The sequence below is a fragment of the Nonomuraea endophytica genome, assembly GCF_014203235.1.
Taxonomy (GTDB): domain Bacteria; phylum Actinomycetota; class Actinomycetes; order Streptosporangiales; family Streptosporangiaceae; genus Nonomuraea; species Nonomuraea endophytica.
The window spans coordinates 646,160-702,245 of record NZ_JACHIN010000004.1 but is presented as its reverse complement, the minus strand read 5'-3'; the positions used below and the strand labels follow the sequence as shown (position 1 = coordinate 702,245).

General features: G+C 71.6%; 54 protein-coding genes (2 of these 54 cut by a window edge). 40 read left to right on the top strand and 14 right to left on the bottom strand.

All coding sequences use genetic code 11. From position 1 onward, the window contains the following. The 11 genes from HNR40_RS18780 to HNR40_RS18730 all read left to right on the top strand — a co-directional run. Positions 1–233, top strand: the 3' end of a protein-coding gene (locus HNR40_RS18780) for an ABC transporter permease (protein WP_184962872.1). The gene continues 589 nt to the left of window position 1, outside the view; the window shows 233 of its 822 coding nt (coding positions 590–822); its start codon lies beyond the left edge, outside the window; the stop codon is at positions 231–233. Further along, positions 226–1,179 (top strand): ABC transporter ATP-binding protein, encoded by a 954-nt coding sequence (locus tag HNR40_RS18775; protein ID WP_184962871.1) that lies wholly within the window; start codon positions 226–228, stop codon positions 1,177–1,179. The genes HNR40_RS18780 and HNR40_RS18775 overlap by 8 nt, the downstream gene beginning before the upstream one ends. Next, positions 1,172–2,338, top strand: a complete 1,167-nt coding sequence (locus HNR40_RS18770) for an ABC transporter ATP-binding protein (protein WP_184962870.1) — start codon at positions 1,172–1,174, stop codon at positions 2,336–2,338. The genes HNR40_RS18775 and HNR40_RS18770 overlap by 8 nt, the downstream gene beginning before the upstream one ends. Continuing rightward, positions 2,335–3,258 carry a S66 peptidase family protein gene (locus tag HNR40_RS18765; protein WP_312896412.1) on the top strand — a complete coding sequence of 308 codons (924 nt, stop codon included), beginning with the start codon at positions 2,335–2,337 and terminating at the stop codon, positions 3,256–3,258. Before HNR40_RS18770 ends, HNR40_RS18765 begins: the two co-directional genes overlap by 4 nt. 92 nt (positions 3,259–3,350) lie before the next feature. After that, on the top strand, positions 3,351–3,878 hold the full coding sequence (locus HNR40_RS18760; RefSeq protein WP_184962868.1) for an SseB family protein: 528 nt from the start codon (positions 3,351–3,353) through the stop codon (positions 3,876–3,878). A gap of 66 nt (positions 3,879–3,944) precedes the next feature. Beyond that, positions 3,945–4,580 (top strand): prepilin peptidase, encoded by a 636-nt coding sequence (locus tag HNR40_RS18755; RefSeq protein ID WP_184962866.1) that lies wholly within the window; start codon positions 3,945–3,947, stop codon positions 4,578–4,580. 43 nt (positions 4,581–4,623) lie between these two features. Beyond that, complete coding sequence (gene aroC, locus HNR40_RS18750; RefSeq protein WP_221340513.1) at positions 4,624–5,805, top strand: chorismate synthase; 1,182 nt, start codon at positions 4,624–4,626, stop codon at positions 5,803–5,805. Positions 5,806–5,823: 18 nt separating this feature from the next. Further along, positions 5,824–6,345: a shikimate kinase gene (locus tag HNR40_RS18745; RefSeq protein ID WP_281395379.1), complete on the top strand. Its 522-nt coding sequence runs from the start codon at positions 5,824–5,826 to the stop codon at positions 6,343–6,345. Then, positions 6,342–7,412, top strand: coding sequence for a 3-dehydroquinate synthase (aroB, locus tag HNR40_RS18740; protein ID WP_184962862.1), 1,071 nt, complete (start codon positions 6,342–6,344; stop codon positions 7,410–7,412). Before HNR40_RS18745 ends, aroB begins: the two co-directional genes overlap by 4 nt. Next, positions 7,409–7,840 (top strand): type II 3-dehydroquinate dehydratase, encoded by a 432-nt coding sequence (aroQ, locus tag HNR40_RS18735; protein WP_184962860.1) that lies wholly within the window; start codon positions 7,409–7,411, stop codon positions 7,838–7,840. The genes aroB and aroQ overlap by 4 nt, the downstream gene beginning before the upstream one ends. Next, complete coding sequence (locus tag HNR40_RS18730; protein WP_184962858.1) at positions 7,840–8,598, top strand: SGNH/GDSL hydrolase family protein; 759 nt, start codon at positions 7,840–7,842, stop codon at positions 8,596–8,598. The genes aroQ and HNR40_RS18730 overlap by 1 nt, the downstream gene beginning before the upstream one ends. Before the next feature lie 559 nt (positions 8,599–9,157). Here the strand turns inward: HNR40_RS18730 and HNR40_RS18725 are convergent. Further along, positions 9,158–11,131 carry an ATP-dependent DNA helicase gene (locus HNR40_RS18725; protein WP_184962856.1) on the bottom strand — a complete coding sequence of 658 codons (1,974 nt, stop codon included), beginning with the start codon at positions 11,129–11,131 and terminating at the stop codon, positions 9,158–9,160. Between the two features lie 238 nt (positions 11,132–11,369). Between HNR40_RS18725 and HNR40_RS18720 the strand changes: the two genes are divergently transcribed. Beyond that, on the top strand, positions 11,370–12,572 hold the full coding sequence (locus tag HNR40_RS18720) for a polyadenylate binding domain-containing protein (RefSeq protein ID WP_184962854.1): 1,203 nt from the start codon (positions 11,370–11,372) through the stop codon (positions 12,570–12,572). A 97-nt stretch (positions 12,573–12,669) separates the two neighbouring features. Beyond that, complete coding sequence (locus HNR40_RS18715) at positions 12,670–14,217, top strand: Na+/H+ antiporter (protein ID WP_312896411.1); 1,548 nt, start codon at positions 12,670–12,672, stop codon at positions 14,215–14,217. Here the strand turns inward: HNR40_RS18715 and HNR40_RS56375 are convergent. Further along, positions 14,214–17,774, bottom strand: coding sequence for a serine/threonine-protein kinase (locus HNR40_RS56375; protein WP_184962852.1), 3,561 nt, complete (start codon positions 17,772–17,774; stop codon positions 14,214–14,216). The two genes, HNR40_RS18715 and HNR40_RS56375, sit on opposite strands and share 4 nt — an antisense overlap. Before the next feature lie 18 nt (positions 17,775–17,792). Further along, on the bottom strand, positions 17,793–18,050 hold the full coding sequence (locus HNR40_RS18705; RefSeq protein ID WP_184962850.1) for a UBP-type zinc finger domain-containing protein: 258 nt from the start codon (positions 18,048–18,050) through the stop codon (positions 17,793–17,795). Between the two features lie 107 nt (positions 18,051–18,157). On the opposite strand from HNR40_RS18705, the gene HNR40_RS18700 reads away from it, so the two are divergent. Genes HNR40_RS18700 through HNR40_RS18670 form a run of 7 tightly spaced genes read left to right on the top strand, consistent with a single transcriptional unit; the run spans position 18,158 to position 25,278 of the window. Next, positions 18,158–18,934 carry an ABC transporter ATP-binding protein gene (locus HNR40_RS18700; RefSeq protein ID WP_184962848.1) on the top strand — a complete coding sequence of 259 codons (777 nt, stop codon included), beginning with the start codon at positions 18,158–18,160 and terminating at the stop codon, positions 18,932–18,934. Continuing rightward, complete coding sequence (locus HNR40_RS18695; protein ID WP_184962846.1) at positions 18,922–19,686, top strand: ABC transporter ATP-binding protein; 765 nt, start codon at positions 18,922–18,924, stop codon at positions 19,684–19,686. Before HNR40_RS18700 ends, HNR40_RS18695 begins: the two co-directional genes overlap by 13 nt. Next, positions 19,683–21,515, top strand: coding sequence for an AMP-dependent synthetase/ligase (locus HNR40_RS18690; RefSeq protein WP_221340512.1), 1,833 nt, complete (start codon positions 19,683–19,685; stop codon positions 21,513–21,515). Before HNR40_RS18695 ends, HNR40_RS18690 begins: the two co-directional genes overlap by 4 nt. After that, the gene (locus tag HNR40_RS18685) at positions 21,512–22,399 is read left to right on the top strand and encodes a branched-chain amino acid ABC transporter permease (protein ID WP_184962844.1); all 888 of its coding nucleotides are present in this window, start codon (positions 21,512–21,514) and stop codon (positions 22,397–22,399) included. The genes HNR40_RS18690 and HNR40_RS18685 overlap by 4 nt, the downstream gene beginning before the upstream one ends. Then, positions 22,396–23,559: a branched-chain amino acid ABC transporter permease gene (locus HNR40_RS18680; RefSeq protein WP_184962842.1), complete on the top strand. Its 1,164-nt coding sequence runs from the start codon at positions 22,396–22,398 to the stop codon at positions 23,557–23,559. Before HNR40_RS18685 ends, HNR40_RS18680 begins: the two co-directional genes overlap by 4 nt. A 14-nt stretch (positions 23,560–23,573) precedes the next feature. Further along, on the top strand, positions 23,574–24,860 hold the full coding sequence (locus tag HNR40_RS18675; protein WP_184962840.1) for an ABC transporter substrate-binding protein: 1,287 nt from the start codon (positions 23,574–23,576) through the stop codon (positions 24,858–24,860). 40 nt (positions 24,861–24,900) lie between these two features. Beyond that, on the top strand, positions 24,901–25,278 hold the full coding sequence (locus HNR40_RS18670) for a DUF8711 family protein (RefSeq protein ID WP_184962838.1): 378 nt from the start codon (positions 24,901–24,903) through the stop codon (positions 25,276–25,278). 137 nt (positions 25,279–25,415) lie between these two features. On the opposite strand, the gene HNR40_RS18665 is transcribed toward HNR40_RS18670, so the two are convergent. Then, positions 25,416–26,339 (bottom strand): DUF3500 domain-containing protein, encoded by a 924-nt coding sequence (locus HNR40_RS18665; RefSeq protein WP_221340511.1) that lies wholly within the window; start codon positions 26,337–26,339, stop codon positions 25,416–25,418. A 50-nt stretch (positions 26,340–26,389) separates the two neighbouring features. Between HNR40_RS18665 and HNR40_RS18660 the strand changes: the two genes are divergently transcribed. Beyond that, positions 26,390–26,716: a YidH family protein gene (locus HNR40_RS18660; RefSeq protein WP_184962836.1), complete on the top strand. Its 327-nt coding sequence runs from the start codon at positions 26,390–26,392 to the stop codon at positions 26,714–26,716. Between the two features lie 2 nt (positions 26,717–26,718). Continuing rightward, on the top strand, positions 26,719–27,042 hold the full coding sequence (locus HNR40_RS18655) for a DUF202 domain-containing protein (RefSeq protein WP_184962834.1): 324 nt from the start codon (positions 26,719–26,721) through the stop codon (positions 27,040–27,042). Here the strand turns inward: HNR40_RS18655 and HNR40_RS18650 are convergent. Then, positions 27,035–30,943, bottom strand: coding sequence for a tetratricopeptide repeat protein (locus tag HNR40_RS18650; protein ID WP_184962831.1), 3,909 nt, complete (start codon positions 30,941–30,943; stop codon positions 27,035–27,037). The genes HNR40_RS18655 and HNR40_RS18650 overlap by 8 nt on opposite strands. 103 nt (positions 30,944–31,046) lie before the next feature. Between HNR40_RS18650 and HNR40_RS18645 the strand changes: the two genes are divergently transcribed. Beyond that, positions 31,047–31,349 (top strand): hypothetical protein, encoded by a 303-nt coding sequence (locus tag HNR40_RS18645; RefSeq protein ID WP_184962829.1) that lies wholly within the window; start codon positions 31,047–31,049, stop codon positions 31,347–31,349. Between the two features lie 127 nt (positions 31,350–31,476). On the opposite strand, the gene HNR40_RS18640 is transcribed toward HNR40_RS18645, so the two are convergent. Then, positions 31,477–33,300, bottom strand: a complete 1,824-nt coding sequence (locus HNR40_RS18640; protein WP_184962827.1) for an ABC transporter ATP-binding protein — start codon at positions 33,298–33,300, stop codon at positions 31,477–31,479. Further along, a complete protein-coding gene (locus tag HNR40_RS18635) occupies positions 33,297–35,018 on the bottom strand; it encodes an ABC transporter ATP-binding protein (RefSeq protein ID WP_184962825.1) in 1,722 nt (573 codons plus the stop codon). Before HNR40_RS18635 ends, HNR40_RS18640 begins: the two co-directional genes overlap by 4 nt. Positions 35,019–35,181: 163 nt before the next feature. On the opposite strand from HNR40_RS18635, the gene HNR40_RS18630 reads away from it, so the two are divergent. The 7 genes from HNR40_RS18630 (at position 35,182) to HNR40_RS18600 (ending at position 42,013) form a co-directional block, all read left to right on the top strand. After that, complete coding sequence (locus tag HNR40_RS18630; protein WP_221340510.1) at positions 35,182–35,712, top strand: GNAT family N-acetyltransferase; 531 nt, start codon at positions 35,182–35,184, stop codon at positions 35,710–35,712. A 115-nt stretch (positions 35,713–35,827) separates the two neighbouring features. Further along, complete coding sequence (locus HNR40_RS18625) at positions 35,828–38,584, top strand: Na+/H+ antiporter subunit A (RefSeq protein WP_184962823.1); 2,757 nt, start codon at positions 35,828–35,830, stop codon at positions 38,582–38,584. Next, positions 38,581–39,390 carry a Na(+)/H(+) antiporter subunit C gene (locus tag HNR40_RS18620; protein WP_184962820.1) on the top strand — a complete coding sequence of 270 codons (810 nt, stop codon included), beginning with the start codon at positions 38,581–38,583 and terminating at the stop codon, positions 39,388–39,390. The genes HNR40_RS18625 and HNR40_RS18620 overlap by 4 nt, the downstream gene beginning before the upstream one ends. A 1-nt stretch (position 39,391) precedes the next feature. Next, complete coding sequence (locus HNR40_RS18615) at positions 39,392–40,948, top strand: Na+/H+ antiporter subunit D (protein WP_184962818.1); 1,557 nt, start codon at positions 39,392–39,394, stop codon at positions 40,946–40,948. Beyond that, positions 40,945–41,484: a Na+/H+ antiporter subunit E gene (locus HNR40_RS18610; protein ID WP_184962816.1), complete on the top strand. Its 540-nt coding sequence runs from the start codon at positions 40,945–40,947 to the stop codon at positions 41,482–41,484. The genes HNR40_RS18615 and HNR40_RS18610 overlap by 4 nt, the downstream gene beginning before the upstream one ends. After that, positions 41,481–41,741, top strand: coding sequence for an MrpF/PhaF family protein (locus HNR40_RS18605; protein WP_184962815.1), 261 nt, complete (start codon positions 41,481–41,483; stop codon positions 41,739–41,741). Before HNR40_RS18610 ends, HNR40_RS18605 begins: the two co-directional genes overlap by 4 nt. After that, positions 41,738–42,013 (top strand): cation:proton antiporter, encoded by a 276-nt coding sequence (locus HNR40_RS18600; protein ID WP_184962812.1) that lies wholly within the window; start codon positions 41,738–41,740, stop codon positions 42,011–42,013. The genes HNR40_RS18605 and HNR40_RS18600 overlap by 4 nt, the downstream gene beginning before the upstream one ends. Positions 42,014–42,033: 20 nt before the next feature. On the opposite strand, the gene HNR40_RS18595 is transcribed toward HNR40_RS18600, so the two are convergent. From HNR40_RS18595 to HNR40_RS18575, 5 genes are all read right to left on the bottom strand, one after another. Next, the gene (locus tag HNR40_RS18595; RefSeq protein ID WP_184962810.1) at positions 42,034–44,577 is read right to left on the bottom strand and encodes a hypothetical protein; all 2,544 of its coding nucleotides are present in this window, start codon (positions 44,575–44,577) and stop codon (positions 42,034–42,036) included. Beyond that, positions 44,574–45,902, bottom strand: a complete 1,329-nt coding sequence (locus HNR40_RS18590; RefSeq protein WP_184962808.1) for an SWIM zinc finger family protein — start codon at positions 45,900–45,902, stop codon at positions 44,574–44,576. Before HNR40_RS18590 ends, HNR40_RS18595 begins: the two co-directional genes overlap by 4 nt. A 126-nt stretch (positions 45,903–46,028) precedes the next feature. Then, complete coding sequence (locus HNR40_RS18585; RefSeq protein WP_184962806.1) at positions 46,029–46,784, bottom strand: SDR family NAD(P)-dependent oxidoreductase; 756 nt, start codon at positions 46,782–46,784, stop codon at positions 46,029–46,031. Between the two features lie 47 nt (positions 46,785–46,831). After that, entirely contained in the window at positions 46,832–47,410 is a 579-nt protein-coding gene (locus tag HNR40_RS18580; protein WP_184962804.1) for a TetR/AcrR family transcriptional regulator, read from the bottom strand. A 40-nt stretch (positions 47,411–47,450) separates the two neighbouring features. Continuing rightward, positions 47,451–48,569, bottom strand: a complete 1,119-nt coding sequence (locus HNR40_RS18575) for a ferritin-like domain-containing protein (RefSeq protein WP_184962802.1) — start codon at positions 48,567–48,569, stop codon at positions 47,451–47,453. A gap of 85 nt (positions 48,570–48,654) precedes the next feature. Between HNR40_RS18575 and HNR40_RS18570 the strand changes: the two genes are divergently transcribed. After that, the gene (locus tag HNR40_RS18570) at positions 48,655–49,344 is read left to right on the top strand and encodes a TetR/AcrR family transcriptional regulator (protein ID WP_184962800.1); all 690 of its coding nucleotides are present in this window, start codon (positions 48,655–48,657) and stop codon (positions 49,342–49,344) included. Here the strand turns inward: HNR40_RS18570 and HNR40_RS18565 are convergent. Next, positions 49,341–49,844, bottom strand: coding sequence for an aggregation-promoting factor C-terminal-like domain-containing protein (locus HNR40_RS18565; RefSeq protein WP_246509175.1), 504 nt, complete (start codon positions 49,842–49,844; stop codon positions 49,341–49,343). The two genes, HNR40_RS18570 and HNR40_RS18565, sit on opposite strands and share 4 nt — an antisense overlap. Before the next feature lie 418 nt (positions 49,845–50,262). Between HNR40_RS18565 and HNR40_RS18560 the strand changes: the two genes are divergently transcribed. Continuing rightward, positions 50,263–50,748 (top strand): glutathione peroxidase, encoded by a 486-nt coding sequence (locus tag HNR40_RS18560; RefSeq protein WP_184962798.1) that lies wholly within the window; start codon positions 50,263–50,265, stop codon positions 50,746–50,748. A gap of 6 nt (positions 50,749–50,754) precedes the next feature. Here the strand turns inward: HNR40_RS18560 and HNR40_RS18555 are convergent, their stop codons facing one another. Then, on the bottom strand, positions 50,755–51,897 hold the full coding sequence (locus tag HNR40_RS18555; protein WP_184962796.1) for a LacI family DNA-binding transcriptional regulator: 1,143 nt from the start codon (positions 51,895–51,897) through the stop codon (positions 50,755–50,757). A 111-nt stretch (positions 51,898–52,008) separates the two neighbouring features. On the opposite strand from HNR40_RS18555, the gene HNR40_RS18550 reads away from it, so the two are divergent. From HNR40_RS18550 to katG, 8 genes are all read left to right on the top strand, one after another. After that, the gene (locus HNR40_RS18550; RefSeq protein WP_184962794.1) at positions 52,009–53,229 is read left to right on the top strand and encodes an ABC transporter ATP-binding protein; all 1,221 of its coding nucleotides are present in this window, start codon (positions 52,009–52,011) and stop codon (positions 53,227–53,229) included. Between the two features lie 240 nt (positions 53,230–53,469). After that, positions 53,470–53,676 (top strand): hypothetical protein, encoded by a 207-nt coding sequence (locus HNR40_RS18545; RefSeq protein WP_184962792.1) that lies wholly within the window; start codon positions 53,470–53,472, stop codon positions 53,674–53,676. Positions 53,677–53,745: 69 nt separating this feature from the next. Beyond that, positions 53,746–53,883: a hypothetical protein gene (locus tag HNR40_RS18540; RefSeq protein ID WP_184962790.1), complete on the top strand. Its 138-nt coding sequence runs from the start codon at positions 53,746–53,748 to the stop codon at positions 53,881–53,883. Positions 53,884–53,911: 28 nt separating this feature from the next. Next, positions 53,912–54,502, top strand: a complete 591-nt coding sequence (locus tag HNR40_RS18535; RefSeq protein ID WP_312896410.1) for a TIGR00645 family protein — start codon at positions 53,912–53,914, stop codon at positions 54,500–54,502. A gap of 92 nt (positions 54,503–54,594) precedes the next feature. Beyond that, entirely contained in the window at positions 54,595–54,729 is a 135-nt protein-coding gene (locus HNR40_RS56370) for a hypothetical protein (protein WP_281395377.1), read from the top strand. An 82-nt stretch (positions 54,730–54,811) separates the two neighbouring features. After that, positions 54,812–55,246 (top strand): hypothetical protein, encoded by a 435-nt coding sequence (locus HNR40_RS18530; RefSeq protein WP_184962786.1) that lies wholly within the window; start codon positions 54,812–54,814, stop codon positions 55,244–55,246. 78 nt (positions 55,247–55,324) lie between these two features. Beyond that, complete coding sequence (locus tag HNR40_RS18525; RefSeq protein WP_184962784.1) at positions 55,325–55,762, top strand: Fur family transcriptional regulator; 438 nt, start codon at positions 55,325–55,327, stop codon at positions 55,760–55,762. A 30-nt stretch (positions 55,763–55,792) separates the two neighbouring features. Then, positions 55,793–56,086, top strand: partial view of a catalase/peroxidase HPI gene (katG, locus tag HNR40_RS18520; RefSeq protein WP_184962782.1) — the 5' end (the start) only. 1,926 nt of this gene lie beyond the right edge of the window; the window shows 294 of its 2,220 coding nt (coding positions 1–294); it begins with the start codon at positions 55,793–55,795; its stop codon lies off the right edge, out of view.

Here is a 56,086-nt window from a genome sequence, read left to right as displayed (position 1 = left end):
CCTCGGCCATCCTGTCCGAAGCCACCCTGACCTTCCTCGGCCTCGGCGACCCCACCAGCGTCACCTGGGGCTCGATGCTGCAGACCGCCTTCTCCGGCGGCGCCGTCACCGCCGGCGCCTGGTGGTACCTGATGCCGCCCGGCCTCGCGATCCTGCTCGTCGTGCTCGGCTTCACGCTGACGGGCCGCGCCGTGGAACACCTGCTCAACCCCCGGATGGTGCAGCATGCTTGAGGTCCGCGACCTGCGCGTCGCCTACGGAGGCACACCCGCCGTACGCGGCGTCAGCTTCACCCTCGAACCCGGCCGCACCCTCGGCGTGGCAGGCGAGTCGGGCTGCGGCAAGTCCACGATGGCGCTCGGCCTCCTGCGTCTGCTGCCCGCCACCGCCCAGGTCAGCGGAGAGGTGATCTTCAAGGGCGAGAACCTGCTGACCGCCCGCTGGGCCCGGCTGCGCGCCGTACGCTGGTCGGCCGCCTCGGTCGTCTTCCAGGGCGCGATGAGCGCGCTCAACCCGGTGCGCACCATCGGCGAGCAACTGTGCGAACCGATCCTGCTGCACGACAAAACCACCCATAAGCAGGCCAGGCAGCGCGCCGCCGAGCTGATGGAGAGCGTCGGCCTGCCGCCGGAGCGGCTGCGCGGCTACCCGCACGAGTTCTCCGGCGGACAGCGCCAGCGCATCATGATCGCGATGGCGCTGGCCTGCCGCCCCGACCTGATCATCGCCGACGAGCCCACCACCGCACTCGACGTGATGGTCCAGGCACAGATCATGGACCTGCTGTCCGGCCTCGTGCGCGAGTCCGGCATCGCGGTCATCATGATCAGTCACGACCTGTCCGTCCTCGCCCAGCTCTGCGACACCCTCGCCATCATGTACGGCGGGCGGATCGTCGAGCAGGGCCCCGCCCGCGAGCTCATCGGCGACCCCCGTCACCCCTACACCCGGGCCTTGGCCGGCGCGTTCCCCGCCATCGGCGACCCCGCCTCCCGCCGCAACCCGATGGGCCTGGCCGGAGACCCGCCCCGAGGCGACCTGGGCGCCGGATGCGCGTTCGCCCCCCGATGTGGGGACGCGGGCGACGCCTGCCGTACCGGGGAGGTCGTGTTGTGGCCGAGCGGACCCGCGCGCACCGCGGCGTGCGTGCGCGTGCTGGAGGGAGAGGTCCATGCTTGAGGCCCGCGACCTGACCGTCGTCCACCCCGCCCGCGGCGGCCGCCCGCCCGCGCGCGCCGTCGACGGCGTCAACCTCCAGGTACGGCCCGGCGAGATCGTCGCCCTCATCGGCGAGTCCGGCTGCGGCAAGAGCACGCTGGCCAGGGCGCTGGTCGGCCTGATACCCCCCACCTCCGGCCAGGTCCTGTACCAGGGCGAGCCCCTGGACCCGCGCCGCATGCGCGCCTTCCGCCGCCGCGTCCAACTCGTCCTCCAGGACCCGGGCGGCGCCCTCAACCCCCGCCAGAACGTCTTCGACGCCGTCGCCGAAGGCCCCCGCCTGCACGGCGAGGGGGGCGGCCGCCTGCGCGCCAGAACCGGCCGACCGCCCCACACCGAGGGGCTTCCACCCCGCGACACCGAAGACCCGCTACCCCGCGACAACCAGGGCCTTTCAGGCCGCGAAGGCGAGCGGCGTCCGCTCCGCGACAGCGAGAGCTACTCACTTCGCGACAGCCAAGGATTCCTGCCCCGCGACGGCCAGGGGCTTTCAGACCGCGACAGCGAGCGTCGTCTGCTCGGCGATAGCGAGCGGCTTCTGGGTGGTGAGGGGTTGCGGGAGCGGGTGCGGGGGGCGCTCTCCAAGGCCGGGCTGCGACCGCCCGAGGAGTTCTACCGGCGCTTTCCGCATGAGTTGTCCGGCGGGCAGCAGCAGCGTGTGGTCATAGCCGGGGCCCTTGCCCTCAACCCCTCGGTGATCGTCGCCGATGAGCCCGTGGCCTCGCTGGACGCCTCCGTCCGTGGGGAGATACTCAAGCTCATCCTGTCCCTGCGCGACGAGCTGGGCCTGTCGGCGCTCGTGGTCAGCCACGACCTCGGCCTGGCCTGGAACATCGCCGACCGGGTCGCGGTCATGTACCTGGGCCGGATCGTCGAGACCGGCACCGTCGAAGAGGTGCTGCTACGGCCCCGCCACCCCTACACCCGGGCGCTCCTGTCGGTCCTGCCCGACTCGCCCGAGCGGATCGTGCTCACCGGCGAGCCGCCCGACCCCACCCGCGTGCCCACAGGGTGCCGTTTCCACCCCAGGTGTCCCGTCCGTGTCGCCGGATGCGACACGATCGATCTGCCCGTCCTGTCCCCGGCCGATTCCGTGGCCTGTTCGGAGGTACCTCAGTGAACCGCCTCATCCCCCCGCCCGCCCTGCGCCCCGGCGACCGGGTCGCCGTCATCGTCGCCTCCAGCCCGTGCAACCAGACCAAGCTGGCGGGCGGCGTCGCGGCGCTCAAGGCGTTCGGGCTGGAGCCCGAGGTCTTCGACTCCGCGCGGGCCGCCGGGACCGGCTTCGACTACCTCGCCGGTGACGACGCCCTGCGCGCCGCCGACCTGACCAGGGCGCTGGCCGACCCCGCGTACGCCGGAGTGCTGATGGCGGGAGGCGGCTACGGCGCCCAGCGCACGCTGGAGCTCGTCGACTGGTCGCGCATCGACCCGGGCGCGCCCAAGGTCGTGGCCGGGTACTCCGACGTGACGGCGCTGCTGGAGGCGCTGGCCGTCAAGCTCGGGTGGGGCAGCTTCTTCGGGCCGATGGTGGCCTGCGACGCCTTCCACGAGGGCGCGGGCTCGTACGCGTTCGACAAGCTCATGGCCATGATCACCACGCCTGTCACCGAGCTGCGGTTCGCCGGGGCGCGTGCCATCGTGCCCGGGGTGGCCGAGGGCGTCACGGTCGGCGGCAACGCCAGCCTGCTGGCCGCGAGCCTGGGGACCGACACGTCGCTGCCGGCCAAGGGCGCCATCCTCTTCCTGGAGGACGTGGACGAGTACACCTTCCGCCTCGACCGCATCTTCACCCAGCTTCGCCGGTCCACCTACACCGACGGGGTGGCCGGGATCCTGCTCGGCACGTTCACCGAGTGCGGCGACCCCGGTGACGTGGAACGGCTGCTCGCCGACCGCTTCGGCGACCTCGGCGTGCCGGTGCTGGCCGGGGCGGACATCGGCCACAACATCCCGATGCAGACCTACCCCATCGGCGTACCCGCCCGCCTCGACACCGAGGCCGGGGTCCTGACCCTGCTCAAACCCGCCCTGGCATAGCCGGGCTGCGCCCTGGTGCGCCCTGATGTGCCCCGGTGCGCCCGGCTGCGCCCGGCTGCAGCAGGGCGCAGCCGGGCGTAATCTCGTGCGTTGTGCCGAGCATTCCGCAGCCCCTCGTACCCGATGACGACGGCAGCGCCGACGCCGCCGTCGCCGCCGCGCTGTCCGCCTACGCGGCGGGCGAGGCCGACGCCACCGGGGTGCTGTCGGCGCTGAGCGGCGCCCGGCTGCTGGTGCCCGTGGTGGCGCTGCTGACCTCCTCCGAGGTCGGCGAGCACGGGCTCAAGCAGGAGAAGGAAAGCGAGATGGCACTGCCCAAGCTCGTCGGCCAGGACGGGCGGGAGGCGGTGCTCGCGTTCACCTCGGCGCGGTCGCTGGCCCTGTGGCGGCCCGACGCGCGGCCGATCCAGGTGAGCACCCTCGACGTGTGCCGGGCGGCCGCGGGGGAGAAGGCCGCCGCCGTGGTGGTGGACGTGGCCGGGCCGGTGTCCTTCGTCATCGAGGGCGAGGTGCTGGCGGCGCTGGCCGCGATCGCCACCGGCACCACCGCCGAGGGCGTCACCGTCGCCCGCCTCGAACCGGCCAAGCGCGGCATCCGCTGGCCCTGGCGCCGCAACTAGCTGCGGGGGTCTCCGGGCTGGGGCTTTCGGCTGTGCGGGGTGGGGGCGCGTGGTTACGCTCGGGGGGTGGGCGGCCTTCTCATCGCGGTGAGTGCGCTCACCGGGCTGCTCTGGGGCGGGTACGTCCGGGCGATGGCCGACGGTTTCGAGGCCGAGCCTGCCGACACGCGGGCCGAGGCCAGGCGGGCGCTGGTGCGGTGGCCGCGGTATCGGTTCCCGCCCTGGCACGAACTGGCCGGTGCCGGGCTCTGCGCGCTGGTGGTCTGGCGGGCGGGCCTGCCGTACCTCTTCTTCGTGCTGGTGGGGATCGCGCTGGCGGTCGTCGACTGGCGTACCTCGCGGCTGCCCGACGTGCTCACGCTGCCCGCCTATCCGCTGCTGGCGCTCACGCTGGTGCCCACGGGCGAGGTGATGCAGGCGCTGCTGGGCGGGGTCGCGCTGGCCTTCCTGTACGGCGTGCTGTGGTTCGCCAGACCGACGGCCATGGGTTTGGGCGACGTCAAGCTGGCCGGGCTGATCGGCATGGCCACGGGCGCGCTCGGCTGGGAGCAGTGGGTGGCCGCGGCGCTCGGCGGGCAGGTGCTCGGCGCCCTCTACGCCGTCTGGCTGCTGGCCACCAAACGGGGCGGGCGCGACACCGAGTTCCCGTTCGGGCCGTTCATGCTGCTCGGGGCGCTCGGCGCGCTCTGTCTCGGCAACTGAACACCGACATCAGCACACTGCCACGCATGGAAGACTTGGGGGCATGTTGCGCTGGTTGACCGCCGGAGAATCCCACGGCCCCGAACTCGTTGCCATCCTGGAGGGCCTGCCGGCCGGGGTCGAGGTGACGACGGCCGCCATCGACGAGGCGCTGCGCCGCCGCCGTCTCGGCTATGGGCGCGGTGCCCGGATGAAGTTCGAGCAGGACGAGGTGACGATCGTCGGCGGCGTGCGCCACGGGCGCACGATGGGCAGTCCCGTCGCCATCCGCGTCGGCAACACCGAGTGGCCCAAGTGGGAGAAGGTCATGGCGGCCGACCCGGTCGATCCGGCCGAGCTGGAGGGCATGGGGCGCAACGCGCCCCGCTCGCGCCCCCGCCCCGGCCACGCCGACCTGGCGGGCATGCAGAAGTACGGCTTCGACGACGCCCGTAACGTCCTCGACCGGGCCAGCGCCCGCGAGACCGCGGCCCGGGTCGCGCTCGGCGAGGTCGCCCGGCGCTTCCTCAAGCAGGCGCTCGGCGTCGACATCGTCAGCCACGTCACCGAGATCGGCGGCGCGCGCACCCCGGCCGAGATCCTGCCGGGCCCCGGCGACCTCCAGCGCATCGACGACGACCCGGTCCGCTGCTCCGACGCCGAGGGCAGCGCCGCGATGGTCGCCGTCATCGACCAGGCGCACAAGGACGGCGACACGCTCGGCGGCGTCGTCGAGGTCCTCGCGTACGGCCTGCCGCCCGGACTGGGCAGCTACACCCACTGGGACCGCCGCCTCGACTCCCGCCTGGCCGGGGCGCTCATGGGCATCCAGGCCATCAAGGGCGTCGCGGTCGGCGACGGCTTCGAGACCGCCCGCCGTCCCGGATCCCGCGCGCACGACGAGATCGAGTACACCACCGAGGACGGCGTCAAGCGCATCACCAACCGCGCGGGCGGCGTCGAGGGCGGCATGTCCAACGGCGAGATCCTGCGCGTCAGCGCCGCCATGAAGCCCATCTCCACCGTCCCGAGGGCGCTGGCCACCATCGACGTCCTGACCGGCGAGGCGGCCAAGGCCCACCACGAGCGCTCCGACGTCTGCGCGGTCCCGGCCGCCGGCATCGTGGCCGAGGCCATGGTCGCGCTGATCCTGGCCGACGCGGCGCTCGAGAAGTTCGGCGGCGACTCCGTCGAGGAGGTCGCCCGCAACCTGTCCGGCTACCTGTCGTCGATGGTGATCAAGTGAGCGCGCCCGGCGCAGCGAATGAGGAGTGGTGAGCGACCAATGAGCCGTGCAGTTCTCATCGGGCCGCCCGGGTCGGGGAAGTCCACCCTCGGCCGGTTGCTGGCCGACAAGCTCGGGGTCGGCTACCGCGACACCGACGCCGACGTCGAGGCGGTCGCCGGCAAGCCGGTCAGCGACATCTTCATCGAGGACGGCGAGGAGCGTTTCCGCGAGCTGGAGTTCGCCGCCGTACGCGCGGCGCTGGCCGAGCACGACGGCGTGCTGTCGCTGGGCGGCGGCGCCATCCTGCGCGAGGACGCCCAGGAGCTGCTCGCCGGGCACCCGGTCGTCTACCTCCAGGTGGGGCTGACCGACGCGGTCCAGCGGGTCGGGCTCGCCTCGGCCAGGCCGCTGCTGGTGCTCAACCCGCGCAGCCAGCTGAAGAAGCTCATGGAGGCCCGGCGCCCGATCTACGAGCGGCTGGCCGTTCTCACGGTCGCCACCGACGGGCGTGAGCCCGCCGAGCTCGTCGAGGAGATCGCGAAGGGGCTCGGGGCATGAGCGTGGGACGGATCACCGTCAAGGGCGACAGCCCCTACGACGTCGTCATCGGCGCCGGCGTGCTGGGCGAGCTGCCCGGCCTGCTGGGCGAGGGCGTGCGCACGGTCGCGGTCGTGCACCCCTCGACGCTGCCCGAGATCTCCCGCCCGGTCTGCGAGGCGCTGACCAAGGCCGGCTACGACGTGGTCGAGCTGCCGGTGCCCGACGGCGAGCAGGCCAAGAGCGTCGAGGTGGCCGCCGGGCTGTGGTCGGCGTTCGGCCGCTACGGCGTCACCCGCTCCGACGCGGTCGTCGGCGTGGGCGGCGGCGCGACCACCGACCTGGCCGGGTTCGTCGCGGGCACGTGGCTGCGCGGCATCAAGGTCGTGCTCGTGCCGACGACGCTGCTGGCCATGGTCGACGCCGCGGTCGGCGGCAAGAACGGCATCGACACCCCCGAGGGCAAGAACCTCGTCGGCACCTTCCTGCCGCCCGCCGGCGTGCTGTGCGACCTGGCGACGCTGCCGTCGATGCCGCGCGCCGACTACGTGGCCGGCCTGGCCGAGATCATCAAGGGCGGGTTCATCGCCGACCCGACGATCCTCATGCTGATCGAGGACGACCCCGACGCGGCCACGCGGCCCGAGGGCGAGCACACCCGCGAGCTCATCGAGCGCAAGATCCAGGTCAAGGCCGACGTCGTCGGCGCCGACCTGCGCGAGGCGGGGCTGCGCGAGATCCTCAACTACGGCCACACGCTCGCGCACGCCATCGAACGCCACGAGCACTACCTCATGCGCCACGGTGAGGCCGTGGCCATCGGCATGATGTACGCCGCCGAGCTGTCGCGGCTGGCCGGCCGGGCCGACCTGGTCGAACGGACCAGGAGCATCCTCACCTCGGTGGGCCTGCCGACCGCCTACCGCGCCGACGCCTGGCCGGAGCTGCGCGAGCACATGCGCCTGGACAAGAAGAACCGCGGCGCCAAGCAGCGCTTCGTCGTCCTGGACGACCTGGCCAAGCCGGGCCGCCTGGAGGATCCGGCGGAGGAGCTGCTGGCGGCGGCGTACAAGGAGATCGCCCGATGATCTACGTGCTCAACGGCCCCAACCTGCGCCGCCTCGGCACCCGCGAGCCCGACGTCTACGGCGCCGAGACCTTCGCCGACCTGACCGAGCTGTGCAAGGCCACCGGCCGGGAGCTCGGCGTCGAGGTCGAGGTACGCCAGACCGACGACGAGGCCACGATGATCGGCTGGATCCACGAGGCGGCCGACGGCAAGATCCCGGTCGTGCTCAACCCGGCCGCGTTCACCCACTACTCCTACGGCCTGCGCGACGCGATAGCCCAGCGCACCGCGCCGCTGGTCGAGGTGCACATCTCCAACCCCGCGGCACGCGAGGAGTTCCGCCACAACTCGGTGGTGGCCGGTGTGGCGACCGGCACGATCGCCGGGTTCGGGCTACGCTCCTACGTCCTCGCCCTGCACGCGATCATGGAGATGGCAAGCAAGTAATGCGGCACTACGGCTCTTTCGTCGCGCTCGGCGACAGCTTCACCGAAGGCCTGAACGACCCCGGCGCCAACGGCCACTACCGAGGCTGGGCCGACCGGGTGGCCGAGCGCCTCGCCGTGGACCACCCGGCCTTCCGGTACGCCAACCTCGCCGTCCGCGGCAAGCTGATGGACCAGATCGTCGCCGAGCAGGTCCCGATCGCCGCCGAGATGGCTCCCGACCTGGTCAGCCTGTGCGCGGGCGGCAACGACCTGCTGCGTCCCGGCAGCGACCCCGACACGATGGCCAAGAAGCTCGCCGCCGCCGCCCGCACCCTGCGCGCGGCCGGCGCCGACGTCCTGCTGTTCACGGGTGTCGACCCGCGCGACACCCCGCTGATGCGCCACATGCGCGGCAAGTTCGCCGTCTTCTACCTGCACGTACGTTCCATCTCCGACCTGTACGGCTGCCGCCTGGTCGACCAGTGGTCCATGCAGGGGCTGCGCGACTGGCGGGCATGGAGCGCTGACCGTCTCCACATGAACGAGGACGGTCACCGCCTGGTCGCCGCCCGGGTCCTGGACGTGCTCGGGGTGCCGTTCGACGAGTCGTGGCAGAAGGAGTGGCCGGAACGCGCCCTCGACCCACGTGCCAAACGCCGCGAGGACGCCCAGTGGATCAGGGAGCACCTGATGCCCTGGGTCACCCGCCGCCTGCGCGGAACCAGCTCGGGCGACGGCGTCCTCCCCAAACGCCCCGACCTGACGCCCTGGTTGTAGGCCAAAAAAGCCAATCAAAAGCGCCATCTCCTAGGGTCTTCCCGTCGGGACCGGAGGGCCAGAGCACGGCGACGTGCCTGACTCGAACCGTGCTGACCGAGGGAGCGTGGTGGCGGCGTCGGGGCGGACGCCGCCACCACCACGCCCCGCCTCCCAGGCAATGCCACCCAAACACCCCCAGCACACCCTCAGCCGTCCACAAACCCCCGGCAGCCAGGCCCTGCCACCCCGAAGCGCACCGCGTCACCCCAAGCGCCTCGCCCCTGCAGATGCCCTGACCCCTGCAACAGGCCAGGAGGCCCGGGCGTGTCCCAGCTGAGCAGGATGCCGGGCGCGTGCCAGCAGGGTGGGGTGCCCGGGCGCGTGCCAACTGGGCGCCGTGACGGTGGTCAGTCGTCCGACGTGAGAAGCGATCCCCCCGATCTGCGCCCGCGCACATCGGCGGGTGGCGGGTGGGGCGGCCCGCCGTAACAGAGAAAGAGCTAAGCCGGGTGGGGCGGCCCGCCGTAACGGAGAAAGAGCTAAGCCGGGTGGGGCGGCCCGCCGTAACGGATAGAACCTAAGAAAGACCAGACAGACGCTTAAGGGCGGCACGAGGGACGGCCGGGTCGGTGGTGCGCCAGAAGGGGGGAAGCGAGCCGAGGAGGAAGCCGCTGTAGCGGGCGGTGGCGAGGCGGGGGTCGAGGACGGCCACCACGCCCTTGTCGTCCATGGAGCGCAGCAGCCGCCCCGTCCCCTGGGCGAGCAGCAGGGCCGCGTGCGTGGCCGCCACCGTCATGAAGCCGTTGCCGCCGCGCGCCTGCACGTGGCGCTGGCGGGCCGAGGTCAGCGGGTCGTCCGGGCGCGGGAACGGCACGCGGTCGATGATGACCAGCCGCAGCGAAGGGCCGGGGACGTCGACGCCCTGCCACAGCGACAGCGTGCCGAACAGGCAGGTCGGCTCGGATTCCGCGAACTGCTTCACCAGCAGCATCGTCGAGTCGTCCCCCTGGCACAGCAGCGGCACGTCCAGCCGCTCCCTCAGCGCCTCGGTGGCGGCCTTCGCGGCGCGCATCGAGGAGAACAGCCCCAGCGTGCGCCCGCCGGCCGCCTCGATCAGCTCGGTGATCTCGTCGAGGTATTGCTGCGGCAGGCCGTCGCGGCCGGGCTGCGGCAGGTGCTTGGCGACGTAGAGGATCCCGGCGCGGGGATGGTCGAAGGGGGAGCCGACGTCCAGGCCGTTCCAGCCCTTGTCGTCGGTCAGGCCCCACTGCCGCGCCATGCCGTCGAACGTGCCGCCGAGCGCGAGCGTGGCGGAGGTGAGCACGACCGTGCGCTCGCCGAAGAGCTTGTCGCGCAGCATGCCGCCGACGTTGAGCGGCGCGACGCGCAGGACGGGCGGGCGGCGGTCGGTGCCGTCCTCCAGCCAGACGACCTCGGCGCGGTCCTCCTCGCCGGCGTGGCCGTAGGCCTCCAGCATGCGTACGGCGGTGTCGTGGACCTCGTCGAGCGCGTTGAACGCGGCCTTGCGCTGCCCGGCGCGCTCCGGGTCGTCCTTGTCGGCGCCGCGCGGGCCCATCGCGGTCACGCAGCGCGCTGCCGAGTCGCGCACGAGCGCGAGCGTCAGGCCGAGCACCTCGGGCAGTTCGTCGATACGGCCGGCGGGCGCCGCGGCCAGCAGCGCCTTGAGATCCTCGCCCGCCTCCATGAGCTGGTCGGAGACCGGCTGGTCGATCAGGCGGGCCACGCGGCGCACGGCCAGCGAGACCGACGCCTCCGACAGCTCGGCGGTGACCACGGAGGTGACCCGGTCGACAAGCTCGTGGGCCTCGTCCACGACCACGACCTCGTGCTCGGGCAGCACCGGGATCTCGCCCATGGCGTCGATGGCCAGCAGCGCGTGGTTGGTGACGACGACGTCGACCTCGCCGGCGCGGGCCCTGGCCATCTCGGCGAAGCACTCGGCGCCGCTGGGGCAGCGCTGGGCGCCCAGGCACTCCTGGGCGCTCACCGAGAACTGCCGCCAGGCCTGCTCGCTGACGCCGGGCACGAGCTCGTCGCGGTCGCCGGTCTCGGTCTCCTCCGCCCATTCCTGGATGCGCTGGACCATCCGGCCGGTGGCGCTGACGTCGCGCGGGTCGAAGAGCTGGTCCTGCTCGTCCTCTTCCGGCCAGCCGGCGGTGGCCTTGTAGCGGCACAGGTAGTTGCGCCGGCCCTTGAGTATCGCGAACGACGGCTCGTGGGGCAGCTCCTTGGCCAGCGTCTCGGCCAGCCGGGGCAGGTCGCGGTCGACGAGCTGGCGCTGCAGCGCGATCGTGGCGGTGGAGACGACGACGGGGGAGTCGGTGCCCATGGCGTGCCGGATCGAGGGCACCAGGTAGGCCAGCGACTTTCCGGTGCCGGTGCCCGCCTGGACGGCCACGTGCTCCTCGGTGTCGATGGCCCGCTGGACCGCCTGCACCATCTGGATCTGACCTGCCCGCTCGCTCCCCCCGAGAGCGGTGACGGCGGCGCTGAGAAGCTCTTCGACTGGGGGCAGATGGGAGTCCGGCACCCCACAAAGCTACCGGCATTTCCGGGGTAGTCGGGGAGTGATCGAGCGGACGCATCCCGGCGTTAGCGAACCGGTCGGGCATCTCGCATGGCACACTTGCGGTCGGAATCCCAACCGGTCAAGAAAGATCTTCCTATCGTGATCAGAGGGGGTTGCGGTGGGTTTGGGTCGGCCGGTTCAGTAGGGTTTTCCGGGGTTGAGTGGACGAATAAAGGCTGGTTAAAGCAGTATGTCTGCCATGTCGGAAGTTGTCCCGTTGCCGTCGTTCGGCGAGGTGTTCTTCGATGCGCGAGGTCAGGAGCGGTGTCTCCGGGTCACCTGGCACGAGGGAACGCTCGTTCTCAGCCTATGGCGTGGGGAGATGTGCACGGCCTCCTTCCGCATGCCCATGGACGACGTCGGGCGCCTGCTCGACACCCTCGACGAGGGTTTCGCGGAGGCGACGGGCGAGCAGCCCGCCGTGCCCGCGCACGACCCCGAGGTGATCCCCGGCACCGGGCAATACCACCGCCCACCGGAGAGCGGGCTCCCGCAGCCACCGCACTACTCCCAGGCCCAGGCCGACGAGCGCCCGACCGCGGCGCTGTCGCCCAACGACGTCCTGGTGGCCAGGGGAGCTCCCGCGCCGCCGGACAAGCTGGTGGCCTCCTACGACACCACCCCGCCGCGCGAGATGCCCATCCCGGGGTACGGCGAGCAGCGCCCCGCCTACGGCGACCAGCCGTCCTATGCCGACCAGCAGCCCGCCTACAACGACACGCCGCTGTACAACGACACACCCGCCTACGGCGACCAGCAGAAATACGGCGATCAGCAGCAGTACGGCGACCAGCAGTATGGCGACCAGCACTATGGCGATCGGTCCGGCTACCACCCCGACCAGACCCAGCCGGTCAAGCAGCCCTTCACCGGCCCCCAGTACGCCGAGCCAGCCGCCCAGGCCGACCCGTTCTACCAGTTGCCCGGCACCGAGTCCCGCCACCGGCAGGCCCCGCTGTCCACCGACCCGCTGGGTTTCCCGTCGCAGGCGGCCGAGCCGTACCAGCAGCAGCACGGCGGTTCCTACCAGACGAACCAGCAATACACCCCGCAGCCGGACCCGTACACGACCGGCCAGCACGCGGCACCCGCCGCCTACCAGCAGCAACCACAGCACCAGCGTGAACGCGGCCAGGGCACGGCCGGGCTCGGCACGCCCATGCACGGCATCCCCGGCGCCGGAAGGCGCGCCCAGCAGGACTACCACTCGGGCGACCACCAGCCCTACCAGGCCCCGGCCAACCCGGTGGACCCGCTGCTGGCCCTGAGCAACCCGGTGCCGCCGCATCACCCCGACCCCGAGATCACCCGGCCCTACGTCGGCGATCCGATGTTCTCCACGGGCGAGCGGCTGCGCCCCGAGCAGCAGTACGACGACCGGGGCGACCGGCGCGAGTGGTGATCCGCGGCGCGTGGGCGCGGAGATCCGCAAGAGCCTCCTGATCGGGCATCATGCCTTGTGACACAGCGTTGTCACCGCCCGTTCCGAGGAGGCTCCCGTGAACCCGGAGATGGCCCTGCGCCTGCTGCTCGTCGCCGCGGGCGCGCTCCTGGTGGCCGCCGTCGCCAGGCGCAGGGGCTGGCCGGCACCGCTGCTGCTGGTGCTGGCCGGGCTGATCGCCTCGCTGATGGTGCCGCCGGTGCCGCTCGACTCCGAGGTCGTGCTGCTGATCTTCCTGCCGCCGCTGCTCTACTCGGCCGCCCTCGACAGCTCCTACCTGCGCCTGCGCGAGGTGACCAGGCCGGTCGCGCTGCTGTCGGTCGGGCTGGTGCTGTTCACGATGGTCGTGGTCGGGTTCGTGGTGCACCTGCTGATCCCGGCGCTGCCGATGGCCGCCGCCTTCGCCCTGGGCGCGATCATCGCCCCGCCGGACGCGGTCGCCGCCGTCGCGGTGGCGCGCCGGCTGGGGCTGCCGCGCCGTACGCTGACGATCCTCATCGGCGAGAGCCTGTTCAACGACGCGACCGCGCTGACCGCGTACCGGGTGGCGATCGGCGCGGCCACCGGCACGGTCTTCCAGCTGACCGGGGCCGTGGGGCAGTTCTTGTACGCGTCGGTGGTGGGCGTGGTCATCGGCGTGGCGCTGGCGCTGGCGTTCGGGTGGCTGCTGCCCCGGCTGAAGGACGCGCTGGTCGAGAACACGATCATGCTGATGATCCCGTTCGGCGCCTACCTGGTCGCCGAGATGGTGCACGCCTCCGGGGTGATCTCGGTGGTGATCGTCGGCCTGTATCTGGGTGCGCGGATGCACCGGCAGGGGTTCGGCACCCGGCTGGTCGCCTCCGGCGTGTGGAAGATGGTGGACTTCTTCCTGGAGACGATCGTCTTCGCGCTCATCGGGCTGCAGCTCACGTACGTGATCCCGAAGGAATACACCGGCTGGCAGCTGGCCGGGTACGCGCTGGCGGTGTTCGCGGCGGCCGTGCTGGCCCGTTTCGTGTGGGTCATTCCCACTTCCTACCTGCAGAGGTCCCGGCCGCCCTGGCCGAACGTGGTGATCGTGGGCTGGGCCGGCATGCGCGGCGTGGTCTCGCTGGCCGCCGCCTTCGCCATCCCGGAGGGGTTCGAGGGCAAGGACCTGATGATCTTCCTGACGTTCACCACGGTCATCGGGACGCTGCTCGTGCAGGGGCTGACCTTCCCCGCCCTGATCCGCCGCCTCAGGGTGACCAGCGAGAACGAGGTCTACGAGGACAACCTCGGCGAGGCCGCCGCCAAGCAGGCCGCCATCCAGGCCGGCCTCGACGCCCTGAACCGGCAGCTCCCGCCGGACGACGAGATGGACGAGATCACCCTGGACGTCGTCGGCCAGCTGCGCCAGAAGACCGAGCGGCGGGCCATGTCGGCGTGGGAGCGGCTCGGTGGCGGCACCGCCCAGGACGGCTCGGAGACGCCGAGCGCCCTGTACCGGCGGCTGCGCGGCGACATGGTGGCGGCCGAGCGCGAGGTGTTCGTCAGGCTGCGCAACGAGCGGCGTATCGACGACGAGGTGATGCGCCGGATGATGGCGGAGCTGGACTTCGAGGAGGCGATCCTGGAGCGCTAGGCGCAGGGGTCGCGGAAGGGGAGGTCGTCGCCGACGTACGCGCGCCAGTCCGCGCCCGACAGCGGCCGCTCCATCCGCGCGCACACCCGCGGCAGCGCCCGCTCCGCGCTGACCGGCAGGTCGCGCAGCGTCCCGTCGTAGCCGAGCACCCGCAGGTCGCCGCCGGGCAGGAAGGCCAGGCGCGGCGCCGCCTCCAGATCGTCCATCTCCGGCCGGGCGGCGGCCACGGTGCGGGCCGCGCCAAGCTGGCGGCCGGTGTCCAGGTCGAAGACGGTCACCTGCTCGTCGTGCGCGAGCGCCAGCGTCCTGCCGTCGGGGGAGAAGGCGGCCCCGCGCACGGTTCCCGGCACCTGGAAGACCTGTCCCGTCGGCTTCCACGTGGTCGCGTCCCACAGGGCCACCCCGCTCCCGCCGTACGGCGCCGCCCCGCGCTTGCCCGCGTGGTCGAGCACCATCCACAGCCGGGCGACGGTGCCGGGCCCCGACGTCCTGGGCAGGACCGTCATCGCGGCCAGGTCGATCACGTCGACCCGCACCGAGTCCCCGGCCAGCAGGTGGCGCCCGTCGGCGCTGAACGACAGGTCCTGGGAGGAGACGGGCCCGAAGACCTTGGCGATCCGGCGGCCGGGCACGTCCACGAGCGCCACGTGCCCGGTCCCGGGGTAGTCGCTGGACCAGATGAACCCGATCGCCGCCCACCGCCCGTCGGGGCTGAACACCATCCGCCCCATGTTGTCGGCCACGCCCTCCTGCGGCCGTTTGATGATCCCGGTGCGGCGGCCGGTCGCGGTGTCCCACACCTGGATCGGCGTGGTCTGGTCGTTGGGGACGACGCTGAGCAGGGTGCGGCCGTCGGGGCTGAGGGCGATGTCGGGTTCGAGGCCGAACTCGAGCTTGCCGAAGGCCTTGACCGGCGGCCGTGCCGGCGTGAACGAGGGCAGCGCCCACGAGCGCGCCTCGGAGCCGGCCAGCCCGTAGGCGGTGCTCCCGTCGGCGGTCATGCGCAGCCGGGTGGTCCCGGCGGGCAACGCGTGCTCTCCGGCCGTGTACTGGGCCAGGTCGTAGACGGTGGCCTGGCCGCCGTCGTCGAGCAGGGTCAGCCGCTCGTTGTCGGCGCTGAGCGCGGGCCGCTGGGTGAGCGGCGCGGTCGTGGTGAACCGCATCAGCCTGGCCCGGTCGGCCACCCGCCAGAGCGTGACGACCGAGGGCGCGGTCACCACGACGCCGTAGTCGCTGAGGTGGCTGAGCGTCACCATGTACGCCCCGTCGGCGGAGAAGTCGGCCGTCTGCGCCTCCCCGGGGAAGTCCCGCACCCGCTTGCCGTCGGCGAGCCTGATCATCGCCAGGTTGGCCTCCTCCGAGACCGCGGCGGCGGCGCCGTCCGGGGTGATGCCGGCCACCATGCCCGGCAGCCGGCGCGGCAGCTTCCTGGCCGGTCCCGAGGGCAGCGCGCGCACCGCGCTGCCGCCCTCATCCTCGCCGGTGTCGTCCATGACGGTGAACCGGTCGCCCGGACCCACCTCCTGGTCGCCGGTCCCGTGCCGGGTGAACGTGCCCGCCGCCCTGCTCCACAGCCCGATGAACGGCCCGCCCTGGTTGGCGGTGACCTCCAGGTAGCCGCCAGCCGGGCTGAAGCGCAACGATCCGGGCATGTTCGCGCCGGTGCCCAGAACGTCCTTCGACCGGTCCTCGGCCACGGGCCTGCCGGTGCGCAGGCTCCACAGCCGGATCTTGCCGTAGGCGCCGAGCGCGAGCGTGTCCCCGTCCGGCGAGAGCGCCGCGCGGAACGGCCCGGGGCCGACGCCGCCGAACTCCCGCTTCACCGCGCCGCTGCGCACGTCGTAGACACGCACCCGGTCGTCCCCGGCGCTGACCAGCAGCGAGCCGTCGCGGCTGAGCGTCCGTCCGGTGTTGGTGAGCAAAGGATCCTTGAAGGTGTGCGTCTCGGGCTGGGCGAGCGAGCTCAGCACCGCCGCCTTCGCCTCCGGCACGGGCGCGATCCGGTACGCGGCCGCGCTCAACGCCATCGCCTTGGCCGGATCGGTCTGGCGCAGCCCGTCGGCCTGGAGCGCCACCAGCCTGGCCCGCTCCTCGGCCTGCTTGTCGGCGAGCTGCTTCCCGCTGGCCTGGCTGAGCCGGGTCTGCTGCCAGGCCAGGACCCCGGCCACGAGCGCGGTGACGGTCAGGACGGCCACGCCGCCGGCGACCAGGCGCCGCCGCCTGGCCCTGCCCTGGGCGTGGCTCCGGCTGGCCTCGACGAAGGCCCGCTCGGTGGCGTTCAGCGTGAGGTGTCCCGGCACGGGGCGGTCGAGGGCCTCGCGCAGGGCCGTACCGGACAGGAGGTCTTCGTCGCGGCGGCCGTGTGCTGACCAGCGGCGGGCGGCCTCGCCGAGCCTGCGGTGGCGGGCCAGGGCCGCGCGGTCGCCGGCCACCCACTCGTGCAGGCGCGGCCAGGCGCGCAGCAGCGCGGGACGGCCCAGGGAGACGGTGTCGGGGCCGCGCTCGATCAGCCGGGCGCGTTCGAGCTCGGCCAGCACGGGTTCGGCGGCTGGGCCGCCGTCGAGCAGTTCGCCGAGCGTGGCCGAGCGCGGGCTCTCCTCGCCCTCGCGCACGTCGACCAGGCGCAGCAGCACCTGCCTGGCCAGTTCGCGCTGGGCGGGCGGCAGCGCGGCGTAGACCTGCTCGGCGACCAGGCCGAGCGCGGGCTCGCCGGCCAGTTCGCCGGGCGGGCGGACCGTGGCGGCTTCCCGCGCGCCGGAGGCCATGAGCGGTTCCTCGGCCATGGTGGCGCCGAGCAGCGCGGTGAGCAGGTCGGGCGCGCTCGGCCGCAGCTCGGGGTCCTTGGCCAGCGCGGCTGCCACGTGCGGGCGCAGCGGCGCCGGCACGGGCGACAGGTCGGGCTCGTCGTTGAGCAGCCGGTTGATGACGGCGACCGTCGTCGGCGCGGTGAAGGCGTCGCGGCCGGTGGCGGCGAAGTAGACCAGCGCGCCCCAGGCGAAGACGTCGGCGGCGGGCTCGGCCCGGCCGCCGGAGAAGACCTCGGGCGCCATGTACATGGGCGTGCCGGTCAGCTCGCCGGTCGAGGTCATCGACAGGCCGGCGGCGCGGGCGATGCCGAAGTCGATGACGCGCGGCCCGTCCGGCCCGAGCAGCACGTTCTCCGGCTTGAGGTCGCGGTGGACCACCCCGGCGTGGTGGATGGCGGCCAGCGCGGTGGCCACGCCGAGCGCCAGCCGGTGCAGCGCGTCGCCGGTGAACGGCGCGGCCCCGCGCAGGCTGGGACCGGCCACGAACTCGGTGACCAGGTAGGGCCGCTCCCCGGTCAGGTCGTGGTCGATGATGCGGGCGGTGCAGAAGGAGGCGACGCGCTGGGCGGCGCGCACCTCGCGCAGGAACCTCCTGCGCAGCGCCGAGTCCCCCGACAGGTAGGCGTGCAGGACCTTGACCGCCACCCTGTTGGCCGCCTCGTCATAAGCCTCGTAGACGACGCCCTGGCCGCCGGCTCCGAGCCGGCCGGCGAGCCAGTAGTCCCCCAGCCGCAGCGGTTCCCCGTTCACGAGCGGTTAGATGCGCGCTCAGCCCATCTGGTTGTCGACGTAACACCACCGCCAGCTCTCGCCGGGCTCGAACGACTGGATCACCGGGTGGCCTTCGCCCCCCGCGTGCTTGCTGGCGTGCCGGGACGGCGAGGAGTCGCAGCAGCCGATATGTCCGCACGAGAGACAGCGCCTCAGGTGCACCCAGCGACCGCCGGACGCCAGGCACTCCTCGCAGCCCTCGGGCGTACGCGCGGGCGGGTCGCCGGCGTTGGAAAGATGTTCGCAGATTGCCATAACCGAAATCGTAGGACTAGAAGCACATTCCAATTTGGCCGCACCTATTGATCGAGCGCTTGGTCCAGTGGACTCTTTGCTAATCGGGGGCGGCGAAGGGAGCCCTCGTGCTTGAGGTCCGCAACCTCGAGGTGATCTACGACGATGTGATGCTCGTGCTGCGCGGCGTCAGCCTGAGCGTTCCGCCCGGCTCGATCGTGGCGCTCCTGGGCGCCAACGGCGCGGGCAAGACGACCCTGCTGCGCGCGCTGTCCGGCCTGCTCGACGTGCACGACGGAGAGATCACCAAGGGGACGGTCACCCTTGAAGGTCAGCCCATCCACCACCTCAAACCCGCCCAGATCGTACGGCGCGGCCTCAGTCAGGTCATGGAGGGCCGCCGCATCCTGGCAGAGCTGACCGTGGAGGAGAACCTCAAGGTCGGCGGCCACACCGCGAAGGAATCCCACCTCGACCGGGTCTACGGCCTGTTCCCCGTGCTGGCCGAACGCCGCAAGAGCGTCTCCGGCTACCTGTCCGGCGGCGAGCAGCAGATGCTGGCCGTCGGCCGCGCGCTCATGGCCGGACCGACCTGCCTGCTGCTCGACGAGCCCAGCCTCGGCCTGGCCCCCGCTCTCGTGGCCCAGATCCGCGACCTCATCGTCGAGATCAACAAGCAGGGCACCACCGTCCTGCTGGTCGAGCAGAACGCCACCATGGCGTTGTCGATCGCCGCCCACGGCTACGTGATGGAGACCGGAAAGATCGTGATGGACAAGCCGGCCGCCGAACTCCTGGCCGACGAGGACATCAGGGAGTTCTACCTCGGGCTCGGCGCCGAGGGCGCGGCGAGGTCCTTCCGCGAGGTCAAGCACTACAAACGGAGGAAGAGATGGCTGTCCTGACCGTCGAGGACGTCGGCCTGTCCTTCGCCGGCGTCCGCGCCATCGACGGCGTCTCCTTCGAGGTCGGCCCCACCGAGCTGTTCGCGGTGATCGGCCCCAACGGCGCCGGCAAGACCTCGATCTTCAACGTCCTGTCCGGCGTCTACCGGCCCCAGCGCGGCAAGGTCGTCTTCCTGGAGACCGAACTGCTCGGCCGGCGCCCCGACGAGATCGCCGCGATGGGCCTGGCCCGCACCTTCCAGAACGTCGAGCTCTTCCACAACCTCACCGTCCTGGACAACCTCATGCTCGGCCGCCACTGCCACTTCGGGTACGGCACGCTGTCGGCCATCGCCTGGTTCGGCCGGGCCAGAAGGCAGGAGCTGGAGGCCAGGGCCAGGATCGAGGACATCATCGACTTCCTGGAGCTGGCCGCCTGGCGCCGGCATCCGGTACGGCTGCTGCCGTACGGGATCCAGAAGCGGGTCGAGCTCGGCCGCGCGCTGGCGATGGAGCCCAGGCTGCTGCTGCTCGACGAGCCCGTCGCCGGCATGAACCTGGAGGAGACCGAGGACATGGCCAGGTTCGTCCTGGACATCCGCGACGAGCTCGGCATCCCGATCGTGCTGGTCGACCACGACATGGGGCTGGTCATGGACCTGGCCGACCGGGTGCTCGTGCTCGACTTCGGCCGCCAGGTGGCCCTCGGCACGCCCGCCGAGGTGCAGCGCGACCCCAAGGTCATCGAGGCGTATCTGGGAGGGACCGCGTGACTGTCACCGCACAACGCCTGGAGACGATCGTCACCCGCGTCGGACGGCGGGCCGAGCGCACGCCGGACGCCGTGGCCCTGCGGCACAAGGACTTCGGCGTCTGGCAGGAGATCACCTGGTCCGGCTACTGGAGCCAGGTCGAGCTCGTCGCGCACGCCCTGCTGGCACTCGGGGTCGAGCCGGGCGACCGGGTCGCCGTCCACTCCGAGAACCGGCCGGAATGGCTCTACGTCGACCTGGCCACGGTCGCGGTGCGCGGCATCACCGTCGGCCTCTACCCGACCAACCCGCCCGCCGAGGTCGCCTATCTGCTGGCCGACTCCGGCGCCCGCATCCTGCTGGCCGAGGACCAGGAGCAGCTCGACAAGGCGCTGGACATCGCGGACCTGGAGCGCATCGTCTACCTGGAGCCGCGCGGCATCCGCGGCAGATACGACGACCCGCGCCTGATCCACTGGCCCGACCTGCTGGCCATCGGCGCCGCCCACCGGGCCGGGCACCCGGACGCGCTGGCCCGCCGGATGGACGAGGCGGCGGCCGACGACGTGGCCACCCTCATCTACACCTCCGGCACCACCGGCCCGCCCAAGGGCGTGATGCTCACCGTCGGCAACGTCGAGTTCGCGATCAGGACGCTGGTCGAGGCGGGCGGCTTCACCTCGCCGCCGCCGTCGGAGCGCGACCTCATCCTGTCCTACCTGCCGCTCTGCCACGTCGCCGAGCGCGCCTTCACCGTCTGGTTCAACGCCGGCGCCGGCGTCCAGGTGAACTTCGCCGAGTCGATCGAGACCGTCCAGGCCAACCTGCGCGAGGTGCAGCCGACGATCCTGTTCGGCGTCCCGCGCATCTGGGAGAAGGTGCTGGCCCAGGTCAACATCAAGCTCGACGCCGCCTCGCCGCTCAAACGGGCGGTGACCAGGCTCTGGCTGCGGGTCGCCGACCGGGTCGGCGACACGCTCGTGCGCACCGGCGGCGCCCACACCCCGGCCACCCGCCTGCTCTACGCGCTGGGCTGGGTGTTCTGCTACCGCTCGCTGCGCGAGCGGCTCGGCATGCGCCGCGTCCGGTACGCCGCCTCCGGCGCCGCCCCGATCGCCCCCGACGTGCTCAAGTTCTACATGGGCATCGGCGTGGCCATGCACGAGGTGTACGGCATGAGCGAGAACACCGCCATCGCCACCGCCAACCGTCCAGGCCGGGTCAAGCTCGGCACCGTCGGCGAGCCGCAGGACGGCATCGAGCTGAAGATCGACGAGGCCACCGGCGAGATCATGACCAGGCACCCGGGCACCTTCGCCGGCTACTGGCGCAACCCGCGCGCCACCGCCGACGTGCTCGACGCCGACGGCTGGCTGCACACCGGCGACGTGGGGGAGTGGGAAGGCGGCACCCACGTGCGCATCACCGACCGGATGAAGGACATCATCATCACCGGCGGCGGCAAGAACGTCGCGCCCTCCGAGATCGAGAACGCGCTGAAGGCCTCGCCGTACGTCAAGGAGGCGGTCGTCATCGGCGACCAGCGGCCCTACCTCGTGGCGCTCATCGGCATCGAACTCGACACCGTGGGCGAGTGGGCGCGCCGGCACGGCATCGCCTACACCACCTACCGCGACCTGTCCGAGCGGCCGCAGACGCGGGCGCTGGTCCAGGACATCGTGCTGCGGGTCAACGAGCGCTTCGCCCGGGTCGAGCAGGTCAAGAAGTTCGCGTTCCTGCCCAAGGAGCTCGACCACGAGGACGGCGAGCTGACCGCCACCCAGAAGGTCAAGCGCAGTGCCATCGCCAAGCTGTTCGAGGAGCTGGTCGAAGGGATGTACCGCGCGTGATAGGAGTGCTCGAATCGGTCATCAGAGGCCTGGGCAACGGTTCCGTGTACGCGTTGCTGGCACTCGGATTCGTGATCATCTACAAGGCGACCAGGGTCATCAGCTTCGCCCAGCCCGCGCTCATGCTGGCCGGGGCCGTGGCGGTCAGCTACCTGACCGAGGTGACCGGCTTCTACCTCGCGGTCCTGCTGGCCGCACTGCTCATCGCCGGGGTCGCGCTCGGCATCGAGCGGGTGGCGATCCGGCCCATGGTCGGCCGCCCGGTGTTCGTCGTCGCGATCATCACGCTGGGCGTGGACGTGGTCGTCCGGGTCGTCGTCAACGGCTTCATCGGCCGCGACGTGCGGCAGATGGGCGACCCGTGGGGCCTGCACCAGGTCGCGCTCGGTCCGCTGGTCGTGCAGCAGCGCTGGCTGGCCATGCTCGCCGTGACGGCCGTGCTGGTCACGCTGCTGTTCCTGTTCTTCCGCCACACCAGGTACGGCCTGGCCATGCGGGCCGCGGCCTTCGACCAGGAGACCGCGCTCGCCCAGGGCGTCTCGGTCGGCGCGGTGTTCGCGCTGTCGTGGGCCCTGGCCGGATTCCTGGCGGCCATCGCCGGCATGTTCGTCGGCACCGGCCAGGGCGTGGAGCAGCTGACCTGGATCGTCGCGCTCAAGGCGCTGCCGGCCATCATCGTCGGCGGCCTCGACTCGCTCGGCGGCGCGGTCGCCGGCGGGCTGACGATCGGGGTGGTCGAGTCGCTGTTCCAGAGCTACCAGGGCGAGTTCGCGCCGTGGCTGGGCCAGAACTTCGCGGTGGTCACGCCGTACGTGGTGATGCTGGTCGTGCTGCTGGTACGGCCCTACGGGCTGTTCGGCACCCGGGAGGTCGAGCGCGTATGACCGACACCAGGTCCACCGCCAAGGCGGAGGTGCCCGACACCCCGGCCGGGCGGTCGCGCCGCCCGCGCGGGCGCCCGCTGCTCTACACCTCCTACACCCAGGACATGGCGCTGCTCGACACCCGGGCCAAGAAGATCTGGACCGGGCTGCTGGTGCTGCTCGCGCTGTCGCTGTCCGTGGTGCTGGCCGACCGTTCGCTGGAGGTGCTGGCGGGGGCGTACGTGCTGGCCATCGGGGCGATCGGGCTCAACATCGTCACCGGGTACGCCGGGCAGGTCTCGCTGGGGCACGCGTTCTTCGTGGCCATCGGCGCGTACACGGCGGCGGCGGTCTCCGGGCCGCGCGGGGGCGAGCACCTGGGGCTGGGGCTGGCCGAGATCTGGATCTGGCTGCCGGCCGCCGGGCTGGTCGCCGCGCTGTTCGGGGTGCTGGTCGCGCCGCTGGCCACCCGGCTGCGCGGGCTCTACCTGGCCGTCGTCACGCTCGGCCTGGTCTTCCTCGGCGAGCACGTCTTCAAGGAGTGGGACCACCTGACCGGCGGGCCCGGCGTGGGCCGGGAGGCGGCGGTGCCGCAGCTCTTCGGCCTGCCCCTCGACCAGGACGGCTTCGCCACCAAGGAGCAGCAGCTCTACGTCCTCATGCTGGTGCTGCTGATCGTCTTCGCGGTGGCCGCCCGCAACCTCGCCCGCTCGCGGATCGGGCGCGCCTTCTCGGCCATCCGTGACCGCGACATCGCCGCCGCGGTCATCGGCGTGCCGCTGACCCGCTACAAAGTGCTGGCCTTCGGGATCTCCTCCTTCTACGCCGGATGCGCCGGAGGGCTGTTCTACAGCATCTCCGGATACGTCGAGCCCGGCTCGTTCAGCCTGCTGCTGTCGGTGCAGTTCATCGCGATGGTGCTCATCGGCGGGGTGGCGACGGTGTCCGGGGCCATCGCGGGGGCGCTGTTCATCTCGCTGCTGCAGCCGATCACCCGGTCGCTACCGGAACTGCTGCCGATCGTCAGCGCCGACACCACCGTCACGCCCAACGTCTTCCAGGTCGAGACCGTGCTCTACGGCCTGCTGATCATCTTGTTCCTCGTCTTCGAGCCGCGCGGCCTGTTCGGCATCTGGATCCGCGTGCGCACCTACTGGAAGTCCTGGCCGTTCTCCTACTAACGAGAGGAAAACTGATGAAGGTGCGCTATGGCGTGACGTTCGTCGCGATAGTGGCCCTTCTGTCCGCGTGCGGCGTCATCCGGGGGGACGACGAGGGCAGCAAGGGCGCCGTGACGACCGGCGTCACCCGGGAACCGTGTCCGCTGGCCGTGGACAAGAACAAGGGCTGCATCTACCTGGGCACGATCTCCGACCTGACGCAGGGGCCGTTCGCGGCGCTGGCCGTACCGATCACCGACGCGCAGAAGGCGTTCTGGAAGCGCGTCAACACCGCCGGCGGCATCGGCGGCAAGTACGAGGTGGACGTGCAGGCCTACGTGCGCGACAACAAGTACAACCCCGAGGTCCACCGGCAGGTCTACAACGAGATCAAGGACAAGGTCCTGGGCCTGGCGCAGACGCTCGGCTCACCCACGACCGCGGCGATCATCGGCGACCTGAAGGCCAACAACGTCGTCTCCGCCCCCGCCTCCTGGACCTCGGCGTGGGAGTTCGAGGACGTGATCGTCGAGAGCGGCGCCAACTACTGCGTCGAGGCCATGAACTCCGTCGACTACGCGATGGAGACCTACAAGCCCAAGACCGTGATGGCCGTCCACCTGGCCGGCGACTACGGCGCCGACGCCGCGGCGGGCGCGAAGATCGCGGCGGAGAAGAACGGGCTGGAGTTCACCGCCGTCGAGACCCCGCCCGGCGCCACCGAGCAGGGCCGGGCCATCACCGAGATCACCAAGAACAAGCCCGACCTGGTCATCCTCACCACCGGCCCCGCCGACGCCGCCGCCATCGTCGGCCAGTCGGCCGCCGCCGGATTCAAGGGCCGCTTCATCGGCACCGGCCCGACCTGGAACCCCGCGCTGCTCAAGTCGCCCGCCGCGCCCGCGCTCAAGGCCCTGTACGAGCAGTCGTCGCCCGGCAAGCCCTTCAACGCCGACACGCCCGGCCACAAGGCCATGCGCGAGGCGCTGACCGGCGTCACCCCCAACGACGGCTACACCTCCGGCTGGGTCTGGTCCTACCCGCTGAAGGCGGCGCTGGAGAAGATGGTGGCCTCGGGCGACATCAGCCGCAAGGGCCTGCTGGCCGCGGTCAAGACGCTCGCGACCGTGGACTACGAGGGCATGCTGCCACCGGAGGCCGGCAACTTCTCCGGCGACCCGAACACCGCCACCTTCCGCCAGACGCTCGTCAACAAGCTGGACGAGACCGCTCCCACCGGTGTCTCCACGGTCAAGGACTTCTTCATCGGTCCGACCGCCCAGGCCTACGCCATGGACGGTCCCTGCTACGCCAAGTTGTAGCCGCCGCCGGGGGCGCGAGCCGTTGGGTAGGGTCGCAGGTATGCGACTCCGGTTTGTGCCCCTAGCCCTTTTCGCCTCTGCCGTCTTCCTCGCCGGGTGCGGCGAGGTCAACAGCACCATCGACAAGGCCCAGGCGTGCCTGGAGGCGCCGAAGATCGTCGCCGACCTGGTGGCCGAGGTCGGCAAGTTCACCAACGATCCGAAGGCGATGGACAAGGCCATCGACGACGCCGCCACCAAGCTGAACGGCGTGGCCGACAAGGCCTCCAACACCACCCTCAAGGAAGCCACCGACAGCCTGGCCACGTCGCTGGGCAACATCAACGTCAAGACCGCCAACGACGCCGTCGACTCCGCGCAGAAGGTGACCGCCGACACCGCGGCCTACCTGGAGAAGATCGCCAAGGCCTGTTCCTAGCAGCCCCGGCCGCGCGCAAGCCCTCAGTCCGCAGGCCCTCAGTCCGCAGGCCCTCAGTCCGCGCGGGCCTCAAACCGCGCGGGCCTCAAACCGCGCGGGCCTCACGGCCCGCGCCATGGCCCGTGCCGGAGTGGCCGTCATCCCTGGTGTTCCTCGGCCAGGTGGGCGGGCAGGAGCGCGGCGCCGAAGTCGGCGCCGGGGCGGCGTAGCACCGAGTGGGCGTGGTTGGCGCCGTTCTGGGTGTTGTCGTACTCGATGAGCAGGCCCGGGCCCTGGATGCGGTAGTAGTGGCCATGGCCGCGCTCGGCGGGTCCGGCCCAGGCGAAGGCCAGCTTGCCCGGCTCCACCGGCACACGGAGCGCGGGCGCCAGGCGGTCGACGTAGACCGAGGCCAGCCTGCCCAGCAGTGTCGCCGCCGAGCCCGGCAGTTCCGCGCCGCGCACCCCAAGCGGGTCCAGAGGGTCGGTGGCGATGGCGGTGCCGGTCAGGATGTCGGGCGGGGCCGTACCGGCGATGAGGGCCGCCGCGCGGTGAGCGGCGGGCAGGTCGGCGAGCAGCGCCCGCGCCAGATCCTCCTCCAGCGGCAGCGGCCGGGTGACCGCGACGCCCTCGTAGGTGACCGCGGCCGGGTTGGCGCCCAGGAACAACGGCGCCACCTCCACCTCGTCCCCGCTGACCGTGGCGGTCACCGAGACGTGGTGGCCTTCGAAGCGCCAGCTCCAGCGGGCCGCGCCGGGCGTGCCGAAGAGCGCGAGGTAGTAGTCGTCGCTGTGGCGCCGGCCCCGGCCCTCCTCGCGCAGGTCGAGCACCTCTTCCAGAGCCATCACGGTCACCGCCTGGGCGAAGGCGTGCGGGGCCAGCGCGGTGGCCAGCAGGCGGTGGGCGGCGTTGCGGGCGCGCCTGCCCAGCCCGAGCAGCGGGACTCCGGGCCGCCACGCCGGGACGTACGTCCACTGCACGCGCAGCGGGTCGGCGAAGTCGTGCGCGGCCAGCCCCCGTCGTTCCTCGTCGAGGGCGTCGAGGAACTCCCCGGCGACGGCCGCCATGGCCTGTGCGGTCATGGTGATTCCCGCCTTCTCTAGGGGTTGTATGTACGAATTATGGTGATTCTATGGAGCCCGACCCCAGATTCACCCTTGCGAATGAACGTACCTTTTTGACGTGGTTGAGCACCGCTTTGGCGTTGAGCGCGGGCGGCGTGGCGATGGCCGCCGTGCCGGAGGACGTCTTCGTCCCGTGGATCCGCACCGGTCTGGCCATCATGCTCGTCGCCCTGGCCGCGCTCGCCGCGGGCATGGCCTACCCGCGCTGGCGCAACATCCAGCGCGCCCTGCGCGACCAATCTCCGCTGCCCCCGCCCGCCCTCGCCGCCGTCTTCGGGTACGGCGTGGCCGCCGTGGCCGTCATCGCCCTGGTGCTCATCATCCTCGCGATCTGACCATGTCCAAGGAGATCTGGGACCCGGGCCTGCAGAGCGAACGCACCCGCCTGGCCTGGGTGCGGACCGCCGTCGCCCTGTCCACCGGCGGCCTCGCGGCGGCTGGGCTCACCCTGCGGGCCGGACTGCCCCCGGCCGCCGTGGCCGGTTTCGCGCTGGCCTCCCTGTGCGGCGGCGTCCTGCTGGCCAGGACCGGGGTCCGCTTCCGCCGCCACCAGCGCGCCCTGCACGGAGGCGTGCCGCTGGACGCCGGCCTCGACGCGCTGTTCGCCTGGCTCGGCACCCTCTCCGTGGTGGCCGGGGCGATCTTCTTCGTCCTCAGCTGAGGACCCGAGTACGCCAGCCGTCGGGGAACTCCCTGCGCCCCAGATCGTCCAGCAGAGACAGCAGCCGGTAGCGCCCCGGGACCGGCGGATCGTCCAGCAGATCCCAGAAGCAGCGGAAATAGCCATCCGCCCGATCCCGCCCGCGCAGCGGCTCCAGCTCCTCCACCGCCTCGTCCGTGCGGCCCAGGCAGGCCAGCGCCAGCGCGCGCACGTGGCGGTCCTTCTCGCTGCCGGTGTGCGCCGGGTTCGGCTCGGCCGCCTGGACCAGCAGCCGTTCAGCCCGCTCCGGGTCGGATTTGCGCAGCATCACGCCCAGCCGGACGCTGTAGCCCCGATAGCCGTCCCGCTCCGCCGCGTGCGCCAGCTCCAGATGGGCGCGGGCCGCGTCCGGGGCGCCGCGCATCAGCTCGACCATGGCGCAGTCCAGGTGATCGGCGTGCGCCGCGTCCGCCTCGCTGATCGCCGCCGCCTCGCCCGACATGGCGAGCACCACCGCCAGCCCCGCCTTGATCCCGGAGTGGTCGGGCCCGGCCCGCAGCCCCTGGCGGTAGACCTGACCCGCCTCCTCCAGCCGGCACAACGCCGTCAGGTGCCCGCCGAGCAGGTAGTAGGCCCTGGGGTAGTCGGGGGAGATCCTGACCGCCGTCCGGTAGGCGCTCTCGGCGGCCGCGTTGTCGCCGAGCGCGAAGTAGGCGTTGCCCAGCTCCAGATAGGCCGCGGCGTGCTCGGGATCCAGGCGTATCGCCTCCTCCAGCGACCGGGCCGAGGCGGCGACGTCGCGCAGGCACGCGTGCAGGACGCCCGCCAGATAGTGCAGCCCCGAGGAACCGGGCCGCCTCTCCAGCCGCCGCTCGGTCAGCTCGACCGCCGTGGTCCAGGCGACGACCGCCTCCGCCGGCCGGTCGAGGTCGCGCAGCACGTACCCCAGGCCCTCATAGGCATAAGGGTTGCCGGCGTCCATCTCGATCGCCATCCGGTACGCGGCTTCCGCCTCCTGCGGCCGGTCCAGCGCGTGCAGCGTGTCGGCCAGCTGCTTGCCGATGAACATCGTGCGCCCGATCTCGATCACCCGCTGGTAGGCGCGCGCCGCCGCCTCGTGCTCTTCGAGGTTGGAGTGCAGCGCCCCCAGCCACTCGTACATCGGCCCCGACCCCGGATTGCGCTCCACCTCCGCCTGCAGGATGCGCAGCCCGAGCCGCCACTGCCGCCGCGCCTCCTGCGGACGGTCGAGCTGAGCGAGCACCGACCCGAGCCGGCCGTAGGCGCTGAAGTCCTCCGGATCGAGCTCCACCACCAGCCGGTACGCCGCCTCCGCCTCCTCCATCCGGCCGAGGGCCAGCAGGGCGTTGCCCAGGTAGGTGTGGGTGTCGGGGTTGTCCGGGCGTACCTGGGTCAGCCGGTCGGCCAGGGCCAGCGCCTGCTCGTGCTCCTCCGACGCCTCGGCCAGCAGGCACGACCAGTCGAGGAAGCTCGGGTCCTCCGGCGCGCGTTCGAGCTGCTCGGCCAGGATGCTCCTGGCCCGCCCCCGGTGCTCCAGCTCCAGGACCCTGGGGCCGGACAGGTGGTAGGAGTTCCAGATGTGCAGGGTCGGCCAGAACCGTTCCTCGTCGTCGTTCCTGGCGGCCTCGAACGCCTGGATGGCCTCGGCGTATCTGCCGTACTGGCGCAGGGCCAGGCCGAGCTGGGTCCAGGCGCCCTCGTCGCCGGGCTTGAGCTCGGCGGCTTCTCGGTAGAAGCCGAGCGCCAGGCCCTGGTAGCCGAGGGCGGTGATGTCGTGGCCGAGGCCCATCGCCAGCGACGCCGGGTCGGCGGCGAGCCTGACCGCGGTGGCGAAGGCCTCCTCCGCCCGGGTCTGCTCGCCCAGGGCCAGCGCGGTCAGCCCGAGGTGGCGCCAGGCGTCGGCCGCGTCCGGCGCGTACCTGGTGGCCAGCTCGGCCGCGCGCAGCGCGTCGTTCGACGGCGAGCGGCGCAGGTTGGCCGGGTCGACCAGGTCGCGGGCGATCTCCATCGCGGCCTGCGCGACCTGCTCCAGCGCGGCGGGCGACGACCCGGCCAGCAGCGCGGCGGCCCGCTCGGTCAGCACGATCCGCGCCCCGGTGTCGAGCGACAGCCAGCGGGCGTGCCGCAGCCGCAGCAGGTCGAGCAGGCCGGCCCGGATCTCGCCCTCGACCGGGCTGTAGTCGGAGCGGGCGCTGTCCATCAGCGCGAACGTGCGCTCCAGCGTCTTCTGGTAGGGGGTGAAGCCGGGCCTGAGCATGTCCTGCATGGTGTCCAGGTGCTCACGCTGGTCAGGGGTCAGCACGGGCTCGAAGAAGCGCGCGGTGAGCAGGAGGTCGCCGGCGAAGCCGCGGTCCAGGACGCAGATCGGGAACAGCCTGGCCATCAGCCGCAGGCCGTCCACGTTGTCGGTCCAGAACGCGTGCCACAGCAGCGTCTCGACGTTCTCCCGCCAGGCCCGGTCGTCCAGGCGCTCGGTGCCGTCCAGGCCGTCCTGGCCGGCCAGCCGTTCGCACAGCACTTCGATGGCGCGCCGGTTGGCCTCCAGCACGGTGTAGCGGTCCTGCGGCCCGAGCAGGAACGAGCGGAACGTCGAGCGGACCGCCTGGTGCAGGCGGCGGGTCCTGGTCAGGATGAAGTCGTGCCTGCGCACCAGCTCGTCCATGATGCGGGCGAAGGCCAGCGGCTCGCCGACGTCCCACAGCGCCGACAGCAGCGAGGCGTCCAGGCGCTCCGAGCGGTGCAGGGCCATGCCGAACAGCAGCATGCGCTCCAGCGGGTCGTGGGTGTGCTTGAGATAGCGCTCGGCCAGCGTCCTGATGACGAAGGAGACCTCGCCGTTCTCGCCGATCTCGGCCAGCGCGTCCTCGACGTCGCCGGTGCTCTCGATCTCGTGGCACAACATCGACACGGCCAGCGGGATGCCCCTGCTGGCCCGCCAGATCCGCTCCACCGGCAGGTCGACGGCGGCCGGGCCGAGGCGGCGGTCCAGGTATTCGGCCAGCGTCCCCATGTCGAAGACCTCCATGAGGATGCGGCGGAAGCGGGTGCCGGGCAGCTCGCGCTGGTAGAGCGAGGCCTCGTTGCCCTCGGTCGGGCTCAGCTCCTCCTCCAGCCGCATGGCGATCACCCAGACGACGCCGGGGCCGGACAGGCGTACCGCCTCGCGCAGCCGCCGGTGGTCGGCCGGGCGCAGCAGTTCCGCCGTGTCCAGGAAGATCGCGATGGGTGAGCCCTTGCGGCCGCCGGTCAGGCTGCGCAGCCCGGCCGCGAACGCGGCCACCACCTGGTCGCGCATCCGCGCCACCCGGGCCTGCTCCCTGGCCAGCCGTTCGGCCTTCTGCTGCTTACGGCGGTGCAGCGCGTCGGCGCCGCGGTCGACCATCCGGTCCAGCGGGCTGGTCGGCAGCGGCACGCCGAACAGCGCGTCGCCGACCAGCTCCCCGCCGAGCTCCAGCGCGCCCTTGGTCCAGGCGCGGGCGCCGGAGTCGTTCTCGTCGCCCTCCGGCGCGTCCTGGTCGCTCTCCCCGAGCGCGTCCACGGCGGCGACGAAGTCCTCGAACTCCTTGCCCGCCGCCCGGCCCTGCCGCCGCTCGCCCGGCGGGCACAGCTCGAAGGCGATCCGCTCCAGCGTGCTCACCAGGCTGGCCCGCCACAGGCCCACCGCCTGGTCGAGGTCCTGCACCTGCTCGGCGTCGAGGTCCACCAGCACCCCGCGCAGCCCGGCCGCCGCGGCCATGTCCACGTAGCGGTTGACCAGCGTGCTCTTGCCCATGCCGCCGTGGCCGTGCACGAGGACGGCGAAGCCCTCGTCGGGCCCGTCCCCCGGATCGCGCAACGCGCTCAGCAGCGAGGCGAAGCGCTCCTGCTCTTCCGTACGGCCTACGAAGATCTGACGCGCCACTTGCCGCTCCAGGTGGGGGGTTACCGGGGTCCGTGCCGATGTTTCTACCCCGGTTGCGGGCGTGCGCAAGCCGGGCGGACACTCGAAGAGAGGGGGTGACCTCATGGAAGAACAGCGCAGAAGCGTGCCGTTCGAGTGCCGGGGATGCTGGCATGTCTGGGAAGAGGACTACCTCGTGCGATCGGTCGACGACCGCCATGGTAACGAAAGAGAGGTGTGGGTCCGCTCGGGCGTGCTCGTCCCGCCGCCGTCGAGCGCCGCGGTCTGCCCCCAGTGCGGCGGGCAGCAGACCACGACCTTCCCCGAGGGCTATCTGGCCCGCCACCCGGAGGCGCGACTGGCCGCGCAGCCGCCGCCCACCGACGAGACGGCCCTGCTCAGCCCGGTACGACCACGCCTGCTCTGAGTCCCGGCGAAGACCTCGGCCCCGTCGTGGTGGGGAATGACCTCGGGCCCCGCCGCGAAGGGGAACGACCACGGGCCCCGCCGCGACGGGGAATCCCGGAGGGGCCTCGTGCCCCTCCGGGAAACGCTCAGCTGAGGCTCTCGATCCACGCCCTGTGCAGGCTGGCGAAGCGGCCGGAGGCGGCGATGAGCTCGTCGGGATGCCCGTCCTCGACGATCTCACCGCGCTCCATCACCAGCACCCGGTCGGCGATCTCCACGGTCGACAGCCGGTGAGCGATGATCAGCGCCGTGCGGTCGGCCAGGATCGTGCGCAACGCCCGCTGGACCAGCCGCTCGCTCGGCACGTCCAGCGACGAGGTCGCCTCGTCCAGGATGAGCACCGCCGGGTCGGCCAGGAACGCCCGCGCGAACGCGACCAGTTGCCGCTGACCGGCGGACATGCGCCCGCCGCGCTTGCCCACCTCGGTGTCGTAGCCGTCGGGCAGCGCGCTGATGAACTCGTGCGCCCCGATCGCCTTGGCCGCCTCGCGCACCTCGCGGTCGGTGGCGTCCGGCCGGCCGAAGCGGATGTTGTCGGCGACGGTGCCGGAGAACAGGAAGTTCTCCTGGGTCACCATGACGACCGCGCGGCGCAGCGTCGGCTCGTCGAGCACGGTCAGGTCGACCCCGTCGAGGAGCACGCGCCCCTCGGCCGGGTCGTAGAAGCGGGAGATCAGCTTGGCCAGCGTCGTCTTGCCCGCGCCCGTCGCCCCGACCAGCGCCACGCTCTGCCCGGCCGGGATCGTCAGGTCCAGCTTCGGCAGGATCGGCATCTCCTCGGTGTAGGCGAAGCGCACGTCCTCGAAGCGCACCTTGCCCCTGGCGCTCTCCAGCGGGGTGGGCTTGCGCGGCTCGGGCACCGCCGGCCGCTCCTCCAGCACGCCGGACAGCTTCTCCAGCGCCGCGCCCGCCGACTGCAGCGTGTTGTAGAACTGGCTGATCTCCTGCATCGGCTCGTAGAACTGGCGCAGGTAGAGCAGGAACGCCGCCAGCACGCCGACCGTGACCTCCTGGTGCAGGGCCAGCCAGCCGCCGTACACCAGCACGCCGGCGACGGTCACGTTGCCGATGAGCTTGATGCCCGGCATGAAGATCGCGAGCAGCTGCATGCTGCGCGCGTTGGCGTCGCGGTAGTCGGCGTTGAGCTGCTTGAAGATCTCCTGGTTGCGGTGCTCGCGGCGGAAGGCCTGGACCGCGCGGATGCCGGTCATCGACTCGACGAAGTGCACGATGACGAGTGCGACCGTCTCGCGGGTGCGCCGGTAGACGATCGCCGACTGCCTGCGGAACCACCGGGTGAACAGCAGCAGCAGCGGCAGCGGGATCAGCGCGAGCAGGCCGAGGTGCAGGTCCAGGACGATCAGCAGCGCCGCCGTGCCGAACATCGTCAGCACGGCCGTGACCAGGCCGTCGAAGCCCGACTGCAGCAGCTCGGCGATCGCCTCGATGTCGGAGGTCAGCCGGGAGATGACCCGGCCCGACGTGTACTTCTCGTGGAAGGACAGCGACAGCCGCTGGAAGTGGTCGAACACGCGCCGGCGCAGCTCCAGCAGGATGTCCTGGCCGATGCGCCCCGACAGCTTCAGGAACGCCTGCCGGGTGAGCGCCTGGGTCGCCGCGGCGGCCAGGATCACGCCGACCACGGTCAGCAGCGTGCCGGTGCCGGTGCCCTTGAGCATCGGCGGGATGCCCTCGTCGATGCCCACCTTCACCAGGTACGGGATCGCCAGGCCGGCCATGTTGGAGACGATGATGATCGCGGTCAGCACCGCGATCTGCTTCTTGTGCGGTTTCAGCAGGTCACCGAGGAGCTTGCGGGAGCGCTCCCGCAGCAACACCGAGACCTTCTCGTCGAGCTCGTCCTGCTCCTCGGAGGCCACGCCGCGCCAGGCCTTGGTCGGGGTGGTCATCGCAGCGCTCCTTCCGAGGGGTCGAGGTCGGCGTCCTGGGCCAGCAGTTCCCGGTACTCGGGCACCGCCTCCAGCAGCTCGTGGTGGGTGCCGACGTGCGTGATCGTGCCGCCGCGCAGCAGCGCCACCTTGTCGGCCAGCAGCACCGTCGAGGCGCGGTGCGCCACGACGATGCCGGTCGCGTCGCGCAGCACCCGCCGCAGCGCCTCCTCCACGAGCGCCTCGGTCTCGACGTCCAGCGCCGAGAGCGTGTCGTCCAGGACGAGGATCCTCGGCTTGCTCAGTACGGCCCGCGCCAGCGCCAGCCGCTGCCGCTGCCCGCCCGACAGCGACATGCCCTGCTCGCCGATCCGGGTGTCGAGCCCCCAGGGCAAGTCGTAGACGAACTGCGCCTGCGCGGTGCGGATCGCCGCGTCCAGTTCCTCCTCGGAGGAGTCGAGGTGGCCGAGCGTGAGGTTCTCCCTGACGCTCATCGAGAACAGCGTCGGCTCCTCGAACGCGGTCGCCACGATCTGCCGCAGCGAGCCCAGCTCCAGCTCGCGCACGTCGTGCCCGTCGATCGTGACCCGGCCGCCGGTGGGGTCGAGCAGGCGGGGGACCAGCGAGGTCAGCGTCGTCTTGCCGGAGCCGGTCGCGCCGACGACGGCCACGGTCTCGCCGGGCCGTACCTCCAGCCAGAGATCGTCGAGCACGGGGCTCTCGGCGCCGGGGAAGCGGTACTCGACGCCTTCGAAGCGCAGGTGGCCGCGTGGTTCGCGGGCCGTGTCGGCGCCGTCCTGGATCTCCGGGACGGTGTCCATGACCTCCATGACGCGGTCGGCGGCGGTCATGGCCTCCTGGGACATGGCCAGGATGTAGCCGAGGCTGGCGATCGGCCAGACGAGCTGCAGCATCAGCGTGGTGAAGGCGACCAGCGTGCCCAGCGAAAGGTCGCCGCCGCCCACGGCGAGCGCGCCCAGCAGCAGGACGAGCGCGAGCGTGAAGTTGGGGATGACCTCGAGGAAGGTGAAGAAGCGCGCGGAGTGGCGCACCTTCTCCATGGAGGTCCCGTACACCTTGAGCGCGGAGTCGTCGAAGGAGTCGAAGACGTGGTGCCGGCGCCCGAACGCCTTGATCGTCCGGATGCCGATGGCCGACTCCTCGACCAGCGTGGCGAGGTCGCCCTGCTCGTCCTGGACCCGGCGGGAGATGAGGATGTAGCGCTTCTCGAACCGCAGCGACACCACCACGATCGGCACCGCCGACCCGGCGACCAGCAGCCCGAGCGGCCAGTACATGTTGAGCAGCACGATGGTGACGGTCGTCAGCTGCAGGATGTTCATGACGAGGAAGAGCATCCCGAAGCCGAGGAAGCGGCGGATCGCCGACAGGTCCGTCGTGGCACGTGACAACAGCTGGCCGGACTGCCATTCGTTGTGGAAGGCCATCGGCAGCCGCTGCAGGTGCCGGTAGAGGTCGTCCCTGATGCGGGTCTCCAGCCCGAGGACCGGCCCGACCTGGGCCCAGCGGCGGAGGAAGGTGAGGAGTGCTTCGAGGACGCCGACACCGAGCGCCAGAAGCCCGAGAGGAAGCAGCGCCCCCTGGTCACCGTGGGCCACGGGCCCGTCGATGACCTCTTTGCCGATGAGGGGGAGCGCGATGCTGGCCCCGATGCCGAGGAGGGCGACCAGCCAGATGAAGACGAGTTTGCCGATGTAAGGGCGGAGGTAGCCCTTCATCCGCCACAGGGAGTTGGTAGACAGCAGGGGACGGCGGGAGGTTGTGGTATCGGGAGGCACTCAATCAATGCTAACCCGACCGATCAACCCATTTTTGGCCGGGGTTTGTTTCGGTCGGGCCCTAAATGGTAGTAGCTGATGCGTGCGTGATCCAATGTCGCGCGTGACCGTCATCGTGAACGCCGAAGCGTCCCCCGTCCTTTTCCTCCGTCCCTGGCAAGACGACGACCTGGCCGCGCTGGTGAGCGCGTACCGGGATCCCGAGCTGCGCAAGTGGACGCTTCACCCCATCGTGACCGACGACGACGGGCGGCGCTGGCTGGACCTTCAGCACCAAGGCTGGGAGAGCGGGGAGCGGATGAGCTTCGCCGTACGGGAGGAGGGGAAGGACGCGCTTCTGGGCAATGTGGTCATGAAGCGCACCGACCCGCTGGGTGACACCGCCGAGGTCGGCTACTGGACGGCGGCGCCCGCCCGCGGCAGGGGAGTGGCGCCGCGGGCCGTGCGGTCGCTGACCGCCTGGGCGTTCTCCACCTATCCCGTGCTGGTGACGCTGGAGCTGCTCCACCAGATCGACAACGTCGCCTCGTGCAGGGTGGCGGAGAAGACGGGCTACCTGTTCGAGGAGATCCTCCCGGCCGAGCCGCCGTATCCGTACGACGGGCACCGGCACTGTCTCCGCCGCCCCGATTAGGCAGGGAATCGGTCAAGGCGGCGCGTCGCGCGGCGGACGGGCATGATCATGCGGGGCACAGTGGGACGCGACCGGCCCACGATCCCGCCGGACCGCCGTAGCCCGTGAGGAGCGCATGGAGCCGCTGCTGATCCTGCACGCCGTGGCGGCGATGTGCGCGCCGGCGCTCGTGCGGGTGATGGGCAGGGGTGCCTTCACAGTGCTGGCGGCGGTCCCGGCGCTGGCTCTGGTGTTCACGGCGGGGCGGGTGCCGTACGAGCACACGCGCGCGTGGGCGCCGCAGCTCGGGCTGGAGCTGGCCTTCCGGGTCGACGAGCTGTCGGCGCTCATGGTGACGCTGGTGACCGGGATCGGGGCGCTGGTCCTGTGGTACTGCTCGCGCTACTTCGGGCCTGACGCCCAGGGGCTCGGGCGCTTCGCCGGCGTCCTGGTGGCGTTCGCGGGGGCCATGCTCGGGCTGGTGGTCGCCGACGACCTGCTCCTGCTGTACGTCTTCTGGGAACTGACCACCGTCTTCTCCTACCTGCTGATCGGCTACGACCCCGAGAGCCGGGCCAGCCGGGTCGCCGCCATGCAGGCGCTCACCGTGACCACGCTCGGCGGGCTGGCGATGCTGGCCGGGCTGGTCATCATCGGCCAGGCGGCAGGCACCTACCGGATCTCGCGGATCGTGGCCGACCCGCCCCAGGGCGGCATGGTGGTGACGGCGCTGGTTCTGGTGCTGGCGGGCGCGCTGGCCAAGTCGGCGATCTTCCCGTTCAGCCTGTGGCTGCCCGGCGCGATGGCCGCCCCGACCCCGGTCTCGGCGTACCTGCACGCGGCCGCGATGGTGAAGGCGGGCATCTACCTGCTGGCGCGCCTCGGGCCGGCGTTCGGGGACGTTGCGGTGTGGCGGCTGGTCGCGGTGCCGCTCGGGCTGGCGACCATGCTGATGGCCGGCTGGCGGGCGCTGCGCGAGACCGACCTGAAACGCCTGCTCGCCTACGGCACCGTGAGCCAGCTCGGCTTCCTCACCGTGCTGTTCGGCGCGGGCACGGGCGCCGCGGCGCTCGCCGGCGTGGCCATGCTGCTGGCCCACGCCCTGTTCAAGGCGGCGCTGTTCCTGGTCGTCGGCATCGTCGACCACGCCACCGGCACCCGCGACCTGACCGTGCTGAGCGGGCTGCGCACCACGATGCCGTGGGTGTGCGCCGCCTCCGTCCTGGCCGCCGCGTCGATGGCGGGCCTGCCGCCGCTGCTGGGTTTCGCCGGAAAGGAAGCCGCCTTCGAGTCCCTGCTGCACGACCCGCTGGTGCTGGCCGGTGTCGTGCTCGGCTCGCTGCTGACCGTCGCCTACACCGCCCGCTTCCTCTGGGGCGCCTTCGCCGCCAAGCCCGGCCTGCCGCCCACACCGGTCCGGCCCACCCCGGCGCCGATGTTCACCCCGCCCGCGCTGCTGTCCGTCCTCGGCCTCGCCACCGCCTTCACCGCCAGTTGGTACGGCGCCGCCATGACCCCCTACACCGCCACCTACCCCGACCACGGCCCCGAGGTCCACCTGGCTCTGTGGTCAGGCGCCCTGACCCCGCTCGCCCTGTCCGCCGTCGCCCTGGCAGGTGGCATCGCCCTCTTCCTGATCAGGGAACCCGTCGCCAGGCTCGGCGCCTCCCTCCACGTGCTCGACGCCGCCCAGCTTTACTGGGCGTTCATGCGCGGCGTGGACCGCAACGCCACCATCCTCACCGGCCTCCTCCAGCGCGGCTCCCTGCCCGCCTACCTCACGCTTGCCCTGGCCGTCATGGCCGCCACCGGCTGCTTCTCCTTCCTGTACGGCGGCGCCCCCGTCCTCGACCTGGACGTCACCGCCTGGGCCAGGCCAGAGCAGCCGGTCATCGGCGCGGTCCTGGTGGCCGGAGCCGTCGCCCTGCTGTTCGTGCGCGGCCACATCCTGCTCGCGCTGATGGCCGGCGTCACCGGCTACGGCGCCGCCCTGCTGTTCCTGGTCCACGGCTCGCCCGACCTGGCGCTCACCCAGTTCCTCGCCGAGACGCTCAGCCTGGTGATGTTCGCGCTGGTGCTCAGGCGGCTGCCGGTCAGCCCTGAGCGCGACTCGGCCCGGGTGCCGTTCGGGCTGCGGCTCGGACTGGGCCTGGTCACCGGGGTGGTGGCCGCGGGGGCCGGGATGGTGGCGCTGCACGAGCGCACCGCCGTACCGGTGGGCACGCAGCTGGCCGCGGCGGCCGAGCGGGCGGGGGCGACCAACATCGTCAGCGCGCTCCTGGTGGACATCCGCGCCTGGGACACGCTGGGCGAGAGCTCGGTGATCATCGTGCTGACGCTCGGCGTGACGAGCCTGGTCTTCCTGCGCCGCCGTACCTTCAGCCTCGAACGTGAGGACGCGGCGCCGCTCCTGGACGGGCGCACGCACTGGTTGTCGGCCACGCTGCCGGCCGGCCAGCGCTCGGTCATCTTCGAGATCGTGGCCAGGCTGACCTTCCACACGATGTTGCTGCTGTCGGTGTTCCTGCTGCTCACCGGGCACGGCCGGGTGGGCGGCGGGTTCGCCGGCGGCATCGTGGCCGGGCTCGCGGTGGCGGTGCGCTACCTGGCGGGCGGCCGCTACGAGCTGGCCAGGGCGCTGCCGGTCAACGCCGGCGTGCTGATCGGCGTGGGGCTGACACTCTCGGTGTGCTGCGCGCTGATCGGGTGGGGCGCGGGCGGCGACGCGCTGCGCATGCTCGCGGCCGACGTGACGCTCCCGCTGGTCGGGACCCTGCACCTGTCGACGGTGCTGCTGTTCGACTTCGGCATCTACCTGTCCGTGGTCGGCATGGTCGGCGACGTCCTGCGGAGCCTGGGGGCCGAGCTCGACCGGCAGATGGAGGGTCCGTGAGCCTGCCGCTGGTGCCGTTCGCGCTGTCCGCCGTGCTCATCGCCGCGGGCGTCACGTTGCTGCTGGAGCGGAGCCTGGTCAGGATCCTGGTCGGCGTCATCGTCCTGTCGAACGGCGTCAACCTGCTGATCGTCACCGCGGGCGGGCCGGCGGGCCGCCCGCCGTTCGCCGGCACCGAGGGGATGGCCGACCCGCTGCCGCAGGCGATGGTCCTGACCTCGATCGTGATCACGCTGGGCGTGACCGCGTTCCTGCTGGCCATGGCGCACCGCTCCTGGCAGCTGACCGGCGACGACGCCGTGCAGGACGACACCGAGGACCGCCGGGTGCGCATCAGGGCCACCGCGGGCGAGCTGAGCCGCGGACTGCGCGACCGGGAGAGGTCCTACGAACGGCTCGTCGCCGACCAGCGCGCCGAACTGGCCCGCCTGGACGCCGAGCGGATCGAGCGCGAGCGCCGCGCGGCCGCCGAGCTGGAGTCCCGGATCCTGGAGATCAACGTCGACCTCGGCCGCTGGATGGAGGCGCACAAGAACGACGGGCTGCCCGCCGAGGAACTGCTGCGCCGCTTCGAGGAGGCCAGGCGGCAGGAGGAGGCCCAGGCCCGAGGCAAGGACGACCGGGTGCGCGAACTGCGCGACGACTTCGCCCGCCGTCAGCGCGAGCAGGACGCCGCCGAGGCGGAACTGCGGCGCAAGCTGCGTACCAGGCAGCGCGAGGCGCGAAGGAAGCTGCGCGCGGCGATCCGCGAGGACCTGCGCAGGCAGGCGCTCGCCCAGGATCCCGAGCTGGAGGGGGAGGACTGACATGCAGGCGCTGATCCCGGCGCCGGTGCTGCTGCCCCTGCTGGCCGCGGCGCTGAAGCTGGCCATCGGCGGGCGGCTGCGCAGGCTGCACGCGCTGATCAGCCTGGCGACGCTGGGCGCCATGGTCGTGATCTCGCTGATCCTGCTCGCGGCGGCCGACCGCGGCGGCCCGCTCGTCGCGTGCATCGGGGGCTGGCCGGCGCCGACCGGCATCTGCCTGGTCGCCGATCGGCTGTCCACGCTCATGCTGGTGGTGTCGTCGGCGGTGACGTTCTGCGTCATGCTCTACTCGCTGGCCAACGCCTACGCCGACCAGGAGCACCTGGCGCCGATGGCGATCTTCCACCCCGCCTACCTGATCATGGTCGCCGGGGTGGCCGACGCCTTTCTGTCGGGTGACCTGTTCAACCTGTTCGTGGCCTTCGAGATGCTGCTGGGCGGCTCGTACGTGCTGCTCACCTTCGGCGGGACGCTGCCGCGCATCCGGGCCGGCGCCACGTACACGGTCATGGGGCTGGCTTCGTCCATGCTCTTCCTGATCGCGCTCGCGATCACCTACGCCAGCACCGGTACGCTGTCGATGGCCCAGCTCGCCGAGCGCTTCGCCGAGTTGCCGCAGCACCTCAAGCTGCTGGTCGAGCTGACGCTGCTGCTGGTGTTCGCGATCAAGGCGGCGGTCTTCCCCATGTCCGCCTGGCTGCCCGACTCCTATCCCACCGCCCCGGCCCCGGCCACCGCCGTCTTCGCCGGCCTGCTCACCAAGGTCGGCATCTACTCGATCATCCGGCTGGAGGCCCTGCTGTTCCCCGGCGGGCCCGTGTCCACGATCCTCATGTGGGCCGCGCTGCTGACCATGCTGATCGGCGTCGCGGGCGCCGTCGCCCAGACCGACATCAAACGCATGCTCTCCTTCACCCTGGTCAGTCACATCGGCTACATGGTGTACGGCGTCGCGTTGTCGTCGATCGCGGGCATGGCCGGCGCCGTCATGTACGTCGTGCACCACATCACCGTCCAGACCAGCCTCTTCCTGGTGACCGGGCTGATCGAGCGGCGCACCGGCACCACGTCCGTGGACCGGCTCGGCGGGCTGATGCGGCTGGCCCCGCTGATCGCGGTGCTCTTCTTCATCCCGGCCATGAACCTTTCTGGGATACCTCCCATGTCCGGATTTTTGGGGAAACTTCTGCTGGTTCAGGCGGGGCTGGCCGACGGCGGGCCGCTGGCGCTCACGCTGGTCGCCGGCAGCCTCGTGACCAGCCTGCTGACCTTGTACGCGGTGGCCAAGACCTGGGGCAAGGCGTTCTGGCGCAGCCCGCCGGCCGCGGCCGGAGCGGAGGAGACCGTGCTGGACAGCGAGGAGTCGTCGGAGGAGGGCGCGATCCGCACCACCGTGATGCCGCCCTGGCCCATGGTGGCCGCCACGGCGGCGCTGGTCGTGCTCGCCCTGTCGTACACGGTGCTGGCCGGGCCGCTGTCGGCGCTGGCCGGGCGGACCGCCGGTGAGCTGATGGCGCGGCAGCCGTACCTGGAAGCGGTGTCGGGGAGCGGCCGATGAGGACGCGTCTGTTCGCGCCGAGGGTGTTCGGGCGGCACGTCCCGCTGCCGCTGGTGATCTGGCTGGCGCTCGTCTGGGTGCTGCTGTGGGGCGACCTCAGCGTCGGCAACGTCCTGGGCGGGCTGCTGGCCGGGGCGGTCATCTCCTGGATGCTGCCGCTTCCGCTGCTCGACCCCGGCATCCGGCTGCGGCCCGTGGCGCTGCTGGCCTTCCTGCCCCGCTACGCGCTGGACATGGTCGTCTCCAGCGTGCGGGTGGCCTGGTGGGCGCTGCGGCCGGGGGCCTGCGCCCCGCCGGTCCACCTGGCCACGGCGACGCTGCGCACCTCGTCGGAGCCGATGACCACGCTGATCATCGTGGCGCTGTCGTCGCTGCCCGGCAGCCTCGTCGTCGAGGCCTACACCGGAAGGAAGGAACTGGTCGTGCACGTGCTCGGCACCTCGGACACCAGCTCGGTCCAGGAGGAGGTCACCCGGCTAGAAAGCCGGGTGATCGCCGTCTTCGGCACCAGGGCCGACAGGGAGGAACTCCGATGAGCGTGGTCTACGCCGTGGTGGTGATCCTGCTCGGCAGCGCGGCGGCGATGACCGTCTACCGGCTGGCCCGCGGCCCCTCGATGCTGGACCGGGCGGTCGCCTTCGACGTGCTGACGGCCGTGGCCATGTGCGCCGTCGGCGCCGCCGCCGCCGTCTACCGCGAGTACTCGGCGATGCCGATCCTGCTCGTCCTGTCGCTGCTGGGCTTCGTCGGGTCGGTCTGCCTGGCCAGGTTCTTCGCCAGGAGCGGGCGATGACCGACATCCTCGCCGGAACCTGCCTGCTGCTAGGCGCGGCGCTGACCTTCGTGGCCGGGATCGGACTGGTCCGCTTCCCCGGCACGCTGGCCCGCATGCACGCCGGCAGCAAGCCCCAGGTGCCGGGCATCCTGCTCGTCCTGGTCGGCATGTGGCTGCGCGAGCCCACGGCGGCCACGGGCGGACCGCTGCTCATCGTGGGCTGCGCGCAGATCATCACCGTGGCCGTGGCCACCTACGTGGTCGGCCGCGCCGCCTACCTGTCCGACTGACCACGGTCCGCTGGTCCGCCTTAGGAGGCTTGGCGGGACTTCCGCGCGGTGAGGTGGTCGTCCAGGACGCGGGCCGCGCGGACCAAAGCGCTGGAGCGGGGCCGCTCGGCGAGCTGGGTGACGACCCCCACAGCGCCGTGAGCACCGGCCCAGCGGGCCACGTCCAGGGCGAAGGCCAGGATCCGGGTGTGGGCGGTGGTGCCCCGCTCGTCGCCGGTCGGCAGGTAGGACGTGAGCAGGCCGGTCATGATCTCCCAGACCTCGCGTTGCGCGCCCTGCCTGGCACAGGACTCCAGGGAAGAGCGCACCGCGGCCGACTTGATCTGGCCCGCCCGCAGCGTCAGGCCGAGATGGTGGCCGCACCGCTCGGCGGGCAGGCAGCCGGTGGCGGCGGCCTCCAGCAGCAGCCGCTCGGCCCGCTCAGCCGGCATGTACCACTCGCGCTCGCCGAGCAGCGCGGCCAGCAGCGCCCCGACGGCCTCACCGGCCGGCCCCTCCAGATGGAGCATGGCCGACACGACGTCGGCGAAGTTCGTCGGCCGCTCCCAGGCCGCGTGCACGTGCGGCAGCAGGTGCATGGCCAGCGCCTCCCGGTCCGACGGCAGCACCCGGTGCCAGTCCTCCATCGACTGGCCGAGCCGGGTGGAGGCCACCCGGCCGAGCAGCGCGTCGACCAGATCGAGCCCGGTCCGCTCCAGGTGCACCACGACCTGCGGCCGCTGCCCGCGCCACACCACCCGCAGCCGCGGCTCGGGCCGGTCGGCCAGCCAGCGCACCAGCGTGGCCCCCGCCTCGGACGTGAGCCGCCCGGCCCGCTCCGCCACCTCAGCCGGAACCACACGCGGCAGCCTCAGCAACGCCTGCTGCAGGTCGGCGGGCAGCGCCACCGCCCCGGCCCGCTCATAACCCTCCAGCCGGGCGACCAGCTCGCCCGCCTCGACCTGCCCCGCCGCCGTCGTCGGCGACGCCAGCAGGTACGGCGGCAGCGTCCCGTCCCGCAGCCCGGCCAGGATCTCGGCGCACCGCTCCAGCATCATCCGGTACGGCGCCGCGACCGTGCGCGGCTTGGGCAGGTGCTCCCGAGGCGCTTCCGCGCGCTCACCCGGATGGGCCGCCTCCCGCATCAGCACCTCGGCCCACAGATCCACGCTGCTCCAGGTGCGCTCGGCGTCGAGCCGGCTCCGGGGCCGGTTGAGCGCCGCCATCACCGCCCCGCGCACGGCGGCCAGCCCGGTCCGTCGCCCGCCCGCCGCCGGCGCGTCCCTGACGAACTTGTCGAGCCACTGCTCGAACGGATCCGGCTCATGGACCGGCGGCTTGAACTCCGGCAGCGCGACCGGCAGGAAACCGTCGTCCAGGCCGGCCTCCGGCTCCACGTGGCCGTACGCCTCGGACAGCCGGGCGAGCAGGTCCGCCGGCAGCACGGTCGCCGCCTCGCGCACCGCCTCGGCGCCGACCGGCGTGAAACGCCCCGCATGCCGTACGGCCAGCCGTACCGTCCGCTCCTGGATCGGGTAGGACTCGCACAGGAACGCCGACGCCAGCGCGGGCGCCAGGTGGTCGAGGTCGCCGTCGCCGTCGCGGGCCAGCCGGTCCAGCCAGGTCAGCCCGGCCCGCACCAGCTTGCTCTCCGGCCGGAACAGCAGCGCCGACACCGCCTCACCGGCGTCGTCGCCGACGAGCGAGCCACGCAGCTGCTTGAGCGCCGCCTCGGCGACCGGCCCCGGCGCGGCGGGCAGCAGGCGCAGGTAGTCGCGGGCGCGGGCGGGGTTCGGCGCGGGGTCGAGCAGCTCGTGCAGGCGGACGAAGAAGCGCAGGTCGGCGGCGTTGCCACCGCGCAGGAACCGGCGCACGCAGCCGTCGGCGAGCATCTCGCGGTCGATCACGCCGGAGGCGGCCAGGTCACGCAGCGTGCGCAGCCAGGACTGCTGCGGCTCCCACTCCCACCGCGGCGGCTCGATCCTGTCCTCGCGCAGGGCCCGGCCCACCCCCTCCGCCTCGAACATCCGAGGCAGCAGATGCGCCGCCAGCGGATCGTCCGGCAGCCGGGGCGGCAGGGCGACCCAGGCGGCCACCAGCGGTTCGTGGTCGGGCGGCACGGTTCCGGTCCTGCGCAGCAGCTCCAGCGCCAGGGCCGCGCTGTCGTCACTGGCCTGGGCACGCGAGCCGCGCAGCCGCAGCGCCAGCCGTACGGCCAGGTCCGCCTGCCAGGCGGCCGGGCGGGCCGCGATGACCTTCAGCAGCGGCTCCATGTCGGAGGCCGGTGACCATCGGGCGAACTCACGCCGGAACAGCCAGCTCGCGACCGCCGCCGCCCCGCCGATCGTGCCCGCTCCCGCCACCCGCATGGGCTCGATCCACGCCTGGGTCAGCTGCCAGTCCCAGTCGCGCCGCCGTTCGGTCAGCCGCTGCTGCGCCGTCCTGGCCGGCCCGATGTGGCCGGGCAGCTCCCGGGCGACCTCACGCCGTCCGGCCTCGTCCAGCTCCAGCACCCGCTCGGCGACCTCACCCGCGTCGGCCCGGGTGATCCCCTTGCGCACGCCCTCCCACGCCCGGCCGTTCACGCGTTCGCCTCTACGGCCACGCGGGCGACGATGCGGGCGGCGAGGACGTGTTTGCACGGGCCGCGTGAACCGCGGTGGTCGAACCACCACTCGCACGTGCACGAGCCCTCGGCCAGCCCGACGATCCTGACGCCGCCCGGCGTGGTGACCTCGGCCCGGTCGCCCGTCATGAGTACCGCGCCTGAGGACGCCAGCGCTCGGGCGGCGGTCAGCCGGGGGTTGAGCTCGGCGACCTGGTCGCGGTCGTAGGGGAGTTCCCGGTGGAAGTGGGCGCTCTCGTGAAGGTCGTAGCCGACCCGGCCGGCCGTGCCGAGCTGGGTCAGCGCGGCCCTCACCCGGGACGGCGCCAGGCCGGAGGCGTCGGCCAGCGCGCCGACCTCGATGGCCGGTTCGAAGGCGAGCAGCGGGGCCAGCACGTCGGCGTCGCCCGCCGCCTCGTCGGTGGAGAGGTGGTCGAGGACGGCGCCCTCGCCGGAGAAGCCGCGCGAAGGGGCGGGGGAGATGGCCAGGGTGTAGCGCATTCCGGGCAGCTCCAGCTCCCACACGCTCGCGGTGGAGCCGGATCCGGCGGGCGGGCCGTACACGCGAAGGGCCTTGGCGAAGCGCAGCAGCGGCAGGAGCGTCGCGACGCGGCCCGCGCCCGCCAGGCAGACGGCGCCGGGCCGGGCGTCGGTGTGGACGCGCAGGTCGCGTCCGGCGGGGGAGACCCAGACGGTGGCGCCGGCGGCGCGCGGCAGCGAACGCAGGAAGCGCACCGCGTGCGGGCCGGTCAGCTCCGCGCGCAGGTCGAATCCGGCGGCGATGACCTGCACCTCCGCGAAACCGCGCAGCCAGCGCGGCGGCAGCGGGACCTTCTTCTCCACGACCGCGCCGTCGAGCGTGGTGACGGCCATCTCGTCGGCGCCCACGCCCAGGTGGAGCGGGTCCTTGCCGCCGACGCGGGCCAGCGCCTCGCGCAGCGGGCCGTTGACGTCGACGTTTGTGGTGCCGCGGTCGAGGATGTCGCCGTCGAGCGCGGCCAGGTCGAGCCGGGCGTAGACGCCGCCGCACGCGGAGAACGACTCCATCCGCAGCCGCTGCCCGTCGCACGTCACCACCGGGTCGCGGGTCCAGCCGGGCCGCGGCTGGTGGTAGCGGGTCATCGCCACGTCCGACAGGGCCAGCAGCCCGGCGGCGGCCGGGGCGGCCTCGGTGACCAGCCCGCTGAAGAAGCGCGGGCGGGGCAGCGGGCCGGACAGCGCCCGTCCGCCGGAGGTGGACAGGCCCAGCCGGGAGCCGTCGAGGAAGGAGGGTGCGGCGTAGGAGTACGCCTGAACGGCAGTCATGGCGGTGAAGTTAGAGATCGACTCCGACAAAATCGCCGACGCCACTTCCGCCCCAGTTCAGGCGACTCTCTCGGGCTGTCCGCACAATTTCTCGGGGCTTTTGGAGCCTGTACGCCCCGCCGGAGGTCAGGCGGTGACGCCGCCGTCGATCACCAGGTCGTGGCCCACGGCGAAGCCGGCCTCGTCCGAGGCCAGCCAGAGCACCGCCGCGCTCACCTCGTCCAGCGTGCCGATGCGGCCGAGCGGGATCAGCGTCGCGAAGCGGGCGGCGCGCTCCTCGTGACTCTCGCCGGGCAACGACGACATCGGACCCTCGTTGGCCCCGGGGCTGACGGCGTTGACGCGGATGCCGTCGCCGACGTGGTCGATGGCCGCGGCCCTGGTCAGCACGCTCACCGCGCCCTTGGAGGTGCCGTAGGCGGCGAAGCCGGGGCGGCGGCCGTGCGCGCCGATGTTGGAGGAGGTGTTGACGATCGCGCCGCCGCCGTGCAGGCGCATGTGGGCGATCTCATGCTTCATCGACAGGAACACGCCGGTCAGGTTGACGTCCAGGACGTGCCGCCAGGTGTCGGCGTCGAGGTCGGCGACGGGGCCGAGCGCGCTGAGCACGCCGGCGTTGTTGTGGGCGACGTGCAGCCCGCCGTACCTGCGCACGGTCTCGGCCACCATCGCGGCGACGTCGTCCTCGCGCGTCACGTCGGCGGCCACGGACGCGGCCTCGCCGCCGTCGGCGGCGATGAGCTCGACGGTCTCCTTCAGCGCGCCGACGTTGCGCCCCGCCACCATCACGGCGGCGCCCTCCCGCGCGAACGCCCGCGCGGTGGCCCGCCCGGTCCCGCTCCCGCCACCCGTGACCAGGACGACCTTGTCGCTGAAACGCATGCCACAACTCCTCAATAATTAAGAACGATCAGTCCAGAAAAAGGGCATCAGTCGAGCAGCGACAGCGCCTGCTCGGCGGCGTCACGCAGGCGCGCAGCGTCGTCGGAGGCCTTGCCGATCACCCGCAGGCCCTGGAGCACGACGAGAAGCACGCGCGCGATGGCCCGCGGGTCCTTGCCCTCGGCCAGCTCGCCCTGTTCCCGCGCCCTGGTGAGCGCGGCGGCCAGGGTGTCCTCGACGAAGTCCCAGTTGACGCGGACGCGCCGGGCGAGCTCGGTGTCGTGCGGGGCGAGCTCCACCGCGGTGTTGACCACCAGGCAGCCGCGCCGCTGCGCGTCGTGCGCGGCCTCCTCGGCGTACTGCCGCACGAGATCCCGTACGGCCGGCAGCGCCGGACCGGCCCCGCCCAGCCGCCCGGTGAAGTCGACCCCGTTCTCCAGGTAGCGCTCGTAGGCCAGCAGGTAGAGCTCACGCTTGCCGCCGAACGTCGCGTAGATGCTGGCCCGCGCCACGCCCAGATGCTCGACCAGGTCGGCCATGGAGGTGGCTTCGTAGCCCTTGCGCCAGAAGAGCTCCATGGCCCGCTGCAGCGCGACGTCCGGGTCGAACTCCTTCGTCCTTGCCATGGCCCAGAACCTAGCCCATTCAAGAACGAACGGTCAAATATCAGTCCTGCTCGCCACCCAGGGCGATGGTCTCGGCGACCTCGGCGTGCCGTTCCGCCTCCTCCTCGGCGAAGCGGGCCTCGTCGAGCTTGTCGGCGATCTCCTCGTCCTGCCGCATGAGCGTGTCCAGGGACTGCCCGGCCATGTCCAGCACGCCCATGTCCGCGTACGCCTGCTGGAGGCGCGGGCTCCACAGCCCGATGTCCTTCACGCACGGCACGATCCGGCTGAACAGCAGCGACCGGAACAGCTTCAGGTACTCGGACTGGTCGACCGCCACCATGGCCTCCTCGACGTCCGCCTTCGACAGGCCGATCGTCTCCCAGGTCTCCCTGCCGCGCAGCCGGTCGCGCATGAGGTAGCAGCCCTCGATGACGAAGTCCTCGCGCTCGTTGCGCTCGGCCTCGGTGAGGTTCTGGTAGTAGTCGCGCAGCGCCATCCGGCCGAAGGCGACGTGGCGGGCCTCGTCCTGCATGACGTACGCGAGGATCTGCTTGGGCAGCGGCTTGGTGGTGATGTCGCGCATGACGCCGAACGCGGCCAGCGCCAGGCCCTCGATGAGCACCTGCATGCCGAGGTAGGGCATGTCCCAGCGGGAGTCCCCGAGCGTGCTGTCGAGCAGCGCCTTGAGGTGCTCGTTGATGGGGTAGGCCAGGCCGACCTTTTCCTGGAGGAAACGGGCGTAGGTCTCCGCGTGGCGGGCCTCGTCCATGGTCTGGGTGGCGGCGTAGAACTTCGAGTCGAGGTCGGGCACCGACTCCACGATCTTCGCCGAGCAGATCATGGCGCCCTGCTCACCGTGCAGGAACTGGGAGAACTGCCAGGCGGCGCTGTGCAGCCGCACGTCCTGGCGCGTCTTCTCGTCCATCCGGTCCCAGAGCGGCGTGCCGTAGATGGCGATGGTCTGGTCGGGGATGCCGAGCACGTTGTACGGGTCGACCTCGAGGTCCCAGTCGATGCGTTTGGCGGAGTCCCACTGCTTGTCCTTGCCCTTCTGGTAGAGGGCGAGCATGCGGTCGCGGCCGTCGTCGTACTCCCAAGTGAATCTGCTCGAACCGGCCATCTCCACGTTCCAGGTGGAGAGCTCCGCGGGGATCGTGTAGAGATCGTGCGTCGACATGCCGCCTCCAGGGGGACGTACACCGTACGTATGTCTGCAGGCTCGCATGGCGGATTGGGGTCCGTCAATGAAACTAGAATGAGCCATGCCCTCCGAGCCGCTGTCCAAGAAGCGCATCGTCACCGCGGCGATCGGCCTCATCGAGCGCGAGGGCGCCGACGCGATATCCATGCGCAGGATCGCCGCCGAGCTGGGCGTGGGCGTGATGTCGCTCTACAACCACGTGCCCAACAAGGACGCCCTGCTGTCCGAGGTGGCCGAGGCGGTGCTCAGCGAGATCGAGTTCACCGACGACCCCGGCGCCGACTGGACCGAGCGGGTCCGCATCCAGGCGCGCGCCTTCCGCCAGATCGCTCACCACTACCCGCGTTCGACCATGCTCGTCGTCAGCAGGCAACTCCACTCCAACGCCGGGCTGCTGCCGGTGGAGCGGGCGCTGGCCACGCTGCGCAGCGCCGGGTTCGACGGGCCCGAGGCGGTGAAGGTGCTGCGCATGTTCATCGCCTTCATCGTGGGCTCGCTGCTGCGCGAGGTCGGGGTGACGCCGTCGTTCGCGCCGCTGCCGGCCAGGATGCGGGCCGAGCGGGTGGACGCCGCGTTGTTCCCCACGGTCGCGTCGCTGGCGCCGCTGCTCGACTCGTGCGATCCGGAGGAGGAGTTCGACTTCGGCGTGGAGCTGCTCATCCAGGCGATGGCCGTACACAGGAAAAGGGCACCCGGCGCGCCGGATGCCCTTTCCGGGGCAGCCGCCCCTTCCCCTGAGCGGCTGTCCTAATACCAGTTGTGCGACCTGAAGTGGCCCCAAGCGCCGCACGGCCTGCCGTACCTGCCCTTGATGTACTTCAAGCCCCAGCGGATCTGAGTGGCCGGGTTGTAGCGCCAGTCATGCCCGGCTCCCCGCATCTTGCCGCCGGGTAGTGCCTGCGGGATTCCGTAGGCGCCCGACGAGCGGTTGTACGCCCGGTGGTTCCAGTTGCTCTCCCGGGTCCACAGGCTGTCCAGGCACCGGAACTCGCGAAGCGACCAGGCCCGCTGCACCACCAGGCCGAGCGCGATCCTCTTGTTCCGGCCCTCGGGCCGCACGGGTGTGGTCTTGGGCCTGGCCTTGGTGCTCCAGATCCCTCGCCTGACGTCCGGTGTCTCCACACTGGAACGCCAGATACCCCGGTGCTCCACCTCGGTGTCGGCCGAGGCGGCGGCAACACTCCCGCCGGTAGCTCCCGCGAACGAGAGCAGGGTGACGAGGGTGCTGCGCAGAGCGCGTTTGCTGTCCAAATCGATCCTTGCTGTCAGGCCGTGTGCGAACGATTACTCAGCGTGACCGCCTTGTACCTGCCGATCCCCGATCCGTGGCTTGGATGAGGAGGGTCCGCGCGGCTTCCCGGGATCTGGTTCCGCCCGTCAAGGGTGGCCCGGAAGCTCCACGACATGTCCTAGGCGTTTTCTAGTGCGCGGGGTCGGCGCGGGTCAGGGACCTGGGGCCTGGTGAGGACAGGACTTTGTGTTCTGGCGGGGTCGGGTTGGCCCGGTCCGGCCGCTTCCTGGACCGGGGCATTCGAACATCCGGTTCCGGCTTGGGAGAAGGGGCTCCCGGGGGCGTGAATGGCCAGGTGGGGCCCGGCGCGCCGCCGTACCGCCGGGGGTGGGGTTTTGCCTGGTCTGAGCGGTTTTGGGGAGGAGTACTGTGGGGATCATGAGCCTTCGTGACATCCCCGTCCGCACCCTCGCGGACGTCCCCACCACACTCGCCGAACTCACCGGCGACAAGGCGCTACTCATAGTGAACGTGGCCTCCCGCTGCGGGCTGACCCCGCAGTACTCCGGGCTGGTCAAACTCCAGCAGGAGTACGGCCCGCGCGGCTTCACCGTCGTCGGCGTGCCGTGCAACCAGTTCATGGGCCAGGAGCCCGGTTCGGCGGAGGAGATCCAGGAGTTCTGCTCGGCGACCTACGGGGTCGACTTCCCGCTCCTGGAGAAGACCGACGTCAACGGCGACACCCGCCACCCGCTCTACACCGAGCTGACCAAGACCGCCGACGCCGAGGGCGCGGGCGGCGACATCCAGTGGAACTTCGAGAAGTTCCTCGTCACCCGCGACGGCGCGGTCGCGGGCCGCTTCCGCCCCGGCACCGAGCCCGGTTCGCCCGAGCTCACGAGCGCGATCGAAGACGTCCTCTGAGCGCGCCTACAGACGGGGACCGCAGCTACCGCGGATGACCAATTCGGTCGGCAGCAGCACGCTGCGCGGACGGCGCGAGCCGGCGCGCAGCACCAGCTCGGCGGCCCGGTAGCCCATGTCGCGGGCCGGCTGGGCGATCACCGTCAGCGGCGGGGAGCACAACTCGGCCCACGGCACGTCGTCGTACATGACCACCGACAGGTCGCGGGGCACACGCAGGTCGAGCTCGCGCGCGGCCAGCACCGCCGCCTCGCCCAGCATGTTGCCGCCCGCCACCAGCGCGGTCAGGTCGGGGCGGGTCTGGAAGAGGCCGGAGGCCGCCGCGTAGGCCGAGTCGCGGCTGCCGTCGGAGAAGACGATCAGCTCCTCGTCCGGCACGCCGCCCACGGCCTGGCGGAACGCCTCCACCCTGCGCTCGCGGCCGGGGCCGCCCAGGTAGGCGATGCGGCGGTGGCCCAGGCCTCTGAGGTACTGCACCGCCGTACGGATGCCCGATCGGTCGTCGGTGAGGACGGCCGGCACGTCCAGCGGGCGTACGGCGGGACGCGGCGCGGCCGGGCGGGCGCCGGGCAGCGCGCCGACGCCGTCGAGCATCATCAGCTCCGACAGCGCCGCCGAGCTGACCCCGCTCAGCGCGCCTTCCAGCTCACTTTCCGGTGCGGCCCCGGCCGGATCGGGTTGAGGTGTGCCCGGGTCGGGCTCGGGCGGCAGACGGTCGGCGAACACCACGGTCATGCCCGCCTTGAGCGCGGGACGCCAGGTGTCGGCGTCGCCGCAGGGCACCGCGATCAGCCGGTCGACGCTCTGCTCCAGCAGCATGCCGATCAGCTCGGCCTCCTGCTCGGGATCGTCGGCGGTGGAACCGATCACGACCGGCTCCCCGGCCGAACGCGCGCACGCGAGCACGCCCTCGGCGAGCTGGCCGTAGAAGCTGTCGGTCAGGTCGGGCAGGAGCAGGCCCATGCCGCCGGTGCGCTGCTGGCGCAGGTTGCGGCCGAGGGCGCTGGGCCGGTAGTCGAGCTGCGCGGCCACGGCCAGCACCCGCTCGCGGGTCTGCGGGCTGGCCGAGCCGCCGGACAGCACCCGGGATACGGTCGCGACGCCGACGCCCGCCGCCTCGGCCACATCCTTGATGGTCGCCCTCTTCATGGAAACGATTCCATCATGGTTTCGACGCGCTTTCCAGTGTTGCCCCTGGCTCTTGACATGGATGTCCGTTTCGGGTGAGATGCATGAAAACGTATCCACGCAGGAGTGCGCATGGCTTCCATCGTCCTAAACAACGTCGACAAGATTTACGCCGGTGGCGTCAAGGCTGTGAACGGGCTCAACCTTGAGATCAAGGATGGCGAGTTCATGGTCCTGGTCGGTCCATCCGGTTGCGGCAAGTCGACCGCGCTCCGGATGATCGCCGGCCTCGAGGACATCAGCGGCGGCGAGATCTCCATCGGCGACAAGGTGGTCAACCACCTCCCGCCGAAGGACCGCGACATCGCGATGGTCTTCCAGAACTACGCGCTCTACCCGCACATGACGGTCGAGGAGAACCTCGCCTTCGGCCTGAAGCTCCGCAAGATGCCCAAGGCGGAGATCCAGAAGCGGGTCGGCGAGGCCGCCAAGATGCTCGGCCTTGACACCTACCTCAAGCGCAAGCCCGCCGCGCTCTCCGGTGGTCAGCGCCAGCGTGTCGCCATGGGCCGCGCCATCGTGCGTGAGCCGCAGGCCTTCCTCATGGACGAGCCGCTGTCCAACCTGGACGCCAAGCTCCGTGTCTCCATGCGCGCCTCGCTGAACACGCTGCACGAGCGCCTCGGCGTCACCACCGTGTACGTCACCCACGACCAGGTCGAGGCCATGACCCTCGGCGACCGCGTCTGCGTCCTGCGCGACGGCCTCCTGCAGCAGGTCGACACCCCGCAGAACCTGTTCGACAAGCCGGTCAACCTGTTCGTCGCCGGCTTCATGGGCTCGCCGTCCATGAACTTCGTGACCGCGGAGCTCGTCCGCGACGGTAGCGGCGCGGCCGTCTCCTTCGCCGACATCAAGCTCACCATCCCCGAGACGACCTTCTCCGACAAGCCCGGCCTCGACCAGTACATCGGCAAGAAGATCATCCTCGGCATCCGGCCCTCCGACTTCGAGGACGCCGCCTCCGCCGGCAACCACGCCAACGGCTGGGCCACCCTGCACGTCAAGGCGGAGGTCACCGAGGAGCTCGGCTCCGAGATCAACGTCCTGTTCCTGATCGACGCCCCGCCCGTCGAGCACAAGGACACCGTCGCCGCCCAGGACACCGGCGACGACGACGAGGCCGCGCTGCCGCTCGTGGGTGACAAGTCCCTGTGGACCGCCCGCGTGAACGCCCGCAGCCACGCGCGTCCCGGCCAGAACATCGACCTGGTCATCGACACGCACAACCTGCACTTCTTCGACTCCGCCTCCGGCCTGTCGATCGGCCACGAGGCGAACATCGGCAAGTAACGCACTCCGAGCTCCGATCCCCACCACAACCCCCTCCTGTGGTGGGGATCGGCTGTTTCCCGGGACCCCTTCTGGGGTCCCTTTTTCATGTGCGCGTACGGCTCCGCCCCCGAAGCTGTTACCAGGCGAAACGCTGTCCTGATGGTGCGAAGATCCTGACCAGGCGCCCCAACCTCTTGAGCTGATCGTTACTGATCCACTACTGTCAGTAATCGTTCGCAGCCTGAAACAGGAGGTTTCATGCCCCGCACGACTCGTCTCCTCGCCCTCTCCGCCCTCGCCGCAGGTGGCCTGTTCCTGGCCACCGCACCGGCCCACGCCGTGGTCGACCCCGCCGCGGTCCTCGGCTGCCTCACCGAGTCGGCCGTCGACGTGACCGCGCTGGTCGACCCCGCGGCGCCGGGCGTACCGGCTGAAGTGCCCGCGGTCCACTGCCTTCAGCCCTGACCAGACAGGCGGCGCGGCGGGCCACGCCGCGCCGTCCCTCCGGTATCCCCCCTTCGCGAAGGAGTTCCGTTGGACATCCGAGCCCTCGTAGCAAGAACGGCCGCGGCACTCGCGGTCGCCGCCGCCCTCATGGGCAGCAGCGACCCGGCCACCCTCAATGTGCAGGCCATCGTCGACAGGCTGAATCTGTACGTCCTGACCTCCTGAGATGCAACCACTGCTATCCATAGCCCGAGTGCCTCAGCCGCGCGGCGCGCTGAGGCGCCTCGGCTACATCATGTTCCTCAGCCGCTGGATCCAGGCCCCGCTCTACCTCGGGCTCATCGCCGCCCAGGTGGTCTACGTCTGGCGCTTCATGGCCGAGCTGCTCCACCTCATCACCCTCGGCTTCGGCGGCAGGCCCGCCGAGACCACGGTGATGCTGATCGTGCTCGGCCTGGTCGACGTGGTGATGATCTCGAACCTGCTGATCATGGTGATCGTGGGTGGCTACGAGACCTTCGTCTCGCGGCTGCGGATCGAGGGACACCCCGACCAGCCCCAGTGGCTCTCCCACGTGAACGCCAACGTGCTCAAGGTCAAGCTGGCCATGGCGATCATCGGAATCTCCTCCATCCACCTCCTCCAGATCTTCATCAACGCGGCCAAGCCCGCCATAACCGACAGAGAACTCCTATGGAAAACACTCATTCACTTGACCTTCATCCTCTCGGCGGTCGCGCTGGCCGTGATCGACCGCATCATGGACGGACACCGTCCCGCCCACCAGTCCGACCCCCAGTCACCGGCAGCCGACGAGCAGCCCCGCAAGCAGATCGCCGCCTGACGACCGGGCTCGCCCTGGCCGCCGGCCTGCTCGGCGGCGCGCTGCTGGCCTCACCGGCCCAGGCGAACACGGCCCCGAGCCTCATGGGCGACGTGATCATCTTCAACGACGAGATCGTCGAACCGGTCTCCCTTCCGGTGAGCACGTGTGGCGGCCCCGGCGTCCTGTTCAGCACCTCGGTCACCGACTGCGGCGGCGCCTCCCGGGTGTCCGACGACGACGCCTGACCCTCCGAGCCGGGTGCCCGCTTGCCGCGGCGGGCACCCACCCGGCTCCCACATTCGTGATCTTTCGGCTATGTTCTGGGCCGTGAACACGGTGCGCACCTGGGGTCCGGCGCTGATCTTCATGATCGTCATCGCCGTCGCCGTCGTCGCGATCTCCGTGGTTCCCTGGATGTTGGAGGACTGGCGCAGGTGCGGCGAGGCGTACGACCGGATCGAGGCGGCGCTGACGCCGGTCGATCTCGTCGAGTCACGCCCGCCCGGCGCGGTCGCGCACGGCGAACTCGTCTCCACTTGTGACGCCGACGACTACTTCGCCTCGGTCGAGCAGTCCTATCGTCCGGGATCCTCGCGGGAAGCGGTGGAGCCCCACTATCGCGAGGCCGCGCTGCGCCATGGCTGGCGGAGGATCGGCGGCGAGGGAAGCTGCTTCGAGAAGGCCGGCGTCACGTTCTCGCTCTTTATGGCGGCGGACGAGTACGTCGTGAGCGCGTCCACCGTGTCGTGCGACGCCCTGTAGGGGTTTCCCGGGGGTTCGCCAAGCTTGCATGGTTAGTTCTCTTGTATCGTTCGTGTTTGTGCGGGTAGCTTTGGCGCCATGACCGCACCCGTGACTCCGACCACCGCCGAGGAACTGCGTGGGGCCGGCCTCCGGGTGACGGCCGCCCGTGTCGCGCTGCTCGAGACCGTCCGTGACGGCGACCACCTCGTCGTCGAGGAGATCGCCTCCAGGGTCCGCGAGCGCGTCGGCCACATCTCGCTGCAAGCCGTGTACGAGGCACTCCACGCGCTCACCGCCGCGCGGCTCGTCAGGCGCATCGAGCCGGCCGGCAGCCCCGCCCTGTACGAGGGGCGCGTCGGGGACAACCACCACCACGTCGTGTGCCGCTCGTGCGGTGCCGTGGCCGACGTCGACTGCGCCGTCGGCCACGCGCCCTGCCTGAGAGCCGCCGACGACAACGGCTTCACGATCGACGAGGCCGAGGTCGTCTACTGGGGCCTGTGCCCCGCCTGCACCACCGCACGCAGTGCCTGAACATGATCCGACAGTCCGGAAGGATTCCCCATGTCTGAGAACCACGACGCGATCGTCACAGACGCGAAGACGGAGGAAGCGGGCGGTTGCCCGGTCGCGCACGGGCGTGCCGCGCATCCGACCCAGGGCGGCGGCAACCGCCAGTGGTGGCCGGAGCGGCTCAACGTGAGGATCCTCGCCAAGAACCCCGCCGTGGCCAACCCGCTCGGCGAGGAGTTCGACTACGCCGAGGCGTTCCAGAGCCTCGACCTCCCGGCCGTGAAGCAGGACATCCTGGAAGTGCTCACCACCTCTCAGGACTGGTGGCCCGCCGACTTCGGCCAC

Bases quoted from the DNA above. Each gene is read 5' to 3' on its own strand.
- HNR40_RS18775 (WP_184962871.1), top strand. From the start codon at position 226: ATGCTTGAGGTCCGCGACCTGCGCGTCGCCTACGGAGGCACACCCGCC.
- HNR40_RS18770 (WP_184962870.1), top strand. From the start codon at position 1,172: ATGCTTGAGGCCCGCGACCTGACCGTCGTCCACCCCGCCCGCGGCGGC.
- aroC (WP_221340513.1), top strand. From the start codon at position 4,624: ATGTTGCGCTGGTTGACCGCCGGAGAATCCCACGGCCCCGAACTCGTT.
- HNR40_RS18745 (WP_281395379.1), top strand. From the start codon at position 5,824: ATGAGGAGTGGTGAGCGACCAATGAGCCGTGCAGTTCTCATCGGGCCG.
- aroB (WP_184962862.1), top strand. From the start codon at position 6,342: ATGAGCGTGGGACGGATCACCGTCAAGGGCGACAGCCCCTACGACGTC.
- aroQ (WP_184962860.1), top strand. From the start codon at position 7,409: ATGATCTACGTGCTCAACGGCCCCAACCTGCGCCGCCTCGGCACCCGC.
- HNR40_RS18730 (WP_184962858.1), top strand. From the start codon at position 7,840: ATGCGGCACTACGGCTCTTTCGTCGCGCTCGGCGACAGCTTCACCGAA.
- HNR40_RS18720 (WP_184962854.1), top strand. From the start codon at position 11,370: ATGTCGGAAGTTGTCCCGTTGCCGTCGTTCGGCGAGGTGTTCTTCGAT.
- HNR40_RS18705 (WP_184962850.1), bottom strand. From the start codon at position 18,050: ATGGCAATCTGCGAACATCTTTCCAACGCCGGCGACCCGCCCGCGCGT.
- HNR40_RS18695 (WP_184962846.1), top strand. From the start codon at position 18,922: ATGGCTGTCCTGACCGTCGAGGACGTCGGCCTGTCCTTCGCCGGCGTC.
- HNR40_RS18680 (WP_184962842.1), top strand. From the start codon at position 22,396: ATGACCGACACCAGGTCCACCGCCAAGGCGGAGGTGCCCGACACCCCG.
- HNR40_RS18675 (WP_184962840.1), top strand. From the start codon at position 23,574: ATGAAGGTGCGCTATGGCGTGACGTTCGTCGCGATAGTGGCCCTTCTG.
- HNR40_RS18670 (WP_184962838.1), top strand. From the start codon at position 24,901: ATGCGACTCCGGTTTGTGCCCCTAGCCCTTTTCGCCTCTGCCGTCTTC.
- HNR40_RS18665 (WP_221340511.1), bottom strand. From the start codon at position 26,339: ATGACCGCACAGGCCATGGCGGCCGTCGCCGGGGAGTTCCTCGACGCC.
- HNR40_RS18660 (WP_184962836.1), top strand. From the start codon at position 26,390: ATGGAGCCCGACCCCAGATTCACCCTTGCGAATGAACGTACCTTTTTG.
- HNR40_RS18655 (WP_184962834.1), top strand. From the start codon at position 26,719: ATGTCCAAGGAGATCTGGGACCCGGGCCTGCAGAGCGAACGCACCCGC.
- HNR40_RS18645 (WP_184962829.1), top strand. From the start codon at position 31,047: ATGGAAGAACAGCGCAGAAGCGTGCCGTTCGAGTGCCGGGGATGCTGG.
- HNR40_RS18640 (WP_184962827.1), bottom strand. From the start codon at position 33,300: ATGACCACCCCGACCAAGGCCTGGCGCGGCGTGGCCTCCGAGGAGCAG.
- HNR40_RS18635 (WP_184962825.1), bottom strand. From the start codon at position 35,018: ATGAAGGGCTACCTCCGCCCTTACATCGGCAAACTCGTCTTCATCTGG.
- HNR40_RS18625 (WP_184962823.1), top strand. From the start codon at position 35,828: ATGGAGCCGCTGCTGATCCTGCACGCCGTGGCGGCGATGTGCGCGCCG.
- HNR40_RS18615 (WP_184962818.1), top strand. From the start codon at position 39,392: ATGCAGGCGCTGATCCCGGCGCCGGTGCTGCTGCCCCTGCTGGCCGCG.
- HNR40_RS18610 (WP_184962816.1), top strand. From the start codon at position 40,945: ATGAGGACGCGTCTGTTCGCGCCGAGGGTGTTCGGGCGGCACGTCCCG.
- HNR40_RS18605 (WP_184962815.1), top strand. From the start codon at position 41,481: ATGAGCGTGGTCTACGCCGTGGTGGTGATCCTGCTCGGCAGCGCGGCG.
- HNR40_RS18600 (WP_184962812.1), top strand. From the start codon at position 41,738: ATGACCGACATCCTCGCCGGAACCTGCCTGCTGCTAGGCGCGGCGCTG.
- HNR40_RS18590 (WP_184962808.1), bottom strand. From the start codon at position 45,902: ATGACTGCCGTTCAGGCGTACTCCTACGCCGCACCCTCCTTCCTCGAC.
- HNR40_RS18585 (WP_184962806.1), bottom strand. From the start codon at position 46,784: ATGCGTTTCAGCGACAAGGTCGTCCTGGTCACGGGTGGCGGGAGCGGG.
- HNR40_RS18580 (WP_184962804.1), bottom strand. From the start codon at position 47,410: ATGGCAAGGACGAAGGAGTTCGACCCGGACGTCGCGCTGCAGCGGGCC.
- HNR40_RS18575 (WP_184962802.1), bottom strand. From the start codon at position 48,569: ATGTCGACGCACGATCTCTACACGATCCCCGCGGAGCTCTCCACCTGG.
- HNR40_RS18570 (WP_184962800.1), top strand. From the start codon at position 48,655: ATGCCCTCCGAGCCGCTGTCCAAGAAGCGCATCGTCACCGCGGCGATC.
- HNR40_RS18560 (WP_184962798.1), top strand. From the start codon at position 50,263: ATGAGCCTTCGTGACATCCCCGTCCGCACCCTCGCGGACGTCCCCACC.
- HNR40_RS18555 (WP_184962796.1), bottom strand. From the start codon at position 51,897: ATGAAGAGGGCGACCATCAAGGATGTGGCCGAGGCGGCGGGCGTCGGC.
- HNR40_RS18550 (WP_184962794.1), top strand. From the start codon at position 52,009: ATGGCTTCCATCGTCCTAAACAACGTCGACAAGATTTACGCCGGTGGC.
- HNR40_RS18545 (WP_184962792.1), top strand. From the start codon at position 53,470: ATGCCCCGCACGACTCGTCTCCTCGCCCTCTCCGCCCTCGCCGCAGGT.
- HNR40_RS18525 (WP_184962784.1), top strand. From the start codon at position 55,325: ATGACCGCACCCGTGACTCCGACCACCGCCGAGGAACTGCGTGGGGCC.